At 64.0% G+C, this 55,551-nt stretch carries 54 protein-coding genes and 1 pseudogene (2 of these 55 only partly in view); 24 read left to right on the plus strand and 31 right to left on the minus strand.

Annotation, left to right across the window (positions count from 1 at the left end):
• From WM94_RS01830 to WM94_RS01850, 5 genes and pseudogenes are all read left to right on the plus strand, one after another.
• On the plus strand, positions 1–265 hold the end of the coding sequence (locus WM94_RS01830) for a LysR family transcriptional regulator (RefSeq protein ID WP_013974661.1). Its footprint begins 599 nt before the window's first position; 265 of the gene's 864 nt are visible here — the last part of the coding sequence; its start codon lies beyond the left edge, outside the window; it ends in the stop codon at positions 263–265.
• Positions 266–490: 225 nt separating this feature from the next.
• On the plus strand, positions 491–1,549 hold the full coding sequence (locus tag WM94_RS01835) for a putative 2-aminoethylphosphonate ABC transporter ATP-binding protein (protein WP_061550297.1): 1,059 nt from the start codon (positions 491–493) through the stop codon (positions 1,547–1,549).
• Position 1,550: 1 nt separating this feature from the next.
• Positions 1,551–3,276 (plus strand): annotated as a pseudogene (locus WM94_RS01840) (putative 2-aminoethylphosphonate ABC transporter permease subunit).
• A gap of 18 nt (positions 3,277–3,294) precedes the next feature.
• Positions 3,295–4,320 carry a putative 2-aminoethylphosphonate ABC transporter substrate-binding protein gene (locus WM94_RS01845; protein ID WP_061550298.1) on the plus strand — a complete coding sequence of 342 codons (1,026 nt, stop codon included), beginning with the start codon at positions 3,295–3,297 and terminating at the stop codon, positions 4,318–4,320.
• A 114-nt stretch (positions 4,321–4,434) separates the two neighbouring features.
• Positions 4,435–4,983 carry a phosphonate degradation HD-domain oxygenase gene (locus WM94_RS01850; RefSeq protein WP_024087867.1) on the plus strand — a complete coding sequence of 183 codons (549 nt, stop codon included), beginning with the start codon at positions 4,435–4,437 and terminating at the stop codon, positions 4,981–4,983.
• Between the two features lie 125 nt (positions 4,984–5,108).
• On the opposite strand, the gene WM94_RS01855 is transcribed toward WM94_RS01850, so the two are convergent.
• Complete coding sequence (locus WM94_RS01855) at positions 5,109–6,473, minus strand: GTPase/DUF3482 domain-containing protein (RefSeq protein WP_061550299.1); 1,365 nt, start codon at positions 6,471–6,473, stop codon at positions 5,109–5,111.
• Complete coding sequence (locus WM94_RS01860; RefSeq protein ID WP_061550300.1) at positions 6,466–7,857, minus strand: DUF2868 domain-containing protein; 1,392 nt, start codon at positions 7,855–7,857, stop codon at positions 6,466–6,468. The genes WM94_RS01855 and WM94_RS01860 overlap by 8 nt, the downstream gene beginning before the upstream one ends.
• Positions 7,858–7,911: 54 nt before the next feature.
• Here WM94_RS01860 and WM94_RS01865 point away from each other — a divergent pair, with 54 nt between their 5' ends.
• Positions 7,912–8,427 carry a dihydrofolate reductase gene (locus tag WM94_RS01865; protein ID WP_039612552.1) on the plus strand — a complete coding sequence of 172 codons (516 nt, stop codon included), beginning with the start codon at positions 7,912–7,914 and terminating at the stop codon, positions 8,425–8,427.
• 141 nt (positions 8,428–8,568) lie between these two features.
• Here WM94_RS01865 and WM94_RS01870 read toward each other — a convergent pair whose 3' ends face one another.
• A complete protein-coding gene (locus WM94_RS01870; protein WP_015272173.1) occupies positions 8,569–9,960 on the minus strand; it encodes an L-cystine transporter in 1,392 nt (463 codons plus the stop codon).
• Between the two features lie 244 nt (positions 9,961–10,204).
• Here WM94_RS01870 and WM94_RS01875 point away from each other — a divergent pair, with 244 nt between their 5' ends.
• Entirely contained in the window at positions 10,205–11,260 is a 1,056-nt protein-coding gene (locus WM94_RS01875; protein WP_061550301.1) for a phosphorylcholine phosphatase, read from the plus strand.
• Between the two features lie 174 nt (positions 11,261–11,434).
• Here the strand turns inward: WM94_RS01875 and ilvD are convergent, their stop codons facing one another.
• The 3 genes from ilvD to WM94_RS01890 form a co-directional block, all read right to left on the minus strand.
• Positions 11,435–13,276: a dihydroxy-acid dehydratase gene (gene ilvD / locus WM94_RS01880; protein WP_025340988.1), complete on the minus strand. Its 1,842-nt coding sequence runs from the start codon at positions 13,274–13,276 to the stop codon at positions 11,435–11,437.
• A gap of 271 nt (positions 13,277–13,547) precedes the next feature.
• A complete protein-coding gene (locus tag WM94_RS01885) occupies positions 13,548–14,744 on the minus strand; it encodes a class I SAM-dependent rRNA methyltransferase (protein WP_061550302.1) in 1,197 nt (398 codons plus the stop codon).
• A 198-nt stretch (positions 14,745–14,942) separates the two neighbouring features.
• Entirely contained in the window at positions 14,943–15,482 is a 540-nt protein-coding gene (locus WM94_RS01890; protein WP_061550303.1) for a type 1 glutamine amidotransferase domain-containing protein, read from the minus strand.
• A 191-nt stretch (positions 15,483–15,673) separates the two neighbouring features.
• Here WM94_RS01890 and WM94_RS01895 point away from each other — a divergent pair, with 191 nt between their 5' ends.
• Both WM94_RS01895 and mutM read left to right on the plus strand, forming a co-directional pair.
• A complete protein-coding gene (locus WM94_RS01895; RefSeq protein WP_177328634.1) occupies positions 15,674–16,492 on the plus strand; it encodes an HDOD domain-containing protein in 819 nt (272 codons plus the stop codon).
• 3 nt (positions 16,493–16,495) lie between these two features.
• A complete protein-coding gene (mutM, locus tag WM94_RS01900; RefSeq protein ID WP_010955661.1) occupies positions 16,496–17,308 on the plus strand; it encodes a bifunctional DNA-formamidopyrimidine glycosylase/DNA-(apurinic or apyrimidinic site) lyase in 813 nt (270 codons plus the stop codon).
• Between the two features lie 156 nt (positions 17,309–17,464).
• Here mutM and WM94_RS01905 read toward each other — a convergent pair whose 3' ends face one another.
• From WM94_RS01905 to WM94_RS01925, 5 genes are all read right to left on the minus strand, one after another.
• Positions 17,465–17,716 (minus strand): YfhL family 4Fe-4S dicluster ferredoxin, encoded by a 252-nt coding sequence (locus WM94_RS01905; protein WP_003258518.1) that lies wholly within the window; start codon positions 17,714–17,716, stop codon positions 17,465–17,467.
• Positions 17,717–17,824: 108 nt separating this feature from the next.
• Positions 17,825–18,304 (minus strand): pantetheine-phosphate adenylyltransferase, encoded by a 480-nt coding sequence (coaD, locus tag WM94_RS01910; protein ID WP_003249065.1) that lies wholly within the window; start codon positions 18,302–18,304, stop codon positions 17,825–17,827.
• Positions 18,305–18,416: 112 nt separating this feature from the next.
• Positions 18,417–20,015, minus strand: a complete 1,599-nt coding sequence (locus WM94_RS01915; RefSeq protein ID WP_061550304.1) for a GMC family oxidoreductase — start codon at positions 20,013–20,015, stop codon at positions 18,417–18,419.
• Between the two features lie 20 nt (positions 20,016–20,035).
• Complete coding sequence (locus WM94_RS01920; protein ID WP_025340983.1) at positions 20,036–20,521, minus strand: hypothetical protein; 486 nt, start codon at positions 20,519–20,521, stop codon at positions 20,036–20,038.
• 10 nt (positions 20,522–20,531) lie between these two features.
• Positions 20,532–21,962 (minus strand): coniferyl aldehyde dehydrogenase, encoded by a 1,431-nt coding sequence (locus WM94_RS01925; RefSeq protein WP_061550305.1) that lies wholly within the window; start codon positions 21,960–21,962, stop codon positions 20,532–20,534.
• A gap of 151 nt (positions 21,963–22,113) precedes the next feature.
• On the opposite strand from WM94_RS01925, the gene WM94_RS01930 reads away from it, so the two are divergent.
• A complete protein-coding gene (locus WM94_RS01930) occupies positions 22,114–22,779 on the plus strand; it encodes a TetR/AcrR family transcriptional regulator (protein WP_025340981.1) in 666 nt (221 codons plus the stop codon).
• Between the two features lie 47 nt (positions 22,780–22,826).
• Complete coding sequence (locus WM94_RS01935; protein WP_061550306.1) at positions 22,827–23,681, plus strand: sulfurtransferase; 855 nt, start codon at positions 22,827–22,829, stop codon at positions 23,679–23,681.
• 128 nt (positions 23,682–23,809) lie between these two features.
• On the opposite strand, the gene WM94_RS01940 is transcribed toward WM94_RS01935, so the two are convergent.
• The 6 genes from WM94_RS01940 to WM94_RS01965 all read right to left on the minus strand — a co-directional run bounded on the left by WM94_RS01940 (position 23,810) and on the right by WM94_RS01965 (position 31,117).
• Positions 23,810–24,802: a hydrolase gene (locus WM94_RS01940; protein ID WP_061550307.1), complete on the minus strand. Its 993-nt coding sequence runs from the start codon at positions 24,800–24,802 to the stop codon at positions 23,810–23,812.
• A 59-nt stretch (positions 24,803–24,861) separates the two neighbouring features.
• Complete coding sequence (locus WM94_RS01945) at positions 24,862–26,262, minus strand: pitrilysin family protein (RefSeq protein ID WP_061550308.1); 1,401 nt, start codon at positions 26,260–26,262, stop codon at positions 24,862–24,864.
• Positions 26,259–27,518, minus strand: a complete 1,260-nt coding sequence (locus tag WM94_RS01950; protein WP_177342344.1) for a pitrilysin family protein — start codon at positions 27,516–27,518, stop codon at positions 26,259–26,261. The genes WM94_RS01945 and WM94_RS01950 overlap by 4 nt, the downstream gene beginning before the upstream one ends.
• A gap of 158 nt (positions 27,519–27,676) precedes the next feature.
• Positions 27,677–28,279: a 16S rRNA (guanine(966)-N(2))-methyltransferase RsmD gene (gene rsmD, locus WM94_RS01955; RefSeq protein WP_061550310.1), complete on the minus strand. Its 603-nt coding sequence runs from the start codon at positions 28,277–28,279 to the stop codon at positions 27,677–27,679.
• On the minus strand, positions 28,279–29,769 hold the full coding sequence (locus WM94_RS01960; protein WP_061550311.1) for a pitrilysin family protein: 1,491 nt from the start codon (positions 29,767–29,769) through the stop codon (positions 28,279–28,281). Before WM94_RS01960 ends, rsmD begins: the two co-directional genes overlap by 1 nt.
• Entirely contained in the window at positions 29,762–31,117 is a 1,356-nt protein-coding gene (locus WM94_RS01965) for a pitrilysin family protein (RefSeq protein WP_061550312.1), read from the minus strand. The genes WM94_RS01960 and WM94_RS01965 overlap by 8 nt, the downstream gene beginning before the upstream one ends.
• Before the next feature lie 230 nt (positions 31,118–31,347).
• Between WM94_RS01965 and ftsY the strand changes: the two genes are divergently transcribed.
• The 4 genes from ftsY to rpoH all read left to right on the plus strand — a co-directional run bounded on the left by ftsY (position 31,348) and on the right by rpoH (position 35,533).
• A complete protein-coding gene (ftsY, locus tag WM94_RS01970; RefSeq protein ID WP_061550313.1) occupies positions 31,348–32,874 on the plus strand; it encodes a signal recognition particle-docking protein FtsY in 1,527 nt (508 codons plus the stop codon).
• Positions 32,875–32,876: 2 nt separating this feature from the next.
• Positions 32,877–33,548, plus strand: coding sequence for a cell division ATP-binding protein FtsE (gene ftsE, locus WM94_RS01975; protein ID WP_013974630.1), 672 nt, complete (start codon positions 32,877–32,879; stop codon positions 33,546–33,548).
• Positions 33,545–34,567, plus strand: coding sequence for a permease-like cell division protein FtsX (gene ftsX, locus WM94_RS01980; protein WP_013974629.1), 1,023 nt, complete (start codon positions 33,545–33,547; stop codon positions 34,565–34,567). The genes ftsE and ftsX overlap by 4 nt, the downstream gene beginning before the upstream one ends.
• 111 nt (positions 34,568–34,678) lie before the next feature.
• Positions 34,679–35,533, plus strand: a complete 855-nt coding sequence (gene rpoH, locus WM94_RS01985) for an RNA polymerase sigma factor RpoH (RefSeq protein WP_003249083.1) — start codon at positions 34,679–34,681, stop codon at positions 35,531–35,533.
• 181 nt (positions 35,534–35,714) lie between these two features.
• Here the strand turns inward: rpoH and mtgA are convergent, their stop codons facing one another.
• The gene (gene mtgA / locus WM94_RS01990) at positions 35,715–36,425 is read right to left on the minus strand and encodes a monofunctional biosynthetic peptidoglycan transglycosylase (protein ID WP_039612537.1); all 711 of its coding nucleotides are present in this window, start codon (positions 36,423–36,425) and stop codon (positions 35,715–35,717) included.
• Positions 36,426–36,489: 64 nt separating this feature from the next.
• On the opposite strand from mtgA, the gene WM94_RS01995 reads away from it, so the two are divergent.
• The 4 genes from WM94_RS01995 to trmB all read left to right on the plus strand — a co-directional run bounded on the left by WM94_RS01995 (position 36,490) and on the right by trmB (position 38,745).
• The gene (locus WM94_RS01995) at positions 36,490–36,861 is read left to right on the plus strand and encodes a DUF423 domain-containing protein (protein ID WP_013974627.1); all 372 of its coding nucleotides are present in this window, start codon (positions 36,490–36,492) and stop codon (positions 36,859–36,861) included.
• A 103-nt stretch (positions 36,862–36,964) separates the two neighbouring features.
• On the plus strand, positions 36,965–37,165 hold the full coding sequence (gene thiS, locus WM94_RS02000; RefSeq protein WP_003257817.1) for a sulfur carrier protein ThiS: 201 nt from the start codon (positions 36,965–36,967) through the stop codon (positions 37,163–37,165).
• Positions 37,166–37,218: 53 nt separating this feature from the next.
• Positions 37,219–38,013 (plus strand): thiazole synthase, encoded by a 795-nt coding sequence (locus tag WM94_RS02005; RefSeq protein WP_013974625.1) that lies wholly within the window; start codon positions 37,219–37,221, stop codon positions 38,011–38,013.
• A 9-nt stretch (positions 38,014–38,022) separates the two neighbouring features.
• Positions 38,023–38,745, plus strand: a complete 723-nt coding sequence (gene trmB, locus WM94_RS02010) for a tRNA (guanosine(46)-N7)-methyltransferase TrmB (RefSeq protein ID WP_013974624.1) — start codon at positions 38,023–38,025, stop codon at positions 38,743–38,745.
• A gap of 797 nt (positions 38,746–39,542) precedes the next feature.
• Here trmB and WM94_RS02015 read toward each other — a convergent pair.
• The 9 genes from WM94_RS02015 to WM94_RS02055 form a co-directional block, all read right to left on the minus strand.
• A complete protein-coding gene (locus WM94_RS02015) occupies positions 39,543–39,869 on the minus strand; it encodes a DUF3392 domain-containing protein (RefSeq protein WP_003257821.1) in 327 nt (108 codons plus the stop codon).
• Between the two features lie 9 nt (positions 39,870–39,878).
• The gene (hemW, locus tag WM94_RS02020) at positions 39,879–41,054 is read right to left on the minus strand and encodes a radical SAM family heme chaperone HemW (protein WP_061550314.1); all 1,176 of its coding nucleotides are present in this window, start codon (positions 41,052–41,054) and stop codon (positions 39,879–39,881) included.
• Positions 41,051–41,647, minus strand: coding sequence for an RdgB/HAM1 family non-canonical purine NTP pyrophosphatase (gene rdgB / locus WM94_RS02025; RefSeq protein WP_003257822.1), 597 nt, complete (start codon positions 41,645–41,647; stop codon positions 41,051–41,053). The genes hemW and rdgB overlap by 4 nt, the downstream gene beginning before the upstream one ends.
• Positions 41,644–42,078, minus strand: coding sequence for a DUF4426 domain-containing protein (locus tag WM94_RS02030; protein ID WP_013974622.1), 435 nt, complete (start codon positions 42,076–42,078; stop codon positions 41,644–41,646). The genes rdgB and WM94_RS02030 overlap by 4 nt, the downstream gene beginning before the upstream one ends.
• A 22-nt stretch (positions 42,079–42,100) precedes the next feature.
• Entirely contained in the window at positions 42,101–42,721 is a 621-nt protein-coding gene (metW, locus tag WM94_RS02035; protein WP_039612534.1) for a methionine biosynthesis protein MetW, read from the minus strand.
• Positions 42,722–42,728: 7 nt separating this feature from the next.
• Complete coding sequence (locus WM94_RS02040) at positions 42,729–43,868, minus strand: homoserine O-acetyltransferase (protein ID WP_013974620.1); 1,140 nt, start codon at positions 43,866–43,868, stop codon at positions 42,729–42,731.
• Between the two features lie 99 nt (positions 43,869–43,967).
• Positions 43,968–44,558, minus strand: coding sequence for a YggT family protein (locus WM94_RS02045; RefSeq protein WP_061550315.1), 591 nt, complete (start codon positions 44,556–44,558; stop codon positions 43,968–43,970).
• A gap of 10 nt (positions 44,559–44,568) precedes the next feature.
• Positions 44,569–45,387, minus strand: coding sequence for a pyrroline-5-carboxylate reductase (proC, locus tag WM94_RS02050; protein ID WP_061550316.1), 819 nt, complete (start codon positions 45,385–45,387; stop codon positions 44,569–44,571).
• A gap of 38 nt (positions 45,388–45,425) precedes the next feature.
• Positions 45,426–46,112: a YggS family pyridoxal phosphate-dependent enzyme gene (locus WM94_RS02055; RefSeq protein WP_061550317.1), complete on the minus strand. Its 687-nt coding sequence runs from the start codon at positions 46,110–46,112 to the stop codon at positions 45,426–45,428.
• Positions 46,113–46,177: 65 nt separating this feature from the next.
• Between WM94_RS02055 and WM94_RS02060 the strand changes: the two genes are divergently transcribed.
• Positions 46,178–47,176, plus strand: coding sequence for a type IV pilus twitching motility protein PilT (locus WM94_RS02060; protein ID WP_061550318.1), 999 nt, complete (start codon positions 46,178–46,180; stop codon positions 47,174–47,176).
• A gap of 127 nt (positions 47,177–47,303) precedes the next feature.
• On the opposite strand, the gene WM94_RS02065 is transcribed toward WM94_RS02060, so the two are convergent.
• Positions 47,304–47,939, minus strand: a complete 636-nt coding sequence (locus WM94_RS02065; protein ID WP_061550319.1) for a C40 family peptidase — start codon at positions 47,937–47,939, stop codon at positions 47,304–47,306.
• 166 nt (positions 47,940–48,105) lie between these two features.
• Here WM94_RS02065 and WM94_RS02070 point away from each other — a divergent pair, with 166 nt between their 5' ends.
• Positions 48,106–48,525: a TM2 domain-containing protein gene (locus WM94_RS02070; protein ID WP_013974614.1), complete on the plus strand. Its 420-nt coding sequence runs from the start codon at positions 48,106–48,108 to the stop codon at positions 48,523–48,525.
• A 36-nt stretch (positions 48,526–48,561) separates the two neighbouring features.
• On the opposite strand, the gene WM94_RS02075 is transcribed toward WM94_RS02070, so the two are convergent.
• The 3 genes from WM94_RS02075 to WM94_RS02085 all read right to left on the minus strand — a co-directional run bounded on the left by WM94_RS02075 (position 48,562) and on the right by WM94_RS02085 (position 53,339).
• A complete protein-coding gene (locus tag WM94_RS02075; protein ID WP_003257831.1) occupies positions 48,562–49,260 on the minus strand; it encodes an SPOR domain-containing protein in 699 nt (232 codons plus the stop codon).
• Between the two features lies 1 nt (position 49,261).
• Positions 49,262–50,998: an arginine--tRNA ligase gene (argS, locus tag WM94_RS02080; protein ID WP_061550320.1), complete on the minus strand. Its 1,737-nt coding sequence runs from the start codon at positions 50,996–50,998 to the stop codon at positions 49,262–49,264.
• 121 nt (positions 50,999–51,119) lie between these two features.
• Positions 51,120–53,339 (minus strand): primosomal protein N', encoded by a 2,220-nt coding sequence (locus WM94_RS02085; RefSeq protein ID WP_039612529.1) that lies wholly within the window; start codon positions 53,337–53,339, stop codon positions 51,120–51,122.
• 167 nt (positions 53,340–53,506) lie between these two features.
• On the opposite strand from WM94_RS02085, the gene rpmE reads away from it, so the two are divergent.
• The 3 genes from rpmE to WM94_RS02100 all read left to right on the plus strand — a co-directional run.
• The gene (gene rpmE, locus WM94_RS02090; protein ID WP_003257833.1) at positions 53,507–53,722 is read left to right on the plus strand and encodes a 50S ribosomal protein L31; all 216 of its coding nucleotides are present in this window, start codon (positions 53,507–53,509) and stop codon (positions 53,720–53,722) included.
• Between the two features lie 2 nt (positions 53,723–53,724).
• Positions 53,725–54,546 (plus strand): thermonuclease family protein, encoded by an 822-nt coding sequence (locus WM94_RS02095; RefSeq protein WP_061550321.1) that lies wholly within the window; start codon positions 53,725–53,727, stop codon positions 54,544–54,546.
• 177 nt (positions 54,547–54,723) lie between these two features.
• A protein-coding gene (locus WM94_RS02100; protein ID WP_024087853.1) for a malic enzyme-like NAD(P)-binding protein crosses the window boundary here: on the plus strand, positions 54,724–55,551 show its 5' portion. Its footprint extends 441 nt past the window's final position; the window shows 828 of its 1,269 coding nt (coding positions 1–828); its start codon is at positions 54,724–54,726; its stop codon lies off the right edge, out of view.

Genomic DNA, 55,551 nt, shown 5'->3' on the forward strand with positions numbered 1-55,551 from the left:
CGAGCAGATGATGCAGGAGGCCGGGGTGAAGGCCGGCGCCTTGCTGGAGATTGGCAGCCGCGAGTCTATCCGTGAGGCGGTGCTGCGCAATATCGGCATCAGCGTGATTGCCCGGCACGAGGTGCCGCACAACCCTGAGTTGCGGGTGCTGGCGCTGGAGAACGCGCCGGTGATGCATGAGTACCTGTATTGCCTGAAGGAGCGGCGGCAGGCGCGGTTGCCGGCGGCCTTCCTTGGGGTGGCGCAGGAAGTGGCCGGTTCATAGTTCTAGACCCGTGTTGGCTTCTTCGCGGGTAAACCCGCTCCCACAGGTACTGCACAGCCTTCAGATGCGGCGAGATTCCTGTGGGAGCGGGTTTACCCGCGAAGAGGGCCGCGAAGACCACTACAAAATCTGCCTATACCACTATCACCGGCTTTTGCCCTAAAGCCACAGAACCTTCGCACAGCCTTCCTAGCATGGCCCCCATCTCTTCGATGAGGCCCTGCCATGAACCACACCACCCCCGGCGCACAGATGAAAGTGCGCAATATCCACAAGCGCTTCGGCGCCTTCACGGCGCTGAATGATGTCTCGCTGGACATCGCCGCCGGCGAACTGGTGTGCCTGCTCGGTCCGTCCGGCTGCGGCAAGACCACCTTGCTGCGCTGCATCGCCGGCCTGGAGCGCCAGGACCGCGGTACGTTGTACATCGGCGAGCGCGATATCTCCGAGCTGCCACCCCAGGCACGTGACTACGGCATCCTGTTCCAGTCCTACGCGCTGTTCCCCAACCTTACCGTCGAAGCCAACATCGCCTATGGCCTGACTGGCAGCGGCCGCGAGCAGGCCCGCCAGCGAGTGGCCGAAATGCTCGAACTGGTGGGCCTGGCCGGCAGCGAGAAGAAATACCCCGGTCAGCTTTCCGGTGGCCAGCAGCAGCGTGTGGCCCTGGCCCGCGCGCTGGCACCGTCGCCGTCGTTGCTGCTGCTGGACGAGCCGATGTCGGCGCTGGATGCCCGGGTGCGTGAGCACTTGTGCACCGAGCTGCGCCAGCTGCAGCGCCAGCTGGGTATCACCACGCTGATGGTCACCCACAACCAGGAGGAGGCCATGCTGATGGCCGACCGCATTGCGGTGATGAACAACGGCCAGGTCGAGCAATACGCCACCCCGCAGGAAATCTACGACCAGCCGGCCACGCCGTTCGTTGCCGAGTTCGTCGGCCAGGGCAACTGGTTGCCGTTCCAGCGCAGCAGTGACAGCCATGCCCAGGTCGGTGGCATGAACATGCGTCTGGCACCAGGTTCGGCCCGACCCAGTAGCGGACGGCTGTTCTGCCGCCCGGAGGCGATCACGGTCAACCCTGCGGTGCACGAAGAAAACCTGTTCCCGGCCATGGTCCGTGAAATCACCTTCCTCGGTAACCGCTGCCGCATGAGCTTCGAGCTCAAGGCGCTGCCTGGCCATGCACTGCTGGCGGAGCTGGCCCCCGAGGCCATGCCGCGGCTGGGCTCGCAGGACATCTGGGTGGCGCTGCCGCCGCAGAGCCTGCAGGTGTTTGCCTGAGATGGCCGCGCCAATGTCCCTGCCGCTGAGCCAGGCCAAGGCCACGCCGCGCGCTGGCGTCGCCCTGGGCGACCGGTTGTTCGTCGTCGGCGGCAAGAGCCTGCTGCTGATCCTTCTGGTGCTGGCGGTGCTGATGCCGCTGCTGGCGATCTTCTGGCGCGGCTTCAGCGCTGAAGCGGGCCAGGGTGGTGGCCCGCTGGCGGCCCGCGAGCTGTTCGCCAGTTAAAAACTTCCACTGGTTGCTGGGCAACAGCTTGTCGGTGGCCTTCACGGTGGCAGCCATCGTGGTGCCGCTGGCCTACCTGTTCGCCTATGCCCTGCAACGCACGCTGATTCCGGGCAAAGGCCTGTGGCGGGGGATTTCGCTGCTGCCGCTGCTGGCGCCGTCGATGCTGCCGGCCATCGCCCTGGTCTACCTGTTCGGTAACCAGGGGCTGCTACGCGGGTTGCTCAGCGACAACATCTATGGCTTCTGGGGCATTGTGCTAGGCGAGGCCATCTACACCTTCCCGCATGCCCTGATGATCCTGCTGTCGGCGCTATCGCTGGCCGATGCACGCCTGTTCGACGCAGCGTCCAGCATGGGTGCCGGCCCTTGGCGAGCGTTCACCAGCATCACTTGGCCGGCCACGCGCCAGGCAGTATTCGCAGCGTTCTGCCTGGTGTTCACTCTGACCATCACCGACTTCGGTGTACCGGTCGTGGTCGGCGGCGACTATCAGGTGCTGGCGCTGGAAGCCTACAAGGCGGTGGTCGGCCAGCAGCAGTTCGGCCGCGGCGCGTTGATCGGCATGGTGCTGCTGTTGCCGGCGCTGTTCAGCTTTACCGTCGATGCCTGGCTGCGCCGGCGCCAGGGCGAGGCCATGAGCGGCCGTGCCCAGGTGTTCGAGCCCAAGCCGTCGCGCGGCCGTGATGCCTGCTTCCTGGCGATCGTGCTGCTGGTGTGCGCGGCATTGCTGTTGGTGATCGGCATGGCGGTGTATTCGTCGCTGGTCACGTTCTGGCCCTACAACCTGTCGTTGTCGCTGCGTCACTACATGTTCGAGGACACCGCCGGTGGTGGCTGGCTGGCCTACCGCAACAGCGTGACCATGGCCATCGGCACCGCGCTGATCGGCAGCATCGTGATCTTCACCGGCGCCTACCTGATGGAGAAGACCCAGGGCCAACGCCTGCTCAACCAGGCGCTGCGCCTGCTCAGCTTCATCCCCATGGCCGTGCCGGGCCTGGTGCTGGGCCTGGGCTACGTATTCTTCTTCAACCTGAACGGCAACCCGCTGCATGTGTTCTACGGCGGCATGGGGCTGCTGGTGGTGTGCACCATCGCCCACTACCTGACCACCGCGCAGATGACCGCGACCACCGCCCTGCGCCAGCTCGACGGCGAGTTCGAGGCCGCCGCGCTGTCGCTGAAGGCGCCGCTGTACAGGCACTTCCTGCGGGTGACCGTGCCGATCTGCCTGCCGGCGCTGCTGGACATCATCCGCTACCTGTTCGTCTCGGCGATGACCACCGTGTCGGCGGCAATCTTCCTGTACAGCCCCGACACCATCCTGGCTGCCGTCGCCGTGCTGAACATGGATGACGCCGGCAACGTCGGTGGTGCCGCCGCCATGTCCACCCTGATCCTGCTGACCAGTGCCGGCGCTTCACTGCTGCTGGCCGCAGCCTCACGCGGCCTGCTGCGCCGCTCCCAAGCCTGGCGCCAACGCGCCGCGACCGTCTGACCTGTAAGGAACCTACCCATGTACAAGCACCTTGCACTTGCCGCTGCCGTTTCCGCCGTTTTCAGCCTGCAGGCTTCGGCCGCTGGCACCCAGCTGACGGTCTACACCGCCCTGGAAGCCGAACAGCTGAAGAGCTACAAGCAGGCGTTCGAGAAGGCCAACCCGGACATCGAGATCAAGTGGGTTCGTGACTCTACCGGCATCATCACCGCCAAGCTGCTGGCCGAGAAAGACCGCCCGCAAGCCGACGCAGTGTGGGGCCTGGCTGCTTCCAGCCTGGCTATCCTCGACCAGAACGGCATGCTCGAAGCCTACGCACCGAAGGACCTGGGCAAGATTGCCGCCAATTACCGCGATGCTGCCAACCCGCCAGCCTGGGTCGGTATGGACGTGTGGGCCGCGACCATCTGCTTCAATACCATCGAGGCCGAGAAGCAGGGCCTGAGCAAGCCGGTGAGCTGGCAGGACCTGACCAAGCCCGAGTACAAAGGCAAGATCGTCATGCCGAACCCGGCCTCGTCCGGCACCGGCTTCCTGGATGTCAGTGCCTGGCTGCAGACCTTTGGCGAGCCACAGGGTTGGGCGTACATGGATGCGCTGCACCAGAACATCGGCCAGTACGTTCATTCCGGTTCCAAGCCGTGCAAGCTTGCCGCAGCGGGTGAATTCCCGATCGGTATCTCGTTCGAGTACCCGGCCGTGCAGCTCAAGCGCCAGGGCGCGCCGCTGGACATCGTGCTGCCGAAGGAAGGCCTGGGCTGGGAGATCGAGGCGACTGCGGTGATCAAAGGTTCGCCAAAAGCGGATGCGGCCAGGCGCCTGGCTGATTTCTCTGCAAGCCCGGCGGCCATGGAGCTGTACAAGGAGAACTTCGCCGTGCTGGCTGCCCCGGGTATTGCCAAGCCGCAGACCGAACTGCCGGCGGACTATGAACAGCGCCTGATCAAGAACGACTTTGCCTGGGCCTCGAAGAACCGTGACCAGATCCTGGCCGAGTGGCGCAAGCGCTATGACGGCACGTCGGAGAAGGTGGCTCAGCAGTAACCTGCACCGGCCTCTTCGCAGCACAAGGCTGCTCCTACGGGGCGGCGACAACCTGTAGGAGCAGCCTTGTGCTGCGAAGAGGCCACCACCCAGTCAAGCCAGGAGAAGACGGTGATGCCAACCCCAGCCCAGATCATTGACAGCACCTTCGCGCTGTACGAACGCCACGGCAGTGACGACTACATCGGCGAAGCGATCACCCAGCTCGAACACATGTCCCAGGCCGCGCAACTGGCTATGGCCGAAGGCTTCGACGACGAAGTGGTGCTGGCGGCGTTCTTCCACGACATCGGCCACCTGTGCGGCGGTGACGCCAGCATGGGCGGCTATGGCGTGGTCAGCCATGAGCGCATCGGCGCTGAGTATTTACGCCGCTGTGGCTTCGGCGAACGCATGGCGCGGCTGGTGCAGTATCACGTGGAGGCCAAGCGCTACCTGACTTTGCGCCAGCCTGGGTATTACCAGAGGTTGAGTGAAGCGAGCCGGCGGACCTTGGAGTATCAGGGGGGCGTGATGAGCGAGGACGAGGCGGATGTGTTCGAGCGGGATCCGCTGTTCGAGGTGAGCTTGCGGATGAGGGAGTGGGATGAGCGGGCCAAAGTGGTCGGGGTGGCGGTGATTGACCTGGATGGGTTGAAGCGGAAGGCTTTGGCATTACTTTGAGATGTGGGCTGCCTGTGCGGGCCTATTCGCGGGTGAACCCGCTCCCACAGGAATAGTGCACATCTCAACGAATGTGAGATACCTGTGGGAGCGGGTTTACCCGCGAAGAGGCCAGACCTGCTTGATCAAAACTGTGAAACCAGCGCCTCCAGCTGTTCCTGCCGCTCAGCCTGGTTCAGCTTCGCCCCAGGGTTGAGGGTGGACCACTGCGGATGCGCCCGCGCCTTGCTCAGCGCCTCCGGCAACTTGCCCTCCCGCCAGGCCTTCTCATCCAGCTCCCCCAGCCGAATGCTGTCCTGCGCCGCATGCCCGCGGTTTTCCAGCGCCACCATCAACTGCTGCTGACGCAAAGCCAACAAGCGCAACACCGTATCGTCCACCGTCAGCTCGCGCTTGCCCTTGAGCTTACCCATCAGCCGCGACCCATAGTTGCGCGCCGTCTGCAGCGCGCCGCCGGCAATTGCCCCGGCCAGGGCGGCAGCCCCCAGTGTCAGGCCGCCGACCAGCAGGTCCACCCCGGCACCCGCCGCAGCACCGGCGGCCACACCGCTGCCCAAACGCACGCCCAGCAGCTTCAAGGTTTCGGGATTGAACAGGTCATCGCCCCAACGGCCATCCAGTAACGGCAGGTCGCTGGCATGGGCGTCCTCGCGGCGGAAGGCATACAGCTTGAGCAGTGCCTCGACACAGCGCTGTTCGCGCTGGCGCACCTCTTGCCGCAATGCCTCGATGGCCCGGGCTTCGGCAGCCGGCTCGGCCTCGACGCTGCGCCGGCAGGCGGCGCAGTCCAGCAGCAGCTCGGCAATCAGGCGCTTGCCGCTGTGGCGGCGTGCCAGGCGCTGTGCCTGCTGGTCGTCGATCAGCCGCTGCAGGGCCGGGCGGGCGTCTTCCAGCAGCAGGGCCAGGCTTTCGTACAACCGGCGCTCGCCATCCTCTGGCGGGGCCACGCTGTCGAACCGCACCAACGCGTGAAGCCCAAGCCTGGCAAGGGCTTCACGCCATTGCGGCTCGCGGTGCTGGTGGCTGGCGACGAAATTGAGCACCGGTAGCAGCGGCTTGCCGCAGCTGGCCAGCACTTCCAGTTCGTCGCGGTATTTGGCCAGCACTGGTTCGCGGGCGTCGATCACATACAAGCCGGCATTGCTGGCCAGCAGCTGGCGTAGCACCTTGGCCTCCTGCTCGAAACGCTGGCGTGCCTCGCTGCCTTGCAGAAAGCGCTCGAGGCGGGCCGGGCCGTCCAGGCGCTCGCCCGGGCGCTCCAGGCGTTCGAGATAGTCGAGCAGGGCAATGGCGTCTTCCAGGCCAGGGGTGTCATACAACTCGAGCAAGGGTTCGCCGTCCACGGACAGCCGCGCACCTTCCACATGGCGGGTGGTGCTGGGGCGGTGGGAAACTTCGCCAAAGCCGACGTCACGGGTCAGGGTGCGCAGCAGCGAGGTCTTGCCGACGTTGGTGTGGCCGACCACGGCCAGTTTCAGCGGCTCAGTCATGGCCATGCTCCAGCCAGGTCAGCGGTGAGGTATCGGCATGCGCCAGGCCAAGGCGGTCGAGGGCTTCGTGCCAGTCGCCCAGACGCTGGGCGTCCAGGGCCTCGCCCGGTACGGCCTGCAGTAGCCATATACGGGTGGCACCGGCGTTGCGTGCCAGTTCGGCGAGCAACGCCAGGCTGCCACGATCGGGAGAGCGGCGCGGGTCGCAAGCGATGGCCAGGCGTGCTGGCGGGAAACGGCTGAGCTGTTCCAGCAGGCGGTTACGCGATTCGCGGCTATCGAGAACGCCGGCACTGGTTACGCTTTTTGGCAGCGCGGGTGGCCAGGGATGCTGGTCGTCCAGCTCCAGGCCGACCAGCAGGGCACCGCTGCTGCCGCTTTCCAGCTGGCCAGCGGCAAACTGCGGCAAGACCTCGGGCGCGGCATCCTGGACGCCAATGCGTTCGCTGCGCGGCATCAGCGCTTCACGCAGCTGCGCGTAGCCGGGCAGGCTGAGGTCCAGCGCCAGGCGTTGGCGGCCTTGAAGCCAGCGCCACAGACACAGCCCGGCCAGCAGCAGACGCGGCAGCAGGCCGTACACCAGCACCACGCCAAGCAGCCAGCTGGCCCAGGCCTGGCGCGCCAGGTCCAGGGCCGGCTGGCTGTCGCCGCTGGCGCGGATCATGGCCTCGTCGGGTACCGTGAAACCCAGCAACGAAGGCAGCGCGCCCAAGGCCTGGGTCAGGTGGATGAACGGGTCGGCGGCGAGCAGGGTGGTCTCCCAGACAAAGCCATAGCGCCGGGTCGCCAGCAAGGCCAGCAGCATGCCCAGTGCGGTGATCATCGCCAGCAGCCACAGGCCATGCACCAGCAGGCCGAGCAGCCAGCGGTTCAGGCGCTGACGTTGCAGCAGCACCAGCAGCGCCGGTGCCAGGTGCGCGGCCTTGGCGTCACGGGCAAAGCGTTCGCTCAGCCACAGCCACAAACGGCCCAGCCCCGCGCCATGCTCGCCGCTCAGGGCAAAGCCGATGGCCCAGCCCAGCAGCATCAGCAGGTTCAGCCCGAGCAGGCTGCCGAGGGCCCAGAACACATTCACCGGGCGCTGCCCGTCGCTCAAGGCGGCCAGGGCCAACCCTGCGCCGCTGAGCACGGCCAGCACCAGCAAGGCCAGCAGCGCCAGGCGTGCGCCCTGTTTCCAGTGGCGCAGGGCGGTGGTGATGCCGTCGCGTTCGGCCAGGAACAGGGCACGGGTTTCGATGCGGGCCGCCAGGTCACCGCCTGCCTGGCGGGCGCGGCGGTTGGCTTCCTGGTCCTCCAGGGGGCCGGCATGTTCCTCGCGCAGGCGTACCGCTTCGGTGAGCCAGCGCTTGTCCAGTGAAGTGGGTGCAGTCACAAGGTCTTCCATTGCACAGGTCAGGGCAGAAGCATAACCCACACGCCCGGTGCTATCCTCGCTGGCATGAATACATCACTCCCCCTCAGCCTGATCGCGGCTCACGCCGAGAACCGCGTGATCGGCATCGACAACTCCATGCCCTGGCATCTGCCGGGGGACTTCAAGTACTTCAAGGCCACTACCCTGGGCAAGCCGATCATCATGGGGCGCAAGACCTGGGACTCGCTGGGCAGGCCATTGCCCGGGCGGTTGAATATCGTCGTCAGCCGGCAGGCCGGGTTGGAACTGGCGGGGGCCGAGGTGTTTGGCTCGCTGGAAGAGGCGCTGGTGCGGGCCGAGCAGTGGGCGCGTGAGCAGGGCGTTGATGAGCTTATGCTGATTGGCGGGGCGCAGCTGTATGGGCAGGCGCTGGAGAAAGGGCTGGTCAGCCGCATGTACCTGACGCGGGTCGAGTTGTCGCCGGAAGGGGATGCGTGGTTCCCTGAGTTCGATCGGGGGCAGTGGAAGCGGGTATCGAGCGAGGCGCAGGCTGAGGAAGGCAAGCCTGGGTATCATTTCGAGGTCTGGGACAAGGTTTGAGATTGCCGGGGCTGCCTTGCAGCCCTTTCCGACCGGTCCGGCGCCCCGGCAAGGCCGCTCCCACATTGATCGGCGTACGCGGGACCATTGTAGGAGCGGGCTTGTGTCGCGACAGGGGCGCAACGCGCCCCCGGCAATCTGTCAGGAATGACTTAGCTCGGCATGTTCATCGCCAGCCAGCACATCCTTGTCGGTCTCTTTCAGCAGTTGGCTGGTCACCACCCCTGCGGTCATCGAACCGTTCACGTTCAACGCCGTTCGGCCCATGTCGATCAGCGGCTCCACCGAAATCAGCAACGCCACCAGCTCCACCGGCAAGCCCATGGCCGGCAGCACGATCAGTGCGGCGAAAGTTGCACCGCCACCTACGCCGGCAACACCTGCCGAACTCAGGGTGACGATGGCCACCAGGGTGGCGATCCACAGCGGGTCGAAGGTATCGATGCCCACCGCCGGCGCCACCATCACCGCCAACATGGCGGGATAGAGGCCGGCGCAGCCGTTCTGGCCAATGGTGGTACCGAACGATGCGCTGAAGCTGGCAATCGACTGCGGTACGCCCAGGCGGCGGGTTTGCGCTTCGATGTTCAGCGGAATGCTGGCGGCGCTGGAGCGGCTGGTGAAGGCGAAGGTCAGCACCGGCCACACCTTGCGGAAGAAGCGCAGCGGGCTCACGCCGGTGGCGGCGAGGATAATGCCGTGCACCACGAACATCAGCGCCAGGCCCAGGTACGACACCACCACGAAGCTGCCCAGCTTGAGGATGTCTTCCATGTTCGAGCTGGCCACCACCTTGGTCATCAGCGCCAGTACGCCATACGGGGTCAACTTCATTACCACCCGCACCAGGCGCATCACCCAGGCCTGCAGGGTGTCGATGGCCGACAGTGCGCGCTCGCCTTTCTCGGCATCGTCCTTGATCAGCTGCAGCGCGGCCAGGCCCAGGAACACGGCAAAGATCACCACGCTGATGATCGAGGTCGGTTTGGCCCGTGCCAGGTCACCTACCGGGTTGCTGGGGATGAACGACAGCAGCAGTTGCGGGATGTTGAGGTCGGCGACCTTGCCGGCGTAGTCGCTGTGGATAACCTGCATGCGCGCGCTTTCCTGGGCGCCGGCCACCAGGCCTTCGGCGCTGAGGCCGAACAGGTTGGTCAGGACGATGCCGATCAACGCAGCGATGGCGGTGGTCAGCAGAAGGGTGCCGATGCTCAGTACACTGATGCGGCCCAACGACGAGGCATTGTGCAGGCGCGCCACGGCACTGAGGATCGAGGCGAAGATCAGCGGCATGACGATCATCTGCAGCAAGCCGACGTAGCCGTTGCCGACCAGGTCGAGCCAGGCGATGGTGGCCTTGAGCACAGGGTGACCAGCGCCATAGACGGTATGCAGGATCAGGCCGAACACCACGCCCAGCACCAGGCCCAGCAATACCTTCTTGGCCAGGCTCCAGTCGGTGCGGCGGGTTTGTGCCAGGCCCAGCAACAGGGCCAGGAACGCCAGCAGGTTAAGGGACAGCGGCAGGTTCATTGAAGCTCCAGCAGAAAAAAGCAGAAGAGGCATCGCCCCTGTGAGCGATTGCGAACGGAAATGCTAACAGCCTGAAAACAAACGAATTTATACCCAAATGGAATGTGTATAGTCGTTTATGGAATAACGATGTGTCGCGGATTGCAATGAACGCGGCGTTTGCAGCTGCATGGAGGTCGTTATCGAGGGCTGCCAGCGGAGGGTGTTGCACTAGCGTTTCTGGGTCATTTCAGGAGATTCGTACATGAAGTTTGCTCCGAAAGCCGTCGCCGTCGGCCTGTCCCTGTTGTTCAGTATCGAAACCTTCGCCACCGAGCTCAAACACTGGCCCGCCGAGGCGGCCAGGCAGCTCGACAGCATGATCGCCGCCAATGCCAACAAGGGTAACTACGCGGTGTTCGACATGGACAACACCAGCTACCGCTACGATCTTGAAGAGGCCTTGCTGCCTTTCATGGAAAACAAGGGCCTGTTGAGCCGTGACAAGCTCGACCCGTCGTTGAAGCTGATGCCGTTCAAGGACACCGCCGAACATAAGGAAAGCCTGTTCAGTTACTACTACCGGCTGTGCGAAGTCGATGACATGGTCTGCTACCCGTGGGTGGCCCAGGTGTTCTCCGGCTTTACCCTACAGGAGCTGAAAGTGCAGGTGGATGAGCTGATGGCCTCCGGCAAGCCGATCCCCAGCACCTATTACGAAGGCGATCAGGTCAAGACCATCGAGGTACAGCCCCCCAAGGTCTTCCAGGGCCAGGCTGAGCTGTACAACAAGCTCATGGAGAACGGTATCGAGGTCTATGTGATTTCCGCGGCATCAGAGGAACTGGTGCGCATGGTCGCGTCGGACCCCAAGTACGGCTACAACGTGAAGCCGCAGAACGTGATTGGCGTCAGCCTGTTGCTGAAGGACCGTGCCAGCGGCCAGTTGACCACCGCACGCAAGCAGATCAGCGCCGGGCACTATGATGCCAAGGCCAACCTGGGGCTGGAGCTGACCCCGTACCTGTGGACTCCGGCCACCTGGATGGCGGGCAAGCAGGCGGCGATCCTCACCTATATCGATGAGTGGAAGAAACCGGTACTCGTGGGGGGCGACACACCGACCAGCGATGGCTACATGCAGTTTCATGGGGTGGATGTGGGCAAAGGTGGCATCCACCTGTGGATAAATCGCAAGGCCAAGTACATGGACCAGATGAACGGGATGATTGCCAGGAATGCAGCGGCGCAGGCCAAGGAAGGGCTGCCGGTGACGGCGGACAAGAACTGGGTGATCGTGACGCCGGAGCAGATTCAGTAAGCCATGTGGTGCCCGTGCTGGCATCTTCGCGGGCACGCCCGCTCCCACAGAAACCCCACAGCCTTTGAGCCAGGCACCGTACCTGTGGGAGCGGGCGTGCCCGCGAAGAGGCCGGTACAGGCATAAAAAAACCGGCGCCCAGGGCGCCGGTTCTTCATTCACACCGTCAGAGCCTCACAGCCCTTCCAGCATCGCCTTGTTACGCACAGCACCCTTGTCGGCACTGGTCGCCAGCAGGGCGTAGGCCTTCAGCGCGGTGGTCACCTTGCGTGGGCGTACTTCAGCCGGTTTCCAGCCCTTCTTGTCCTGCTCGACCCGGCGCTCGGCCAGCTCTTCGTCGCTGACCTGCAGGTTGATCGAACGATTCGGGATGTCGATCAGCACCTTGTCGCCGTCGCGCACCAAGCCGATAGCACCGCCAGCGGCAGCTTCCGGCGATGCGTGGCCGATCGACAGGCCCGAGGTGCCGCCCGAGAAGCGGCCGTCGGTGAGCAGGGCGCAAGCCTTGCCCAGGCCCTTGGACTTCAGGTACGAGGTCGGGTACAGCATTTCCTGCATGCCCGGGCCACCTTTCGGGCCTTCGTAGCGGATGATCACGATGTCGCCGGCCTTCACTTCGTCGGCGAGGATGCCGCGTACGGCGCTGTCCTGGCTCTCGAAGATCTTCGCGGTGCCTTCGAACACCAGGATCGACTCGTCGACACCGGCGGTTTTCACCACGCAGCCATCCAGCGCGATGTTACCGTACAGCACGGCCAGGCCGCCTTCCTGCGAATAGGCGTGCTCGACACTGCGGATGCAGCCGTTCTCACGGTCGTCATCCAGGGATTCCCAACGGGTCGACTGGCTGAATGCCGTCTGGGTCGGGATGCCGGCAGGGCCGGCCTTGAAGAAGGTGTGCACGGCTTCGTCATCGGTCTGGGTGATGTCCCACTTGGCGATGGCTTCTTCCATGCTGCGGCTGTGCACGGTCGGCAGGTCGGTGTGCAGCAGGCCGCCACGGGCCAGCGAGCCGAGGATGCTGAAGATGCCGCCGGCACGGTGCACGTCTTCCATGTGATATTTCTGAATGTTCGGCGCAACCTTGCACAGCTGCGGCACCTTGCGCGACAGGCGGTCGATGTCGCGCAGGTCGAACGCCACCTCGGCTTCCTGGGCGGCAGCCAGCAGGTGCAGGATGGTGTTGGTCGAGCCGCCCATGGCGATGTCGAGCATCATGGCGTTCTCGAACGCCTTGAAGTTGGCGATGTTGCGCGGCAGTACCGACTCATCGTTCTCGCCGTAGTAGCGCTTGCACAGCTCGACGATGGTGCGGCCGGCAGTGAGGAACAACTGCTCGCGGTCGGCGTGGGTGGCCAGGGTCGAACCGTTGCCCGGCAGGGCCAGGCCCAGGGCTTCGGTCAGGCAGTTCATCGAGTTGGCGGTGAACATGCCGGAGCACGAACCGCAGGTAGGGCAGGCGCTGCGCTCGTATTCGGCGACTTTTTCGTCGGAAGCCGAGGAGTCGGCGGCAATGACCATGGCGTCGACCAGGTCCAGGCCGTGGCTGGCCAGCTTGGTCTTGCCGGCTTCCATCGGGCCGCCGGAGACGAAGATTACCGGGATGTTCAGGCGCAGGGCGGCCATCAGCATGCCGGGGGTGATCTTGTCGCAGTTGGAGATGCACACGATGGCGTCGGCGCAATGGGCGTTGACCATGTACTCCACGGCGTCGGCGATGATCTCGCGGCTTGGCAGCGAGTAGAGCATGCCGTCGTGGCCCATGGCGATGCCGTCATCGACTGCGATTGTGTTGAATTCCTTGGCCACGCCACCGGCGCGTTCGATTTCGCGGGCGACCAGCTGGCCCAGGTCCTTCAGGTGCACGTGGCCCGGGACGAACTGGGTGAACGAGTTGGCGATGGCGATGATCGGTTTCTTGAAATCTTCGTCCTTCATCCCGGTGGCGCGCCACAGGGCACGGGCGCCGGCCATGTTGCGGCCTTGGGTGGAAGTCTTGGAACGATAATCAGGCATGAAACACTCCTGGCGGCTTAATCAGGTCACAAAAAGGGGAGTGAGCTTCTCTTGTCCTTTGTACCGCAGGCCGGTTGCCACTGGCACGGATGGGGCCGAAGACCGCGCGGGATCGCCGCGTGCTTGGGCAGAGCTCATAAACCCGCCGGGGATGACTGGCGATGAATAGGCCGATTCTACACCGCTGGCGCGGCGAGGGAATGCAGATGTGGATAGCTGGCGGGGAGATTGCAGCAGGAAAGGGCCGCTTGGCGGCCCTTTTTAGCGGATATCAGCTGTTTGGCAGCAACCGGCAGGTGATGCTCTTGATGTAGCGGGTTTCGGCGATGGCCGGGTGCACCGGGTGGTCGGGGCCTTGGCCGCCGCGCTCGAGCAACTGCAGGTTGCGGTCCAGGTGACGGGCGCTGGTCAGCAGGATGTTGTGCAGGTCGTCCTCGGGCAGGTGCATCGAGCACGAGGCACTGACCAGGATGCCGTCCTTGGTCAGCATGCGCATGGCCTGTTCGTTCAGGCGGCGGTAGGCCGCTTCGCCGTTCTTCAGGTCTTTCTTGCGCTTGATGAAGGCGGGTGGGTCGGCAATGATCACGTCGAAGCGCTCTTCGGCGGCCTTCAGTTCGCGCAGGGCCTCAAACACATCGCCTTCGATGCAGGTCAGTTTCTCGCTGATGCCGTTCAGGGCGGCGTTACGCTCGACGCCGTCCAGGGCAAAGCCCGAGGCATCGACGCAGAACACTTCGCTGGCGCCGAAGGCACCGGCTTGCACGCCCCAGCCACCGATGTAGCTGAACAGGTCGAGCACGCGCTTGCCTTTCACGTACGGCGCCAGGCGTGCACGGTTCATGCGGTGGTCGTAGAACCAGCCGGTCTTCTGGCCTTCGCGTACCGGGGCTTCGAATTTGACGCCGTTTTCTTCCAGCGGCACCCAGTCCGGCACCTCGCCATAGACTGTTTCGACATAGCGCTGCAGGCCTTCGGCATCCCGTGCGGAGGAGTCGTTCTTGAACAGGATGCCGCTTGGCTTGAGCACCTGTACCAGGGCTGCAATCACGTCGTCCTTGTGCGCTTCCATGGTGGCGGAGGCCAATTGCACCACGAGGATGTCGAAGAAGCGGTCGACCACCAAGCCTGGCAACAAGTCGGAATCGCCGTAGACCAGGCGGTAGCACGGTTGGTCGAACAGGCGCTGGCGCAGCGACAGGGCGACGTTCAGGCGGTGCACCAGCAGCGACTTGTCCAGCGGCAGCTTGGCGTCGCGCGACATCAGGCGGGCGCAGATCAGGTTGTTCGGGCTCAGTGCGACGATACCCAGCGGCTTGCCGTTGGCCGCCTCGAGAACAGCCTGCTGGCCGGCCTGGAAGCCTTGCAGCGGGGTCGCGCTGACGTCGACTTCGTTGCTGTAGACCCACAGGTGGCCGGCGCGTAGGCGGCGGTCGGCATTGGCTTTGAGGCGTAGGCTGGGCAGGGACATGACGTCGCTCCGGGAAAAAAGAGCGGGATTATAGCCTGTTGCCTGGGCACACGTCCCTTGAAGGAGCGGCCTTGCGTCGCGAAAGGGCTGCGCATCGGTCCCCGGAACTTCAGCAGCGGCGCATAAATTGCCGGGGCCGCTTTGCGGCCCTTTCGCGACACAAGGCCGCTCAGGTCTCGCGTAGGCCAAGAGATGGCGTCAGGCTGCCAATGCCTTGATCAGTTGTTGGTTGAACGCCGGAATGTCGTCGGGTTGGCGGCTGGTGATCAGGTTGCCATCGACTACCACTTCTTCATCCACCCAGTCTCCGCCGGCATTGCGGATGTCGTCCTGCAGGGTCTTGTAGCTGGTCAGCCGCCTGCCCTTGGCCAACCCGCAGGACACCAGCAACCAGCCACCATGACAGATCACCGCCAGCGGCTTGCCAGCCGAATCGTGGCTTTTCACCAGTTTTTGCGCAGCGGGAATCAGCCGAATCGTGTCAGAGTTTTGCACGCCACCGGGCAGCACCAGGGCATCGTAGAGGTCCAGGTGGGCGCTTTCGAAGGTTGCGTCCACGGCGAATGCGTCGGCCGGCTGGTCGTGGTTCCAGCCGCGTACCGTGCCCTCCTTGTCGCTGAGGATGTCCACCACCGCGCCGCTCTGTTGCAGGGCCTCGCGAGGGCCTGTCAGTTCCACTTGCTCGAAGCCGTCGGTGACCAGGAAAGCCACTCGCTTGCCGTTCAGTTCTGCACTCATGGGCCTTGCTCCTTTCCTTGATGAATATGAGAAAGAGGCCCGCATGGATAAGGTAAAGTTCCGGCGCAACGATTCAGTGGTTGGTCCCTTTCCGGTCTGGAGGGTTAGAATCGCCGGTCCCAAACGAGTGTGCACGTATGTCCCAAGAACTCAGCGCCGAACAGATCCAGCAAGCCTTGCAAGGCATCACCATCCCGCCGCAACCGCAGATCATGGTCGACCTGCAGTTCGAGCAGTACATGCCTGACCCGGACCTGGAAACCATCGCCAAGCTGATTTCCCAGGACCCGGGCCTCTCGGGCGCCTTGCTCAAGCTGGTCAACTCACCGCATTTCGGCCTTTCCAACAAGATCGGTTCGATCCAGCGCGCGGTGAACCTGCTGGGCAGCCGTTCGATCATCAACCTGATCAATGCCCAGTCGATCAAGGGCGAGATGAGCGACGAGACCATCGTTACCCTCAACCGCTTCTGGGACACCGCCCAGGACGTGGCGATGACCTGTCTGACCCTGGCCAAGCGCACCGGCATCCAGGCGGCGGACGAGGCCTATACCCTGGGCCTGTTCCATGACTGTGGCGTGCCGCTGATGCTCAAGCGCTTCCCCGACTACATGGATGTACTGGAAGAGGCCTATGCCAAGTCCGACGAGGAAACCCGCGTGGTCGACACCGAAAACCGCGCGTTCAACACCAATCATTCGGTGGTCGGCTATTTCACTGCCAAATCCTGGCGCCTGCCCGAGCACCTCAGCGCGGCCATTGCCAACCACCACAACGCTCTGGCGGTGTTCCGCGACGAGAGTTCGCGCAATACCCAGAGCCAGCTTAAAAACCTGCTGGCGGTGCTGAAGATGGCCGAGCACATCTGCGCATCGTACCGGGTGCTGGGCAACCAGGCCGTGGACCACGAATGGAATGTGGTCGGCCCGCTGGTGCTCGATTACATCGGCTTGTCGGAATACGATTTCGAGAACCTCAAGCAGAACATTCGCGAGTTGGGCGGGCACTGACACATGCCGGAATTGCCAGAAGTAGAAACCACCCGGCGCGGTATTGCGCCCCACCTGGAAGGCCAGCGCGTCAGCCGGGTGGTGGTACGTGACCGGCGCCTGCGCTGGCCGATTCCGGAAGACCTGGATGTGCGCCTGTCTGGGCAGCGCATCGTCAGTGTCGAGCGACGCGCCAAGTACCTGTTGATAAATGCCGAGGTTGGCACCCTGATCAGTCACCTGGGCATGTCGGGCAACCTGCGCCTGGTCGAACTGGGCTTGCCGGCGGCCAAGCATGAGCATGTGGATATCGAGCTGGAGTCGGGGTTGATGCTGCGCTACACCGACCCGCGCCGCTTTGGCGCGATGCTATGGAGCCTGGACCCGCTCAACCACGAACTGCTGCTGCGCCTGGGGCCGGAGCCGCTGACCGACCTGTTCGACGGCGAGCGGCTGTTCCAGCTGTCCCGTGGGCGGTCGATGGCGGTCAAGCCGTTCATCATGGATAACGCGGTAGTGGTGGGGGTGGGCAACATTTACGCCACCGAGGCGCTGTTTGCCGCTGGCATCGACCCCCGTCGGGAAGCGGGCGGGATTTCCCGGGCGCGCTACTTGAAGCTGGCGATCGAGATCAAGCGTGTGCTGGCGGCGGCGATCGAACAGGGCGGCACCACGCTACGCGACTTCATCGGTGGCGACGGGCAGCCGGGGTACTTCCAGCAGGAATTGTTCGTGTACGGGCGGGGCGGGCAGCCGTGCAAGGTGTGTGGCACGGAGTTGCGCGAGGTGAAGCTGGGGCAGAGGGCGAGTGTGTATTGCCCGCGTTGCCAGCGCTGAGGCAAGTTACTCGGTACCTTGTAGGAGCGGCCTTGTGTCGCGATGGGCCGCGAAACGGCCCCGGCAATTTCTGCCGCTGAGCTGAAATCTGGGGGGCGCTTCGCACCCCATCGCGACACAAGGCCGCTCCTACAGGTACAGCGTAGGGCCGAGCGATCAGTCCTTGCCAGTAATCCGGCGGTACTTGGCCATCAGCTCTTCTTCGGTTTCCGGGTGCGCTTCATCCAGCGGGATGCAGTCGACCGGGCAGACCTGCTGGCATTGCGGCTCGTCGTAATGGCCCACGCACTGGGTGCACAGGTTAGGGTCGATCACGTAGATCTCTTCGCCTTGGGAGATGGCCTCGTTCGGGCACTCGGGTTCGCAGACGTCGCAGTTGATGCAATCGTCGGTGATGATCAGGGACATGGGGACTCCGGCCGGGGCTCCGCGCCCGGGCATGTTCAACGCAGTGGGCACAATTGTGCCGCATTCGCGCCCGCAGTGCACGCGGGCGCGATGATCAGCCGCTAAAGGTCATTTCTTGAAGCGTTCGGTCAGCGCATCGGCCACCACTGGGTGGACGAATTTGCTGATATCACCGCCCAGCGCGGCAATTTCCCGGACCAGGGTCGAGGAAATGAACGAATAACGCTCCGAAGGCGTGAGGAACAGGCTCTCGACATCGGGGGCGAGTTGCCGGTTCATGTTCGCCAGCTGAAACTCGTACTCGAAGTCGGACACCGCACGCAGGCCACGCAGGAAGACGTTGGCGCCCTGTTCCTTGGCGAAATGCGCCAGCAGGGAGGAGAAGCCGATGACTTCGACATTGGGCAGGTGCTTGGTGACCTCACGGGCGAGCTCCACCCGTTGTTCCAGCGGGAACAGCGGGTTTTTCTTCGGGCTGGCCGCCACCGCGATGATCACGTGGTCGAACAGCCGCGAGGCGCGCTCGACCAGGTCGCCATGGCCTTTGGTAATGGGGTCGAAAGTACCCGGGTACAACACTCGGTTCATCGCGTCATCCTGGCTGGAGTGCGTTGGGGAGTCGGATGGTAGCGCAGCGACGGCGCCCCGGCCAAGTCATGCGGCCGGCTGATGGCACTATAGACAGGGGGCCTGTTCCTTGTCATGCGCTGTGTGCCAGGCGGGCGACCAGCGCTTCGGTGAGCCTGGCGCTGATGGCATATACCGACAGTTGCGGGTTGGCGCCGATGCTGGTGGGGAACAGTGAGCCGTCGTGAACCGACAGGTTTTCCAGCTGGTGATGGTGGCCCAGGCTGTCGCATACCGCCTGGCGCGGGTCGTCGCCAAGGGCGCAGCCACCCATCACGTGAGCGCTGCCCAGGCGCGTGCGGAACGGCTCCAGGCGCAACTTGTCGATCATGGCCAAGGCGTGTTCCAGGCGGGACGCGGCGCTGGCATCGCTGTGCACGGGGGTGACCTGGGTGGCACCAGCGGCGAACTGGATCTGCGCCATGCTGCGATAGGCGCGGCGCAGGCCGTCGCGCAGGTAATCGGTGACCGGGTAATCGAGCACCGGTGAGCCATCGCCGCGCAGCTCCACGGCCCCGCCCTGGCTTTGCGGATGGAAGCCGTCACGCAGCAGCGCCAGCATCACGTGGGTATGTGGCAGCTCGGCCATGCGCTGGGCATTCTCGTGGCCATGCCCGCCCAGCAGCGTGCTGGCCAGGGCCGGGTGCAGCGGTGGCACCTCCAGCTTGTAGCCAATCGGGCCATCGTTGCCGCCTTGCCATTGGAAGTGGTCGCTGTAGATGGACTGTGGGGCGCCGTAGTAGGGGTCGATACGGTCGTTGAAGCGTGCTGCGCTGAAGTTGACCAGGTGCAGGAAGGTCCGTTTGCCCAGGCGGCCATGCGGGTCGGGCGCGTCGGAACGCAGCAGCAGGGCCGGGCTGTTGATGCCGCCACCGGCAAGGATGTAGTGACGCGCGCGAACGCGGACCTGCCGTCCTGTGGCGTGTATGCCTCGGCTATCCAGGGCCTGGCATGACAGGCCCTGGATGCGCTCGCCGTTGTGTTCGAAGCGCTCGGCCCGCGCCAGGTACAGCAGCTCGCCGCCCTGTTCGAGGGTGGCGGGAATACGCGTTACCAGCATCGACTGCTTGGCATTCACCGGGCAACCCATGCCGCAGTAGCCCAGGTTCCAGCAGCCGCGCACGTTGCGTGGGATCACCGCCCAGCGGTAGCCCAGCTGTTCGCAGCCACGGCGCAGCACGTCGTTGTTGGCGTTCGGTGGCAGGGCCCAGGGGGTGATGCCCAGTTCCTGCTCGATGCGCTCGAACCAGGGGCGCATTTGCTCCTCGCCCAGGCCGGTCACGTTGTGGGCTGCGGCCCAGTGCGCCAAGGTCTGTGGCGGCGTGCGAAAGCTCGAGGTCCAGTTGACCAGCGTGGTGCCGCCCACGGCGCGGCCCTGGAGGATGGTGATGGCGCCGTCCTTGCTCATGCGGCCCAGGCCTTCCTGGTACAGGCTGGCATAGGCTTCGTGTTCCAGCAGGTGGAAATCGCTGCTGGTCTTCAGCGGGCCTTCTTCGATCAGCAGCACCTTGAAGCCGGCAGTGCTGAGCATTTGCGCGCTGGTAGCGCCACCGGCACCGCTGCCGATCACGGCAACGTCGGCTTCCAGCGTGAGGTCGTGCTCCAGGCGCGAGGCGTCGTGGGTGATCCAGCCGCTTTCCAGGCCTTGGCGAAACGGGTCGGGTACAGGCATTGGCGCTGCTCTTGTTGTTTTCAGATTTTCGGTGGCCCGGGGTAGCCGCAGGCGGCCCAGGATTCGGGGCGTTCGTACCAGGCCATCTGCAGCAACTGCAGCAGCGAGGCGTGGCCCATGCGCAGCAGGTTCAGCGAGCTGTCCTGCCAACGTTGCAGGAAGGCCGTGACCTGCGCGGCGCTGGCTTGCTCCCAGGCGCCCCAGACACCGGTCAGGGGGCCGCGGGTGAGCGGCAGGTTGAGCACGTCGAACAACTGCCGGGTGAGTTTGAGCATTTCCGGCGACAGCGCCGCCAGCTTGTGGTCGAGGCTATGCAGCACCAGTGTCTCGGCGGCCTGGGTGCCGGCCAGTACCACCGGGATCAGCGCGCGCAGCAGCGGCAGGTCGTCGTCGCGCAATACCTGGTAACCCGTTGCGGCTGTCTGTGCGCTGCAGCCGACCAGGCTGGTACCGGCCAGAAAGACGCTGGCGCCAAGGCTGAAGCGCAGCAGTTCGCGGCGGTGCATGGGCCGGCCCTCAGCGGATGAAAAGCTTGAAGACCAAGCGCTGCAAGGCTTTGCCATAAGGCGGGTAGATCAGCCGGGCAGCGTTGAAGCCTTGCTTGGCCAGCACCGCCTTGGCCTTGCTGAAGGTCAGGAAGCCGTCGTGGCCATGGTAATGGCCCATGCCTGAAGGGCCGATGCCGCCGAACGGCAAATCATCCTGGGCCACGTGCAGCAGGGTGTCGTTCAGGCACACTCCGCCGGAGTGGGTGTGGCGCAACACCTGCTCCTGTGCGGCGCGGTCATAGCCGAAGTAGTACAGCGCCAGCGGGCGCGGGCGCTGGTTGATGTAGGCCAGTGCCTGTTCGAGGCTGTCGTAGGGCACCAGCGGCAGCAGCGGGCCGAAGATTTCGTCCTGCATCACCTGCATGCCGTCGTTCACCTCCAGCAGCAGGTGGGGTGGCAGGCGCCGGCCCTGGCGGGCTTCACCGGGGTACAGGTCGAGTACCTGCGCACCTTTGGCGTGGGCATCGTCCAGTAGATGCTGCAAGCGCTGCAGCTGGCGCTGGTTGATGATGGCGGTGTAGTCGGGGTTGTCGGCGATGCGCGGGTACAGCCGGCGTACCGCACGCTGGTAGGCGTCGCTGAAGGCCTCCAGGCGCTCGCGTGGCACCAGCACGTAATCAGGGGCGACGCAGGTCTGGCCGGCGTTGAGGGTCTTGCCGAAGGCGATGCGCTCGGCGGCGCTGTCCAGCGGTACGTCGGCCGAGACTATGGCTGGTGACTTGCCGCCCAGCTCCAGGGTGACGGGGGTCAGGTTGTGCGCCGCAGCCAGCATTACCTGGCGCCCCACGCTGGTGGCGCCGGTGAACAACAGGTGATCGAATGGCAGGCGGGCAAAGGCCTGGCCTACCTCGACCTCGCCGAGCACCACGCTGACCAGATCGGTGGGGAACACCTGCTCCAGCAGTTGCTTGAGCGCCTGGCCAGTGGCAGGCGTGGCTTCGCTGAGCTTGAGCATGACCCGGTTGCCGGCGGCCAGGGCACAGGTCAGCGGGCCGATGGCAAGGAACAGCGGGTAGTTCCACGGCACGATGATGCCGACCACGCCCAGGGGTTGGTAGCGCACCTGCGCGCTGGCCGGCTGGAAGGCCAGGCCGACCTTGCGCCGGCTGGCGCGCATCCAGCGCTGCAGGTGCTTTTCGGCGTGGCGCAGGCCTTGCACCGAGGGCAGCAGCTCGGCCAGCAGGGTCTCGTCGGCGCTGCGCCCCTCAAAGTCCTGGCCGATTGCCTCGATCAGTTCGGCCTGGCCGGCCAGCAAGGCTTCCCGCAGGCTTTTCAGCCATTGGCGCCGCTGCGCCGCCGCTGGCAAGGGGTTGCCGGCAAATGCATGGCGCTGGGTGGCGAACGTCGCCGCAAGGTCGAGGTCGGATTGCACAGGGGGCAAGGCACTGGGCGAGTTCATGGCGGCGTCGAGTCCGGGCAGGGAATCCCTAGAGCCTATACTCTAATTTGTACGATGGTGCGAATTTTTCCGCGTTGTCGAGCGGTGCATTCCATTGCCAATACGCCGTAAGATGACCCTTTGATGAAGGCCCGCAGACTGGGAGCTGAGCATGGCCCCGCGCATGAAGACCCGAGAGCGCATCGTGCAGAACAGCCTCGAGCTGTTCAACCAGCAGGGCGAACGCAGCGTCAGTACCAACCACATTGCCGCGCACATGGAAATTTCGCCCGGCAACCTGTATTACCACTTCCCCAACAAGCAGGCGATCATCGCTTTGCTGTTCAGCCAGTACGAAGAACTGGTGGACAGCTTCCTGCGCCCGCCGCAAGGCCGCGCGGCGACCGTGGAGGACAAGCGCTTCTACCTCAAGGCCCTGCTGGCGGCGATGTGGAACTACCGTTTTCTGCACCGCGATCTGGAGCACCTGCTGGACAGCGACCCGGAACTGGCCGCCCGTTATCGGCGCTTTTCCGAGCGCTGCCTGCGCCAGGGCCAGGCGATCTACCGCGGCTTCGTCGAGGCGGGCATCCTGGCCATGGCACCAGCGCAGATCGAATCGCTGACCATCAACGCCTGGATCGTGTTGACGTCCTGGGTACGTTTTCTCAGCACCACGCGGGAGCATTCCGCGCACCTGGGTGAAGAAGCCTTCAAGCGCGGCGTCTACCAGGTACTGGTGCTGGAGCTCGGCTTCGTCACCGACAACGCCCGCAATGCCGTGGACGCCCTGTGCCAGGAATTCCATGTACCGTTCAACCAGGCCCTGGAGCACTAACCCAGGGCCTCAGTGCTATCGATAGTGCCATCGATCAGGAGATTGTCATGCCCCTTGCGCAATTGATCACCCCGCAGCAGTTGGCCGAGCGTCTGGGCTCGCCCAAGTTGGTGATCCTCGACTGCCGCTTTGCCCTCGAGGATGTGGACTATGGCCAACGCAGCTATGCCCAGGGGCATATTGCCGGAGCGCATTTTGCCGACCTGGAGCGTGACCTCAGCGGGCCTGTGAGCAAGGGACGCACCGGGCGCCACCCATTGCCGGATGCGCGCCGGTTGGTCGAGCGCCTGCGTGAGTGGGGCCTGGACGATGACAGCGAGGTAGTGCTGTACGACGACGGCCCTGGCGCTTTTGCCGCCCGTGCCTGGTGGCTGCTGGCCTGGCTGGGCAAGCGCAGCGGTGTAGCGATCCTCGACGGTGGCCTGAAGGCCTGGCATGCGGCGCACCTGCCGCTCAGCCTGGACCCGCCGCTCAAGCGGGAAGGCACCTTCAACGGTGAGCCGGACGGCAAGCTGCTGATCGATGCCGAGCACCTGGCCAAGCGCCTGGGTAACCCAGACCTGACCTTGATCGATGCGCGTGCCTTGCCGCGCTTCCGTGGCGAAGTGGAACCGATCGACCCGGTTGCTGGACATATTCCGGGGGCGCAGTGCGCGGCGTTTACCGACAACCTGGGGGCTGATGGGCGTTTTCTGCAGCCGGACCAGCTAAAACAGCGCTTTGCCGAAAAGCTGGCCGGGCGGGCGCCGGAGCAGTTGGTGGCGTATTGCGGGTCAGGGGTGACGGCGTGTCATAACCTGTTTGCCCTGGCGTTGGCCGGGTACCCGCTGGGCAAGCTGTATGCCGGGTCGTGGAGTGAGTGGATCAACGATCCGCAGCATGGCGTAGCCACTGGCGAGTAAGCAGGCCCGGCCTCATCGCCGGCAAGCCAGCTCCCACAGGTACACCACTGTCCATCAGGCCTATACCACACCTGTGGGAGCTGGCTTGCCGGCGATGAGGCCGGTGCTGCCAATGAAAACCGCAGCTCCTATTGACCCTCCACCAGCCACTGTGGAATCCGCCGCTCCAGGTAATAGCCCGGGTTGCGCAGGCTGCCATCGACAAAGCCCACATGGCCGCCGCGGCTGTGCAGTTCGAAGCGGGTTTGCGGCGCCAGTTCGCGGGCTGTTGGCAGGCTGTGGCCGGAGACGAAAGGGTCATCGCTGGAGTGGATGATCAGCGTCGGCGTGCGGTTCTGGCCGAGGAAGAAATGACTCGATGAGCGGCGGTAGTAGTCGTGTGCATCGCGAAAACCGTTCAGCGGTGCGGTGACCTTGCCGTCGAAATCCCAGAACGTGCGCAGGTTGCCCAACGGCCCCAGCCGTTGCAGCGTCGCCAGCCCTTCATGCTGGCCCTTGTCGTGGAAGTGCCGCTGCTTGAGCTGCACATAAGCCAGCATCTCGCGCATGAAATGCGCCTGGTACACCTTTGAAAAGCCCTGGCCGATGCGGTCGGCGCAGTGATCCAGGCGAAACGGCACCGACACTGCCACCGCAGCCTGCAACTGGCTGGCGACACCGCTTTCGCCAAGGTATTTCAGCAGCACATTGCCCCCCAGCGAATACCCCACCGCATACAACGGCGCCAACGGGCGCTGGGCGCGCAGGTGGCTGACGATTTCGGCCAGGTCTTCGCTGGCACCGGAATGGTAGCTGCGTGGCAACAGGTTGGGCTCGCCCGAGCAACCGCGCCAGTTCACCGCCACGCTGGCCCAGCCGCGGCCTTGCAGCGCTTGCTGCAAACCTTTGACGTAGGGCGAGTGGGAGGAGCCGGTCAAACCGTGCAGGACCAGCACCAACGGCGCGTGGGGCTGGTGCGGGCCGTGCCAGTCCAGGTCGATGAAGTCGCCATCGGCCAGCCATAGCCGCTCGCGGTTGCGCTGCAGCTCTGGCAGTTTTCGCCACAATGGCCCCCACAAGGTTTGCAAGTGGGGGTTGGCAAGGCCGAGGGCTGGACGGAACGTTGCGCTGGGGCTGGGCATGTGGGCGACTCATGTTGTGCGTGCCTAGAATGCCATGGAAAAACCCCGATGTACCTGCGCTATTGGTCGTCCTTCATTGTTTCCGGCAGTGGCAGCTGCATTGACTCGGGGCCTACGGTCACCAGCACTTGCGTCGCGTTGCCCAACCACACCTGCCCGGCTTCACGCAGGTTCGCAGGCGTGAGCGACTGCAGCCTGTCAAGAAAAGTGGCAAGGTGATCGCCTGGCAGCCCTTGGTGGCTGTAAGTCGCAAGTGCTCTGGCCAGTTTGGCGCTGTCTGCAAGGTCGTGATGCAGCTTGGCCGCAATTTCGTTCACAGCGATGTCGCATTCTGCCTGGCTGGGGCCTCGTTCGCGCAGGCACGCGACAATCCCCGACACCAGGGCCGCTGCCGCATCGCGGTACTGCGGGGCGATGTCCCAATGAATTTGCAGCAGGCATGCCGCATCCAGCGGGTTGAGGTCGGAGTAGATGGCGTAGGTCAGGCTGCGCAGGGTTCGCAACTCTTGCGTCAGGCGTGATTCATAGCTGGTGCCAAGTATCACGTTGAGTAGCGTCAAAGCCGGAAATAGCGGGCTGCTTGGCGAAGCTTTCGAGGACAGAGTCAACAGCGACCGTGTGGCGCTGCCGGCGGCGGCCAGGTGCTGCACGAGTGGCGGGTGTTCGGGGAGTGGCGGCGGGGCCGCGGCGGCCCACTCCTGCGGCAGGGCACGGGTGAGTTCGTCGATCAGTTGCTCCGCGTCTTCCCGGCTCAGGTCCCCCACCAGGCCAATATCCAGATTGTTCGCCGAGTAAGCCTTCTGGTGGAAGCCCCTGATCTGCTCGATTTTGACGGGACCACTGGCTGTCGTGGTGGCGCTGGCAGCGTACGGATGATCACGGAAAACATGAGCCATCGTGGTGTTGGTAAGCCGTACCAGGGGGTGACTGCCCTGTCTGACCCGGTTGAAAGCGAGCCGCTCCCGGATTTTCGCTACATCAGGCTCCCTGAAAGCAGGGCGTGCAAGCATCTGGGTGAACAGCTGCATCACGCTGGTGCGTATTGTGGGCAAGCTCAGGCAGCGGAGTGTGATGACGGCACTGTCATCGGTGATCCTCCTGCCGAGGATGGCCCCGTACCCGGCTAACTGCTCGGCAAACTGGGCTGCATCGAGTTCACCAGTCCCTTGGTCGAGGCTGTACAGGGTGACTGCGGCCAGGCCCGGGTTCGCCCCGTCAAGCACATTGCCAGCACGAAAACGCAAGGCCAGGTCGAACATCGGGCGTTCATGATCTGCGATGAAGCTGACCTTTGTGCCGCTGGTGGTTTGCCAGCACGTGGCTGCGGCTTGCAAGGGCGGTACCTGGCCAAGCTCTATTTCCTTGGCCGATTGAAGGTTGGCCATGGCCTCCAAGGCGGTGTCGGTGGCTGGGCCGTCGCAAAGCGTCGGTCGGGTGGTCGTCAAATTGTCTGGGCTCATGCTTGTGCTCCCGGCTGAAGGTAGGTCGTGGTCAGCCGTTCGCGCCCCAGGTAGGCAACTGCTACCTGTTGCACTGTCGCACTGTCGAGGTTCTGGATAAGAGGGCCGTCTTCGTCAATTACCGAGGCCGGCAAACCGGCTGCGGCTGCGGCGCCCAACTCGCCTGCCTGGGAAGTGAGCGCGTCAAGGTTGAACAGCCGTCGGGCGAGCATGCGTAACTTGGCGCGCTGCAGATCTTCTTCCGGCAAGGCAACACTACGCAGCGCCTGCACATGCTCGTAAATAGCTTGGGCAGCGTCCTCCGGTGTGGTGTGGCTGGTGTTCACATAGGCTGAGATCGTCAACAGCGTGTCGCCACGCACCAAGGGCTCGTAGGACACCCGTACGCCTGTAAGCAGGCGCTTGTCCCGTACCAGGTCGCTGTACAGCCTGGAGCTGAAGCCTACGCCAAGCAGGTCGCAAAGCAGGCTCAGGGCAAGCGATGTGCTGGCGTCGGGGGCTGTTGCTCGGCCTGGAACATTGAAGGACATGAACAGCCCCTCGCGTAGCCCTGGCAGACTTACGGTGTGGCTGCGGGCCTTCAGTCGAGCGTCATGGCGTGGGACCGGTCGGGCGGCGAGGGGTGTTTTCGGCACGCCGGCGAAGTAACGTGCCACCTGCTGCCGGAGCGTTGGCAGGTCAACACTACCGACCACCACAAGCGTTGCGTTGTTTGGCTGGTACCAGGTCCTGTACCAGGTTCGCAGCGCTGCCAGGTCGATGCCGTGCAGGTCTGCCGGATCACCGAAGCTCGGGCCTGCATAGGCGCTGTCGCCATGTGCCAGGGCGTTATGCTGCTCGTACGCTTGCTGGTCAGGCTGGACGTCCAGCTTGAGCCGGCGCTCATCTTCTACCGCCTTTATCTCCCTCTCCATTTCAGCTTTGCCGAAGGAAGCGGTGCTCATGGCATCGGCCATGATCTCCAGCGCTATGGGCAGGCGGCTGGCCGGTAGCGAGATTTCAAAAGAGGTGGCATCCAGGTGGGTGGTGGCATTAGCGCTGCCGCCTAAGCGTGCAATCACCCGGCTGTATTGGTCGGCGGGGATTTTGCTGCTGCCTGCGAAAATCAGGTGCTCCAGAAGGCGTGACAGGTTGGTGTGGCCGGCAGGCTCATGGCTTGAGCCTATGTGATACCAAAGCTGGACCGCGGCCAGAGAGGTCTTGTGGTTTTCTCGCAAGTAGACGGACAGGCCGTTTTCCAGCGTGAAGTGCTGCAATGCCGAGGTAATGGGGCAGGCCAGGGCGGCAAGCCCCGCAGAGACCTGGCCCAGGTCGGGTGGTGACGCAGGTGATGGTAAGGTCATCGCTGAAGTGCTCTGGTTGGTGTAAACCCGAACAGCTTCAGCGACAAGGGTGCTGCACCTGCTTTACATAATTAGCCCCGCTGCCAGAGTGCGTAATGCACCTGGCCGGTCTTTTTCTCGCGATGCAGGCGCCAGTTACCTGGCAGTTGCAAGGTCGACGGTGCAGCCTCGCTTTCTGTGTAGACCCACGCCTGCTCGCGCAGCCACTGGTTCTGTTCCAGCAGTTTGCAGGTGTCGGCCAGCAGGTCCTGGTGGAACGGTGGGTCCAGGAACACCACATCGAACTGCTGCTTGGCTGGGCCTTGCAGATAACGCAGGGCGTCGGTCTGCAGGATTTGCCCGCGCGGGCAGCGCAGGATCTCGAGGTTGTTCTTCAGGTTGGCGATGGCCGCCGGGTTGCTGTCCAGCGCGACCGCGTCCTCGGCCCCGCGGGACAGGGCTTCGAGCACCAGGGCACCGCTGCCGGTGAAGGCGTCCAGAACGCGGGCACCCTCGATATAGGGGGCCAGCCAGTTGAACAGGGTTTCCCGCACTCTGTCAGGCGTTGGCCGCAGGCCTTCGCCTTCCGGCACCGCCAGACGTCGGCTGCGCCACTCGCCGGCGATGATGCGCAGGTGGCCCTGGCCCTTGCTGTGGCCCGGTTGTGGGCGGGCGGTAGGGGTGGATCTTGGCATTAGTGCTCCGGTACCCCGAGCGGCTGCTCGGAGGGCTTGTCAGTAGGGGCTGGCAGCGGTTTTTGCGGCACTTTCGGGCCAGCGGTGACGATCACCAGTTTATCGGCTGACAGGTGTTTGTTCATGGCCGTCCTTACCTGCTCGACGGTGAGGGCCTGGGACTGCTGCATGAAGTCCTCCAGCCAGGTCAGCGGCAGGTTGTAGAAGCCAATGGCACCCAGTTGGCCGACGATGCTGGCGTTGCTGGCATTGGACAGCGGGAAGCTGCCGGCCAGTTCGCGCTTGGCATCGTCCAGTTCTTGCTGGGTGGGACCGGTCTTGAGGTAGTCGGCGAGAATGTCCTGCACCAGCTTGAGCGTGCCTTCGCTGAGTTCGGCGCGGGTCTGCAGGTTGATCATGAACGGGCCGCGTACTTGCATCGGGCTGAACACCGAGTACACGCCGTAGGTCAGACCGCGCTTTTCACGTACCTCGCTCATCAGCCGGGTGCCGAATGCACCGCCGCCGAGGATCTGGTTACCCAGTGACAGGGCCGGCCAGTCCGGGTCCTGGCGGTCGATGCCGAGCTCGGCCAGCATCAGGTGAGTCTGCTTGGACGGGAAGTCGATGTGGGTCAAGCCTGCCTTGGCTTCGCCGGGTTGCGCAGGTGAGGCCAGCGCGGGGCCTTTGGGCAGACCGGCTGACACTTGGGCGGCGATGGCTTCGGCCTCGGCGCGGCTGAGGTCGCCGACCAGGGCGATGACCGCGTTGCCGCTGGTGTAGGCCTTGGCGTGGAAGGCGCGCAGCTGTGCCAGGGTGATGCCGCTGATGCTTTCGGCAGTGCCGTCGCTCGGGTGGGCGTAGGGGTGGTCGCCGTAGAGCTTGGCGAACAGGGCCTTGCCAGCGACCTTGCCAGGGTTCTGCTTTTCATACTCGAAGCCGGCCAGCATCTGGTTCTTGATGCGCTTGAGGGCGTCTTCAGGGAAGGTCGGCTTGCCAGTCACTTCGGTGAACAGCTTGAGCGCCGGTTCACGCTTGTCCTTGGCACTGAGGCTGCGCAGCGAAGCCACGGCCATATCGCGGTAGGAGCCGTTGCCAAAGTCGGCGCCCAGGCCCTCGAAGCCTTCGGCGATGGCAGTCACATCCTTGCCGGCCACGCCTTCGTTGAGCATGGCGTTGGTCAGGGCAGCCAGGCCTGGCGTGCCGCCATCCTGGCTGCTGCCGGCGGCGAAGGTGATGCGCAGGTCGAACATCGGCAGTTCGCGGGCCTCGACGAACAGCACGCGGGCGCCTTCTGCAGTGTTCCAGTGCTGTATGTTCAACTGGCGCCGGCTGGGCGCCTTGCCATCCAGTTCGGCCAGTGACTGCAAGGTATTGGCCGGGCGTGCCGCGTTGCTGTCGGCTTTGGCGGCATTGTCAGCCATGGCCGGGGCGGCCAGCACCGCCGCCAGCGCCAGGGCGCGGATGCCCGTGGTCAGCAGGGTTGGGCGTGGTACGCGGCGATTACTCATGAGCGGACTCCTCGGGCAGTACATGGGCAACGCTCAGGCGTTCGCGGGTGAAGTAGGTACGCGCGGCGTTCTGGATATCCTGCGGAGTAACGCGCTTGAGCTCATCCAGCTCGCTGTCGATCAGCTTCCACGACAGGCCGACGGTTTCCAGCTGGCCGATGGTAGTGGCCTGGCTGCTGATGGAGTCGCGGTCGTAGACCAGGCCGGCAATGACCTGGGCGCGTACGCGCTCCAGCTCTTCGGCGCTGGGCGGGGTGGTCTTGAGCTCATCAAGCAGCTGCCAGATGCCTTTCTCGACATCGGCGAGGGTTTTTTGCTTCTGCACGTTCGGCGTGGCCGAGATCAGGAACAGGCTGTCGCCGCGGGTGAAGGCGTTGTAGCTGGACGAAGCGCCGGCCACCAGTTCCTGGCCGCGTTCCAGGCGTGCCGGCATGCGGGCGCTGTAGCCGCCGTCGAGCAATGCCGAGATCAGGCGCAGGGCATGCACCGTACGCGGATCCTTGGCGGTGGGCAGGCCAGGTACGTTGAAACCGTAGATCAGGCTCGGCAACTGGGTGCGCACGTACAGGGTCAGCTGGCGCTGGCCTGGTTGGGCCAGCTCGAGCGGCAACTTGGCCGGTGGCACGGCGCGTTTGGGGATGCTGCCGAAGTACTTCTGCGCCAGGCCCTTGACCTCATCGACGGTGACATCGCCGACCACCACCAGGGTGGCGTTGTTGGGGGCGTACCAGGATTCGTACCAGTGGCGCAGTTCCTCGACCTTCATGCGCTCCAGGTCGGCCATCCAGCCGATGGTCGGGGTATGGTAGCCGCTGGCCGGGTAGGCCATGGCGCGGAACAGCTCGAACGCCTTGGAGTTGGGCTGGTCGTCGGTGCGCAGGCGGCGTTCTTCCTTGATCACCTCGATTTCGCGGCTGAATTCGTCAGCGGGCAGGCGCAGGCTGGCCAGGCGGTCGGCCTCCAGCTCCAGGGCCACCGGCAGTCGGTCGCGGGCCAGCACCTGGTAATAGGCGGTGTAGTCGTCGCTGGTGAAGGCGTTTTCTTCGGCGCCAATGTCACGCAGGATGCGCGAGGCCTCGCCGGGGCCGACCTTGGCGCTGCCCTTGAACATCATGTGTTCCAGCGCGTGGGACAGGCCGGTCTGGCCAGGGGTTTCGTAGCTGGAGCCAACCTTGTACCAGATCTGCGAGACCACCACCGGGGCGCGGTGGTCCTCGCGCACGACTACTTTCAGGCCGTTGTCGAGGATGAATTCGTGGGTGGGTTGCACATCGGCGGCGAAGGCCGCGAGCGGCAGGCAGAGCGTGCCGAGCAACAGGCCAGCGGCGCGGCGGGCTAGAGCATTCATACGGTGTTTAACCTGTTCGGCGGCCCGCTGGTTTAGCGTCGGCGGGCCAGGAGGTGCTAGGATACTGATCCGGTTGCCTGGCGACCATGCCTGTCGCCGTTCTGGCCCGCAGGACACTAAGACAAAACGTTGCGCATGAACCAGCCGGCTTCAAGATAGTCTGTTCTGCGTAGAGAGAATTCCCGATGCGCCATAGCTGGCCCATCGCTACCCTGAGATAGCCGTCTTCCATGTTTGGTTCCAACGACGACAAAAAAGCGCCAGCCGAGGCTGGTGAGAAGAAAGGCCTGTTCAGCTGGTTTCGCAAGAAGCCGCAGCAACCTGTGGCAACGGGCGTGCCCGCGAATGAACCCCCAGCCGTCGAGCAGCCTGCAGCCGCTCCGGTCGAAGGGGCTACCGCCGAAGCGCCACAGGCCCCTGAACCCGTTCAGGCCCCTGCGGCCCCACAGCTGACAGAACCGCAGCAGGTCGCCGCACCCGTCCAATCCCCGGTGGTCGAGGCCCCTGTCCCCGAACCGGTTGCTTCCCAACCGTTGCAGGCCCCTGAACCCGAGCCGGTCGCGTCCCAGCCGCTGGTGGCACCTGCACCGCAGCCGGTCGCGTCCATGCCCTTGCAGGCGGCCCCGGTCGAGCCAGCCCCTGTCGAGGCGGCCCCGGTCGTCGAGCCGGTCGCGCCGGTCAGCAACCTGGTGCTGCCGGTTGCCGAAGAGCCCGTGGCCCTGGTGCCGGATCTGGAGCCGAAAGCGCCGCCCGCCATCCCGGAACGCCCTGCACCAGAGCCTGCGGCCCCTGTGGCTGCAGCCCCGGTCGCCACGCAGGCCGAGCAGGCCAAGCCGGGCTTCTTCGCCCGCCTCAAGCAGGGCCTGTCGAAGACCAGCGCCAGCATCGGCGAGGGCATGGCCAGCCTGTTCCTGGGCAAGAAAGTCATCGATGACGACCTGCTCGACGAAATCGAAACCCGGCTGCTGACTGCCGACGTTGGTGTGGAAGCCACTTCCACCATCGTCCAGAACCTGACCCAGAAGGTTGCCCGCAAGCAGCTGGCCGACGCCGATGCCCTTTACAAGTCGCTGCAGGAAGAACTGGCTGCGCTGCTGCGCCCGGTCGAGCAGCCGCTGGTGGTACAGGCGCAGAACAAGCCCTATGTGATCCTGGTGGTCGGTGTGAACGGCGCCGGCAAGACCACCACCATCGGCAAACTGGCCAAGAAGCTGCAGCTCGAAGGCAAGAAAGTGATGCTGGCTGCTGGCGACACCTTCCGTGCCGCTGCGGTCGAGCAACTGCAGGTGTGGGGCGAGCGTAACCAGATCCCGGTGATCGCCCAGCACACTGGCGCCGACTCCGCTTCGGTGATCTTCGATGCCGTACAGGCCGCCAAGGCCCGTGGCGTCGACGTGCTGATCGCCGACACCGCTGGCCGCCTGCACACCAAAGACAACCTGATGGAAGAGCTGAAGAAAGTCCGCCGGGTCATCGGCAAGCTCGACGCCGAAGCGCCACACGAGGTGCTGCTGGTGCTCGATGCCGGCACCGGCCAGAACGCCATCAGCCAGGCCAAGTACTTCAACCAGAGCGTCGAACTGACCGGCCTGGCCCTGACCAAGCTGGACGGCACTGCCAAGGGCGGGGTGATCTTCGCCCTGGCCAAGCAGTTCAAGCTGCCGATCCGCTTCATCGGTGTCGGTGAAGGCATCGACGACCTGCGTACCTTCGAAGCCGAGCCGTTCGTCAAGGCTCTGTTCGCCGAGCGAGACTGAACATGATCCGATTCGAACAGGTTGCCAAGCGCTATCCCAATGGTCATGTGGGTTTGCATGAGCTGAGTTTCCGGGCGCGCCGGGGCGAATTCCTGTTCGTCACCGGCCACTCGGGCGCGGGCAAGAGCACCTTGCTGCGCCTGCTGCTGGCCATGGAGCGCCCGACCAGCGGCAAGCTGATGCTGGCCGGGCAGGACCTGGGCCAGATCAGCAACTCGCAGATCCCGTTCCTGCGTCGGCAGATCGGCGTGGTGTTCCAGAACCACCAGCTGTTGTTCGACCGCACGGTGTTCAACAACATCGCCTTGCCGCTGCAGATTCTCGGCCTGTCCAAGGCCGAGGTCGCCAAGCGCGTGGACTCGGCGCTGGAGCGAGTGTCGCTGGCCGACAAGGGCGAGCTGTTCCCGGCCGACCTGTCCACCGGGCAGCAGCAACGGGTGGGCATCGCCCGCGCCATCGTTCACCAGCCAGCCCTGCTGCTGGCCGACGAACCCACCGGTAACCTCGACCCGCGCCTGGCCGCGGAGATCATGGGGGTGTTTGAGGACATCAACCGCCTGGGTACCACGGTATTGATCGCCAGCCACGACCTGGCACTGATTGCGCGCATGCGTCACCGCATGCTGACCTTGCAGCGCGGCCGCTTGATCGGCGATGGGGAGGCCGGGCAATGAGCACTACACGTACGCCGAAGGTTTCCGAGCGGGTTGCGCCGAAACCGGCCGACCCGCAACCGGCGAAGAAAAAGCACGACGACGATGACGGCCCGGATTTCCGCACGCTGCTGCATGCCTGGCTGGAAAGCCACCGTGCCAGCATGGCCGACAGCCTGCGCCGGCTGGGCAAGCAGCCGATCGGCAGCTTCTTCACCTGCCTGGTGATGGCGGTGGCGCTGAGCATGCCCATGGGCCTGTCATTGCTGCTGAAGAATGTCGAGAAGCTTGGCGGCTCGTGGCAGCGCGCCGCACAGATCTCGCTATACCTCAAGCTCGATGCCGGTAGCCGCGAAGGCGAGGCGCTGCGCGACGAGATCAAGGGCATGCCCGGCGTGGCCGACGCTCAGTATGTCAGCCGCGAGCAGGCGCTGGAGGAGTTCCAGCAACAGTCCGGCCTGGGCGAAGCTCTGCGTGAACTGCCTGACAACCCGCTGCCCGGCGTAGTGGTGGTGACCCCGACCGAAGTCGACAAGCCGGCCCTGGAAGCCTTGCGTCAGCGCCTGTCGGAGCTGCCGCGGGTGGAAGTGGCGCAACTCGACCTGGTATGGGTCGAGCGCCTGGCGGCCATCCTCAAACTGGGTGACCGCTTCGTCTTCGGCCTGGCCGTGATGCTGATTTCTGCCCTGCTGTTAGTAATCGGTAACACAATTCGTCTACATATTGAAAACCGCCGTACCGAGATCGAAGTGATCAAGCTGGTCGGTGGTACAGACGCCTACGTACGCCGGCCTTTCCTTTACATGGGCGCACTGTATGGCCTGGGTGCAGGGGTGATTGCTTGGGGTATCCTGGCGTTTGGCCTGAACTGGCTGAACGAGGCGGTGGTAGGGCTTTCCGGGCTGTACGGCAGCGACTTCGCCCTGGGTGGGGTGCCGGCGTCCGATGGTCTGTCGCTCTTGATCGGAGCGGTGCTGTTGGGGTATATCGGTGCATGGATCGCAGTGGCCCGCCATCTGAACGAGCTGGCGCCGCGATAGTTTTTACGTGCCAGCATTGACAAATTATTCACCATGGAACTTGTACCGTCGTTCCAGGTCAATGTTGGCAGCGCCCACAAGGCGCGAGTTCTGTAAGTCGGAGGTTCTTGAATGACCACATCGTTGCAACCTGCCTATGCCCTGGTACCTGGTGCAAACCTGGAAGCCTACGTGCACACGGTCAACAGCATCCCGCTGCTGACTGTCGAGCAGGAGCGTGATCTGGGCGAGCGTCTCTATTATGAGCAGGATGTCGAGGCCGCTCGTCAAATGGTGATGGCCCACCTGCGTTTCGTCGTACATATCGCCCGTAGCTATGCCGGCTACGGGTTGGCCCAGGCCGACCTGATCCAGGAAGGCAACGTCGGCCTGATGAAAGCCGTCAAGCGCTTCAACCCGGAAATGGGCGTGCGCCTGGTGTCGTTCGCCGTGCACTGGATCAAGGCAGAGATCCACGAGTTCATCCTGCGCAACTGGCGCATCGTCAAGGTGGCCACCACCAAGGCCCAGCGCAAGCTGTTCTTCAACCTGCGCAGCCAGAAGAAACGTCTGGCCTGGCTGAACAACGACGAAGTGCACCGCGTGGCGGAAAGCCTGGGCGTGGAGCCACGTGAAGTGCGCGAGATGGAAAGCCGCCTCAGCGGCCAGGACATGGCCTTCGACCCGGCAGCGGAAGCTGACGACGACAGTGCCTTCCAGTCGCCTGCGCATTACCTGGAAGACCACCGTTACGACCCGGCGGTGCAGCTGGAGGATGCCGACTGGAGCGACAACTCCACCAGCAACCTGCACGAAGCATTGCAAGGGCTGGACGAGCGTAGCCGCGACATTCTCTACCAGCGCTGGTTGGCGGAAGAGAAGGCCACGTTGCATGAGCTGGCGGACAAGTACAGCGTTTCGGCTGAGCGGATTCGCCAGCTGGAGAAGAATGCGATGAACAAGGTCAAGGCGCTGATCGCGGCCTGATCGAGCCCTGACAGCAAGGAAAAGCCGCTGGCCCGCATGGGTTAGCGGCTTTTTTTTGGCCGGGGGATTTTGGGGCCGCTTTGCGGCCCTTTCGCGACACAAGGCCGCTCCTACAAGAGACTGCGATCCCCTGTAGGAGCGGCCTTGTGTCGCGATGGGCTGAGCAGCAGCCCCAAAAGGCTCAAAGTTTGCGCGAAGTGTCGAGCTGCATCAGGTAGCTGGGCCCACCCAACTGGCTCATCTGCCGGCGTATCCAGCCGGCCCGGCTGGCCACATAGGCGCTCGGCCGGCTGGCGCTCCACTTGATCGGGCTCGGCAGCACCGCCGCCAGCTGCGCCGCCTGCTGGCGGCTAAGCCGGTTGGCATCGACGCCAAAGTGGTAGCGCGCTGCCGCCTGGGCGCCAAACACACCTTTGCCCCATTCGGCACTGTTCAGGTAGACCTCGAGAATCCGCTCCTTCGACCAGAACAGCTCGATCAACGCAGTGAACCAGGCCTCCAGGCCTTTGCGGAACCAGCTGCGCCCGGACCACAGGAACAGGTTCTTGGCCACCTGCTGGGTCAGGGTGCTGGCACCGCGAATGCTGCCGCCGCGCTCGTTGTAGGCCAGCGCTGCCTGGATGGCCGGGATGTCGAAGCCCCAGTGGTTGGCGAACTTCTGGTCCTCGCCGGCAATGACCGCGACCTTGAGGTCGTCGGAGATGTTCTCCCACGGCTCCCAGTCGCGCTGCAGGTCGATCGGCTCGCCATTCACCCAGGACTGCACCTTGCGCTCCACCATCAACGCCGTACCGGGTGGTGGGACCCAGCGGAACACCAGTACCAGCACGATGCTGCCGGCAGCGAACCAGAGCAGGGCGCGAGAGAGGCGGCGGAGAAGGGTTGGCAGCATGGCGATGGCTTGGCCGTACGGGTGGAAGGGGCCATTATACAGACCCGATCCAAGGAGTCGTCCCATGCTTCGCAGCTTCCTGATGCTTGCCGCCTTTTTCGGCTTCACCGGTGTCGCCCTGGGCGCTTTCGCCGCCCACGGCCTGAAAAGCCGGCTGACGGCCGACTACCTGGCGATCTTCCAGACTGGTGTGACCTACCAGTTGGTACATACCCTGGCCATCTTCGCTGTCGCCGTGCTTTCGGTGCACCTGCCAGGGCGCCTGGTCGGCTGGGCTGGCGGCCTGTTTGCCCTGGGGATAGTGCTGTTCTCCGGTAGCCTGTACCTGCTGACCCTCAGCGGCCTGGGCAAGCTCGGCATCATCACCCCGCTTGGTGGCCTGTGCTTCCTGGCCGGCTGGCTGTGCCTGGGCCTGGCAGCCTGGCGGCTCGGTTGACCGAGTGGTCCACAATCGCGACTAATGGCGTGCAGCGCCCTTGGGTTGCAGGGCGGTTCAGCGCTAGAATGCGGGCCCCCAAAGAACAATGGTGGCCGTGCGCATGCGCATTCAACTGAACGGTGAACCTTACGAATTGCCCGCTGGCGAAAGTGTCGCGGCCCTGCTGGCCCGCCTGGAGCTGACCGGGCGCCGCGTCGCGGTGGAACTGAACCTGGATATCGTGCCGCGTAGCCAGCACGACAGTACGCTGTTGAACGACGGCGATCAGGTCGAAGTGGTCCACGCCATCGGTGGCGGCTGATTCTGGCCGGCGATTCACCTGCAAGCCCAGCAACCTTTTCCCGAGGAACAACCATGAGCAACGTTCGTAGCGACAAGCCCTTCACCCTGGCCGGGCGTACTTTCCAGTCGCGCCTGCTGGTCGGTACCGGCAAGTACCGTGACATGGAAGAAACCCGCCTGGCCATCGAAGCCTCGGGTGCCGAGATCGTCACCGTAGCCGTGCGCCGCACCAACATTGGCCAGAACCCGGGCGAGCCGAACCTGCTCGATGTGCTGCCACCGGACCGCTACACCATCCTGCCGAACACCGCTGGCTGCTACGACGCGGTCGAAGCCGTGCGCACCTGCCGCCTGGCCCGCGAACTGCTGGATGGCCACAACCTGGTCAAGCTGGAAGTACTGGCCGACCAGAAAACCCTGTTCCCCAATGTGATCGAAACCCTCAAGGCCGCCGAAGTGTTGGTCAAAGACGGTTTCGATGTGATGGTCTACACCAGCGATGATCCGATCATCGCCCGCCAGTTGGCCGAAGCCGGTTGCATTGCGGTCATGCCGCTGGCTGGCCTGATCGGTACCGGCCTGGGTATCTGCAACCCCTACAACCTGCAGATCATCCTGGAAGAGTCCAAGGTGCCGGTGCTGGTGGATGCTGGTGTGGGTACTGCGTCCGACGCCACCATCGCCATGGAAATGGGCTGCGAAGCTGTGCTGATGAACTCGGCCATCGCCCACGCCCAGCAGCCGGTGCTGATGGCCGAGGCCATGAAGCACGCCATCGTCGCCGGTCGCATGGCCTACCTGGCCGGCCGTATGCCGAAGAAACTCTATGCCAGCGCCTCTTCGCCGCTGGATGGTCTGATCAAGTAAGAGCCCCTGATGACTGAATCGCACGATACGCCGATCACCCCCGACGGCGAAGCCCGCCCGCACCGCCGCATCAAGAGTTTCGTGATGCGCGCCGGGCGCATGACCGAAGGCCAGCAACGTGGCCTGGAGCAGGGCGGCCCGCTGTACATCCTGCCGCTGGCCGACAGCCCGGTGGACTACGACCAGGTGTTCGGCCGCTCGGCGCCGCGCACCCTGGAGATCGGCTTCGGCATGGGCCATTCCCTGCTGGAAATGGCTGCTGCCGCGCCTGAACAGGACTTCATTGGTGTGGAAGTACACCGCCCGGGTGTTGGTGCGCTGCTCAACGGCGTGCTGACCCAGGGCCTGAAAAACCTGCGGGTATATGACTGCGATGCCATCGAAGTGCTGAACCGCTGCGTGGCGGACAACAGCCTCGACCGCCTGATGCTGTTCTTCCCCGACCCATGGCACAAGGCGCGCCACCACAAGCGCCGCATCGTCCAGCTGGAGTTCGCTGAACTGGTACGGCGCAAGCTCAAGCCCGGTGGCGTGTTCCACATGGCCACCGACTGGGAACCGTATGCCGAGTACATGCTGGAAGTGATGAGCGCTGCCCCGGGCTATCGCAACCGTGCGGCCGACGGTACTTACGTGCCACGGCCGGAAGAACGCCCGATCACCAAGTTCGAGCGCCGCGGCGAGCGGCTGGGGCATGGGGTTTGGGATTTGAAGTTCGAGAAGGTGGATTGACCGGCTGATACGGCCTTTCGATTTGCCGATGCCTGCAGAAATGCAGGCGAAAAAAAACCGCCTTTGAAAGGGCGGTTTTTTATGTGAGCAACAGGACTGAGTATCCTTCGCTCTGAGGTTTCACAGAAAACCCTCACACAGTTGGCTGATCATAGGCAGCGTAGCGGGGGAACGTCAATGCTCAGAAATATCCGGCATCACGTGTGTCGGAGCGGTTAACAGTCTTGGGTGAGCATTCCAAGTATCATCGCGCTGCTCCTGTGTGGATGAAATCAGTGATGGGCCGGGTAGGAGAAGAATTCTGCTTTCCGGCCCCTTCGACACGGCCTGAGAACCGTGCCGGTGCACCTCTCGAAGGGCCATTGACCTGGCCACTTCACAGAAGACTCTCACACAGTTTTTGAAGGCATCGAAGTACCGGTTAGATGCTGGAAGATTGGCCCGCCAACACGGAGGCCAAGGCATATGAAGCGTTTGCTTGATGCGCTGAGCCGCGTTTGGACGTTCATCCGGATCTTGACTGTGCTCAAGACCGTTCGGGACTTCATGCGCGATCACTTCGATGATGCCCAGTAAGGGCTAGTCAGGTGGTAGGGCTGCCCTGGTTCTCCGGGGCAGCTTTTACAACCCATCTCTGTACTCGCCAGATTACGCGGTCATTGTAGGAGCGGCCTTGTGTCGCGATGGGCCGCGTAGCGGCCCCAGGATGTCAGCGGTGAGGCAGCAATTGCTGGGGCCGCTTTGCGGCCCATCGCGACTCAAGGCCGCTCCTGCAAGGTTCAGTGCAAGGCCGTGGCTCAGCCCCGTCGATCCGCCACCACCCCGATCAGCACCAGTACCACCAGCAGCACCGGCGCCAGCGCGTAGTTGTTGAACTGGCTCAGCCCTTTCACCACCCAAGGCGTGGCATAGATCAGCGCCGCACCGCTGCCGATCATCACCAACAAGGCCATGAACGGTACGCGCAGGGCGCCCGCCAGGCCGCCCAGGCGCTGTTCCACCCAGCCCTTGATATCGGTGCCGAACAGCACCAGCAGGCAGCCTACCAAGGCCAGTGAAATCTCCGACAGGTTGCTGCGGCTCCAGCGAGAAACCGTCGCGAGCAGATCAAGTACCAGATCCATGGGTCATCCTTAGGTCAAGAAATACTGCAGCAGGTCATTGAGGAACAACTGTCCCCGTGGCGTGGCCACCAGTCGATCCGGTTCGACCTGCAAAAGGCCCTTTTGTTCGGCCGCGTGGCGTGCCTCGCGCAGTTGTGCCAGCGGCAAACCGGTGCGTTGGGTGAACAGTTCGGCTTCCACCCCATCGGTCAGGCGCAGGGCGTTCATCAGGAACTCGAACGGCAGCTCGTCGACTGGCAGCAGCTTTTCGCCGGCCTTGAACGGCTTGGCCAGGTTCAGGTAGTCCTTGGGCAGGCGGGTCTTCCAGGTGCGCAGGATGCGCCCATCGGCGAAGGTCAGCTTGCCGTGGGCACCAGCGCCGATGCCGATGAAGTCGCCAAAGCGCCAGTAGTTGAGGTTGTGCCGGGCAGCGCGCCCCGCTTGGGCATAGGCCGAGACTTCGTACTGGCGGAAGCCGTGTTCGGCCATCAGTGCCTGGCCGGCCTCCTGGATATCCCAGAGGATGTCGTCCTCGGGCAGCTCGGGTGGCTGGTTCCAGAACACCGTGTTCGGCTCCACGGTCAGCTGGTACCACGACAGGTGCGTCGGCCCCAGGTCGATGGCCTGGCGCAGGTCGCCCAGCGCGTCGTCGAGCGACTGGTCGGGCAGGCCGTGCATCAGGTCCATGTTGAAGTTGTCGAAGCCGGCGGCGCGTGCCATGCCGGCGGCGCGGACCGCTTCATCGCCATTGTGGATACGCCCCAGCGCCTGCAGTTTGGCTGGCTGGAAGCTCTGCACACCGATGGACAGACGATTGATACCGGTTTGCCGGTAGGCCTTGAACTTGTCCTGCTCGAACGTGCCCGGGTTGGCCTCCAGGGTAATTTCGATGTCCGGCGCAAACGGGATACGTTGTTCCACGCCACGCAGCAGCCGGCCAAGGGCGTCGGCACTGAACAGGCTGGGAGTACCGCCGCCGAAGAAGATCGAGCTGATCGGCCGGCCTTGCACGGCAGCCAGCTCCTGGTCGAGGTCGGTCAGCAGGGCGGTGACGTAGGCATCTTCCGGCAGTTCAGGCCCGGCAGCGTGGGAGTTGAAGTCGCAGTAAGGGCATTTGCGTACGCACCACGGGATGTGGATGTACAGCGCCAGCGGCGGCAGGCTGGTGAAGCCCGCCGCGCCGGGGTTGGACAGCGTTTCGATCATGCCAGGCCCAGACGTTGGCGCAGCAGGGCCATGGCGCGGGCGCGGTGGCTGAGCTGGTTCTTGTCCACAGGGGCCAGGTCGGCGCTGGAGCAGCTGCGCTCCGGTACCCAGAACAGCGGGTCGTAGCCAAAGCCGTGTTCGCCACTGGCCTCGAACATGATGCGCCCGTGCCATAGGCCTTCGCACAGGATCGGCAGCGGGTCGTCGGCATGGCGCACCAGTGCCAGGACGCAGACGAACTGTGCGCCGCGCTCGGCTTCAGGCACGTCTTTCAGTGCTTCGAGCAGCTTGGCATTGTTCGCAGCGTCACCTTTGCCGTCGGCATAGCGCGCCGAGTAGATGCCCGGCGCGCCGCCGAGGAAGTCCACCGCCAGGCCCGAGTCGTCGGCCAGGGCCGGCAGGCCGGAAATGCGTGCGGCGTTGCGCGCCTTGAGGATGGCGTTCTCGACGAACGACAGGCCGGTTTCTTCCGGCTCGACCTGGCTGAACTCACCGATCGAGCGCAGTTGCACGGACGCGCCGAGCATGGCCTGGAGTTCCTTGAGTTTGCCGGCGTTATGGCTGGCCAATACGAGTTGCTGGAAATTCATCATTCGCCTGGGAACACTTCCTGGTTGAAACTGAGGGAGTTGCTGATGCCGCCGGTTTCGATATTCAGGTCGAAGGTGACGGTTTCTGGCTGGTCGATCTTGAACTGGGCAATGTAGTACACCGCGCCCTGTTCGGTGATCTGCTTGAACGACAGCGGGCTGCTGCGCCCGGTCAGGTCCTTGACCGTGCCGCTGACCACCGCCATGGCGGGCTTGTTGGCCTTGAGCACGGCGATGTTGAGTACGCCCTGGTTCTTGCTGCGTACCAGGCCGGTGGCTGCGGCCACCTCCGGCGTCAGCATGCTCGAGGTGAACGCGCTGTAGTGCACCGTCACGTCGCCAAACACTTCCTTGCGCTCGGGACGGGCAGCATCGGCAGCCAGTACCGGCAGGGCCAGGCACAGGCTGATCAGGAACAGGGCTAGGCGACGCATGGGATGATTCCTCCGGTGGGCGTCAGACCGCGAGCTGATGTTCTTGCAGGCCCGGGCTGCTGACACGATAGATGCCGATCTCACCTAGAAGATTAGGCCAAAGCCGGCCACCCCACCCGTTGCGGTGCAAGTGGTCGACTGCCAGGCGGTCAAGCACCTTGGCGCGGCGCTCGTGGCACAGCTCTTCGAAGTCGGCAAAGGTGCAGAAGTGGATGTTTGGCGTGTTGTACCAGGTGTACGGCATGAAGTCCGAAACCGGCATGCGGCCTTTGGTCGCCAGGTACCAGCGGCAACGCCAGTGGCCGAAGTTGGGGAAGGTGATGATGCACTGGCGGCCCACGCGCAGCATCTCGTCGAGGATGCGGTCGGGGTACTCCACGGCCTGCAGGGCCTGGGTCATGATCACCACGTCGAAACTGTTGCTGGCGAAGTTGCCCAGGCCCTTGTCCAGGTCCTGTTCGATGACGTTGACGCCCTTGGCCACACAGGCGGCGATGTTGTCGGCGTCGATCTCCAGGCCATAGCCGGAGACCTGCTTGCGGTCGCGCAGCGAGGCCAGCAGTTCGCCGCTGCCGCAGCCCAGGTCGAGTACCCGGCTGCCGGCGGGGATCCAGTCGTGGATGATTTCCAGATCGGCTCTCATGCTGTCCTCAGATGGCAATGCGGTTCATGTAGTTCGAGAAACCCTGCATGTAGCGAGGCGTGGGGATCAGGAAGGCGTCGTGCCCGTAAGGCGAGTCGATCTCCAGGTAGCAGACATTCTTGCGCGCGGCCATCAGGGCGTCGACGATCTCGCGCGAACGGGCCGGGGAGAAGCGCCAGTCGGTGGTGAACGACATGATGCAGTAATCCGCCTTGACGTGGGCCAGGGTGGCTGCCAGGTCGCCGCCCTGGGCGGCGGCAGGGTCGAAGTAGTCCAGCGCCTTGGTCATCAGCAGGTAGGTGTTGGCGTCGAAGCGCCCGGAAAACTCCTCGCCCTGGTAGCGCAGGTAGCTCTCGACCTGGAATTCGACGCTGTGGAAGTCGTAGTTGAGCTTGTCGCTCTTCAGCTCGCGGCCGAATTTTTCACCCATCGAGTCATCCGACAGGTAGGTGATGTGGCCGACCATGCGCGCCAGCATCAGGCCACGCTTGGGGATCACGCCCTGGTCCTGGAACGAACCGCCGTGGAATTCGGGGTCGGTGAGGATGGCCTGGCGTGCCACTTCATTGAAAGCGATGTTCTGTGCCGACAGCTTGGGCGCCGAGGCGATGTCGACGCAATGGCGCACGCGCTCGGGGTAGCTGATGGTCCACTGCAGCGCCTGCATGCCACCCAGGCTGCCACCGACCACGGCGGCCCACTGCTGGATGCCCAGGCGCTCGGCCAGGCGCACCTGGCTGTGCACCCAGTCTTCCACGGTCAGTACCGGGAAGTCGGCGCCGTAGGGCTTGCCAGTGGCCGGGTTGATGCTGCTGGGGCCGGTGCTGCCGTTGCAGCCGCCCAGGTTGTTCAGGCTGACCACGAAGAAGCGGTTGGTGTCGATCGGCTTGCCAGGGCCGATACAACTGTCCCACCAGCCCGGCTTGCGGTCGGTGGCGGCATGGTAGCCAGCGGCATGGTGGTGGCCGGAGAGGGCATGGCAGATCAGCACGGCGTTGCTCGCGCTGGCGTTCAGGGTGCCATAGGTCTCGTAGACCAGTTCGTAACTGGCCAGGGAGCGGCCGCAGGCCAGGGCCAGCGGTTCATCGAACCGGGCGGTTTGCGGTACTACCAGACCGACGGAATCTTCGGGAAAGACAGTGGACATCGACCCTGCTCACGCTTGACGGAGGCGTAAGTCTAAAGAGCGCTACCCCCAGCGGCAAGCAGAGGCTTGTCGCTGGAAGCAACCAGAGTCAGGTGGGGCTCAGATCATCCGCCACAGCTCTTGTGGCATGCCGGCGTAGGCGGCCAGCGGCGGCATGACGAACGACTGGATTACCTGGATCGCGAGGAAGGCGAAGATCGGCGAGATGTCCATGCCGCCCAGGTTGGGCACGATGCGGCGGAACGGTGCCAGCACCGGTTCACTGATCTGGTAGGCCAGCTCAGCCGCCGGGTTGTGGCTGTTGGGAGCAACCCAGGACACGATCACCATGACGATCATCGCGACCCAGAAAATCTTCAGGAACAGCGAGGTGATACCGATGATGGCCCACATCAGCAGGTACAGGATGTCACCGAAGGTGCCGTAGGTGACCATCAGCACGAAAGCCATCAGCAGCGCCTGGATAACCACCGACAACAGCAGCGACGAGGTATCCAGCCCACCAACGCTGGGGATGACTCGGCGAATCGGCTTGAGCAGCGGCTGTGTGGCGCGCACGGCGAACTGGCACAGCGGGTTGTAGAAGTTGGCCTTGACCAACTGCAGGACGAAGCGCAGCAGGACGATCACCAGGTACAGGCTGACCAGGGTTTGCACCACGAAGATCGCGGCGCCGGAAAGTGCATTCATCTGAAGCTCCTTATTTGCCCAGTTGTTCGGCCAGCTCGGCGGAACGTGTAGCCGCAGCCTGCAGCGCATGTTCGACAATGGCTTCGAAGCCGCTGGCCTGGAACGACTTGATCGCCGCTTCGGTAGTGCCTGCAGGCGAGGTGACTCGGCGGCGCAGTTCGGCAGCATCGACATCGCTGGCAACCGCCATGCGTGCGGCGCCCAAGGCTGTCTGCAGGGTCAGCTGGGAGGCGGTTTCACGTGGCAGGCCAAGCTTTTCGCCTGCCGCGGTCATGGCTTCGATCAGCAGGAAGAAGTACGCCGGGCCGCTGCCGGAGACTGCCGTCACGGCGTCCAGTTGCTGCTCCTGCTCGAGCCACAGGGCGGTGCCCACGGCCGACAGCAGTTGCTCGGCCTGCTGGCGTTGTTCGCTGGATACTTCCGCGGTGGCGTACAGGCCGCTGACGCCCTGGCGCAGCAGTGCCGGGGTGTTGGGCATGCAGCGCACCACAGGGCGAGCGCCGACCCAGCTTTGCAGGCTGGCGCAGGTGATGCCGGCGGCAATGGAAACGAGCAGCTGGCCTTCCTGCAGGTTCGGTTGCAGGGCCTGGCATACGGCTTTCATGACCTGCGGCTTGACCGCCAGCACGATGACGTCGGCGCCATCGATGGCCTGGGCGTTGTTCTCGAAGGTTTCGATGCCGTGCTCGGCCTGGATGCGGCTGCGGGTCTCGGCGCCCGGGTCGCTGGCGCGGATCTGCGAGGCGTCCAGGCCCTGGGCACGCAGACCACCGATCAGGCTGGCGGCCATGTTGCCGGCGCCGATAAAGGCAATACGAGTCTTGCTCATGTCAGGTCCTTGTAGGAAAGAGTGAGTAAAGCATGGAATCAGGGCTGCCCGTAATCGCGGGCACCGAACAGGGCGGTACCGATACGCACCCAGGTCGCACCCTGTGCAATGGCCGCTTCCAGATCGTGGCTCATGCCCATGGACAGGGTGTCCAGACCAAGGCCAAGGCCTTCCTGCAACTGGCGCAGGGTGGCGAAGGCGGCTTCCTGGGCGGCGCGGTCATCAGTGGGTTCGGGAATGGCCATCAGCCCGCGCAGGCGCAGGTTGGGCAGTGCGGCTACCGCTTTGGCCAGGGCCGGCAGGTCGGCAGGGGTGCAGCCGGATTTGCTGTCTTCGCCGCTGACGTTCACCTGCAGGCAGATGTTCAGTGGTGGCAGACCGGCCGGGCGCTGCTCCGAGAGGCGTTGGGCGATTTTCAGGCGGTCCACGGAATGTACCCAGTCGAAATGCTCGGCGATGGCTTTGGTCTTGTTCGACTGGATGGGGCCGATGAAGTGCCAGATCAAGGGCAGGTCGCTGAGTGCCTGCTGCTTTGTCAGCGCTTCCTGTAGGTAGTTTTCCCCGAAATCGCATACGCCGGCGGCGTGGATTTCGCGGATGGCGCTGGCTGGCTTGGTCTTGCTCACGGCCAGCAACTGGACGCTGGCCGGATCACGCCCGGCAGCCTGGGCAGCGCTGGCGATACGGGCGGAAATAGCGGAAAGGTTGTCTGCTAGGGTGGACATGGACTGATGCCGGCGGCTGGAGGGTTTGCGGCATTCTACCTACTTGAAGGCCTTTGGGGAGTCTCATGGATGTGACCGACCTGTTGGCCCGGGCCGTGGATGCGGGGGCTTCCGACCTGCACCTGGCGGCGGGCCAGTTACCGATGTTGCGCCTGGATGGCGAGCTGCAGCGCATGGCCCTGCCGACCTTGGGCCCGGTCGCCTTGATCGAGGGCATGGCACCCATGCTGGATGAAGACCAGCGCCGACAGTGGGCCCAGGGTGATGAGCTGGACCTGGCGCTGGAATTGCCGGCGCTAGGGCGCTTTCGGCTGAATCTGTTTCGCCAGTTGCACGGCCCTGCGGCCACCTTTCGCCTGATCCCGGGGCATATCGCCACGCTCGATGAACTCGACCTGGGCGATGTGTTTCAAGCTGTTGCGCAGTGTAGCGATGGCTTGATCCTCGTGGGTGGGCCGACCGGCAGCGGCAAGTCCAGCACCTTGGCGACACTGCTTGACCAACTGAACCGCGATCGGGCTCTGCATATCATCACCCTCGAAGACCCTGTCGAAGTTATCCACAGTAGCCAGCGCAGCCTGGTCAACCAGCGTGAGATCGGCCGCCATTGTGGTGGGTTCGCCCAGGGGCTGCGCAGTGCCCTGCGCCAGGACCCGGATGTGATCATGATCGGTGAGCTTCGCGACCTGGAAACCATTCGCCTGGCTTTGCGCGCGGCTGAGACCGGGCACCTGGTACTGGCGACCGTGCATACCCGTTCGGCGGTGAGCAGTGTTGACCGGTTGGTGGAGGTGTTCGCTGCCGAAGAGAAGCCGTTGGTGCGGGCGATGCTGGCCGAGTCGTTGCGCCTGGTGGTGGCGCAGGTGCTGGTCAGGCGCGCGGGCGGAGGGCGGGTTGCTGCGCGGGAAGTGCTGGTGGTGACGCCAGCGGTGCGTAACCTGGTTCGGGAAGGGCGGATGGCGCAGTTATGTTCGGTGATGCAGGCGGGTGGTGCGGACGGGATGCGGACGATGGAGGGGGCGATGCGGGGGTTGAAGGAGAGGGGGCTGATCAGCGATCTATAGTGCCTGTGCTGGCCCTTTCGCGGGTAAACCCGCTCCCACATGGATAACACAGCCTTCGAATGCTGTGGTGTACCTGTGGGAGCGGGTTTACCCGCGAAGAGGCCCGGACAGGAGAGCGCCGATCAGATCAGCGCTTGGCCAGGCTCAGTTGCTGCTGTTCTTTCGGCAGCACTCGCTTGGCCACCACGTAATGCTTCTGCCAGTAAGGCTTGCTCAGGGTGTCGATGCTTACCCGCTTGCCACGGCGTGGAGCATGGATGAAGCGGTCGTTGCCCAGGTAGATGGCAACGTGGTTCACCCGACGGCTCTTGATGTTGAAGAAGATCAGGTCGCCTGGCTTCAGGTCACCCTTGGACACCTTGATGCCGTGGCCCTGGGCCATGGCATTGGAGGTGCGCGGCAGGTCGACGTCGGCGACGTCGTTGAAGGCGTATTTGACCAGCCCGCTGCAGTCGAAGCCTTTCTTCGGGCTGCTGCCGCCCCAGACATAAGGGGTGCCGAGCACATTCACCGCACGGCTGAGCACATCGCTGCTCTGCTTCGGCGACATTGCAGCGACCGGCACACCGGGCACGCCGCGGCTGTTGGCGGCATTGCTTGGACGGGTGCGCATTGCGGTCTGCTTGACCGGTGCATGTTTTACCGAGGCATTGGTGGTGTAGCCGGTGAAACCATTGGGAAGACGTTGCTCACGATTGGTGGCGTGGGCGGCCAGGGGCAATAATAGGCAGAGGGTCAGCCATGTCTTGAGTAAAGGCGGCATAGATGAAGCTCTTATGAATAGTTATGTGTTGGGCGCGCAACTTTATAACAGCTTTTTGATCAATCTTTGATCCGTTGGTCGATTGTCCAGGTGCCGTACGTCGGCCTGCGGCAAGAAAGTCACATTTTTTCTTAGAAAATTTTCGGATAACCCACGGGGGCTATGAATGAACAGTTATCAACAGGGGGCGCCGTTTCACGACACCCACAGCAAGACCATTGGCTACCTGCTATGGATTTTCGGCTTTACCGGGTCGCATCGTTTCTATTACGGCAAGCCCGTAACCGGCACCATCTGGTTCTTCACCCTGGGCCTGCTGGGCATCGGCTGGTTGATTGACCTGTTCCTGATCCCGTCCATGGACCGTGAAGCTGACCTCCGGTTCCAGTCCGGGCGCATTGACTACAACATCGCCTGGATCCTGCTGACCTTCCTCGGGGTGTTTGGTCTGCACCGGCTGTATCAGGGCAAGTGGATCACCGCGATCATCTACTTCTTTACCGGCGGGCTGTTCCTGGTGGGGGTGCTGTATGACTTCTGGACGCTGAACAGCCAGGTTTCCGAGCGGAATGCGGGGCGGGGTTGAGGACACAGGGGGCGCAAAGCGCCCCCGAATTCCAGGTTACTGACGGGTCTGCCGCTGTTGCAGCAGCAGGTTGCTGAAACCTGCCCCGGCCAGTTGCTTCTGCGCCCCGGTCAGCTGCTCGCGGTTGCTGAACGGGCCCACTAGCACGCGGTACCAGGTTTCGTCCTTGACCGTGCCCGACTCTACCTTTACCGACTGCCCCAGCAGGATGATCTGCGCGCGCACCTTGTCAGCATCGGCCTGCTTGCGGAACGAGCCGGCCTGCAGGAAGAACTGGGTGGTCGCCGCCGGCTTGATGACTGGCGGTGCCGGTGGCGGTGTCTGGCCCATCAATGCTGCCTGGGCTCGCGCCGTGTCGATCTTTGCCGCTTCGGCTGGCGTCACCGGGGTCACCGGCTGGGCCGGGACGGGTGGTGTCTTCTCTGGTACGGCCTCCGGCGGCACGATCACCTCGGACTCCGGCAGCAGCGTGTAGAAGTCGTACTTCGGCTTCACAGGCTGCTGCGGAGTGGGCTGCGCCGACTTGCCGGCTTCGGCCACTTTGTCCGCTTTCTGCTGCTCCGGCTTGGTGCGCTTGATGTCTTCGCCACCAGGCTCGAGCTTCATCAGGAACACGATGAACGCGCCTACGGTCAGGCCGACCGCCAGCCATACCCAACCGGGAATCGGCTGCTTGGCCGGCGCCGTCTGGCGGCTGGCGCCGCGTTTGGGTGCAGGTTTTTTCTTGGCAGCCAACTTACATGCGCTCCAGGGTTTCCAGGCCGAGCAGTTCCAGACCTTGCTTGAGGGTGCGGCCGGTCAGGGCCGCCAGGCGCAGGCGGCTCTGCTGCTGCTGCGGGGTTTCGGCGGCAAGAATCGGGCAGTTCTCGTAGAAGCTGGAGAACAGGCCGGCCAGGTCGTACAGGTAGCTGCACAGCACGTGCGGCGTGCCCTTGTCGGCGACGTTGTTGAGGATTTCGCCAAACTGCGCCAGGCGCGCGGCCAGGTCCTGCTCGTGGGCAGCCTGCAGCACAATGTTGCCATCGACTTCATCGAAGCCTTTGCCCAGTTTGCGGAATACGCCGGCCACGCGGGTGTAGGCGTACAGCAGGTAAGGCGCGGTGTTGCCTTCGAAGTTGAGCATCAGCTCGAAGTTGAAGCTGTAGTCGCTGGTGCGGTGCTTGGACAGGTCGGCGTACTTCACAGCGCCGATGCCAACCACTTCACCGATGTGGCGCAGTTCTTCGTCGGCCAGGCTCGGGTTCTTTTCCTTGACCAGCGCGTAGGCGCGCTCCTTGGCCTCGGTGAGCAGGTCGATCAGCTTCACGGTACCGCCGTCACGGGTCTTGAACGGGCGGCCATCGGCACCGTTCATGGTGCCGAAGCCCATGTGCTCCATCTGCATCGGGTGGCCGACGAAGCCTGCGCGGCGTGCAACTTCGAACACCTGGTTGAAGTGCAGGGCCTGGCGCTGGTCGACGAAGTACAGGGCGCGGTCCGCCTTGAGCACGTTGCTGCGGTAGCGCACGGCGGCCAGGTCGGTGGTGGCGTACAGGTAGCCGCCGTCGGCCTTCTGCACGATCACCGGCAGTGGCTCGCCTTCGCTGTTCTTGAATTCGTCGAGGAACACGCACTGGGCGCCCTGGTCTTCGACCAGCAGCCCCTTGGCCTTGAGGTCGGCGACCACGTTGGCCAGGTCGTCGTTGTAGGCGCTTTCACCCATCACGTCGGCCATGGTCAGCTTGACGTTGAGCAGCTCGTAGGTCTTCTGGCAGTGCGACAGCGAGATGTCCTTGAAGCGCGTCCACAGGGCCATGCAGTCCGGGTCGCCGGCCTGCAGCTTGACCACCAGGCCACGGGCACGGGTGGCGAACTCTTCGGATTCGTCGAAGCGCTTTTTGGCGGCGCGGTAGAAGTTTTCCAGGTCCGACAGCTCGTCGCTGGTGATCGGGTTTTCTTCCAGGTAGGCCAGCAGCATGCCGAACTGGGTGCCCCAGTCGCCCACGTGGTTCTGGCGGATCACGTCATCGCCGAGGAACTCCAGCACGCGCGCCACGCTGTCACCGATGATGGTCGAACGCAGGTGGCCGACGTGCATTTCCTTGGCCAGGTTGGGTGCCGACATGTCGATCACAACCTTTTGCGCAGGGCCGGCCTTGCGCGCGCCCAGGTGGGCGTCGGCCAGTGCGGCATCCAGGCGGTTGGCCAGGGCGTCGGTGTTCTGGAAGAAGTTGAGGAAGCCGGGGCCGGCGATTTCGACCTTGCTGATGTCGGCGCTGGTCGGCAGGGCATTGATCAGTTTCTCGGCCAGGTCGCGCGGTTTCATGCCGGCCGGCTTGGCCAGCATCATGGCGATGTTGCTGGCGAAGTCGCCGTGGGTCTTGTCCCGGGCGTTTTCCACCTGGATCGCCGGCGACAGCCCTTCAGGCAGCACACCGTCGGTGACGAGTTGGGTGAGGGCTTGCTGGATCAGCTGGCGAATGGTGTCTTTCATGGGGATCTCTTTTCGACCGCAAGCGCGGTGGAGCGCTTGGATGCGCAGGTGGAAAAACTGGGCATTATCCGTGGCTGGGGGCGGGTTGCCAACCTTTGGGGCTGCAAAGCAGCCCGCAGGATCAATAAAGATCTACCGGGTCGACATCCAGCGACCACCGCACCTGGCGCCCGCTCGGCATCTGCTCCAACACTAGCAACCAGGCGCTGATCAGTCGATGCAAAGGCGCCCGCGTATTGGCCTGTATCAACAGTTGTGCGCGGAAGCGCCCGGCGCGGCGCTCCATCGGTGCTGGCACCGGCCCCAGCAGCTCGATGCCGGGCAGGCGCTGTTCGGCCACCAGGCGCTCGGCGGCGGCGCAGGCCTCGTCGAGGAAACCTTCGGCCTGTCCGGGCTTGTGCGCTTCGGCGCGCAGCAGCGCCAGGTGCGAGTAAGGCGGCAGCCCGGCGGCGCGGCGTTCGTCCAGGGCCTGCTCAGCGAAGGCGAAGTAGCCCTGCTCGGTAAGCTGCACCAGCAGCGGATGGTCGGCCAGGTGGGTCTGGATGATGACCTTGCCGGGTTCCTCGGCCCGCCCGGCCCGCCCGGCGACCTGCACGATCAACTGTGCCATGCGTTCGCTGGCACGGAAGTCGCCGGAGAACAGCCCGCCATCGGCATCGAGGATGGCCACCAGGGTCACCCGCGGGAAGTGATGGCCCTTGGCAAGCATCTGGGTGCCGACGAGGATGCTCGGCTGGCCGCGCTGGATGGTGCTGAACAGGTTGTGCATGGCGTCCTTGCGCGCGGTGCTGTCCCGGTCCACACGCAGGATCGGGTAATCCGGGAACAGCACTTTCAGGCGCTCCTCGGCGCGCTCGGTGCCGGCGCCGACCGGGCGCAGGTCAACGTGGTTGCACTGCGGGCACTGCTGCGGCAGGCGCTCGTCATAGCCACAATGGTGGCAACGCAGCACGCCGGAGCGCTGGTGCACGGTCATGCGTGCATCGCAGCGTGGGCATTCGGACAGCCAACCGCAATCATGGCACAGCAAGGTCGGGGCGAAACCGCGGCGATTGAGGAATACCAGCACTTGCTGGCCAGCCTCCAGGGTTTGGCGGATGGCCTGCTGCAGTGGGCCGCTGATACCGCTGTCCAGCGGCAGGCTCTTCACATCCAGGCGCAACATGCGTGGCGGGCGGGCACCGCCGGCGCGCTGGTTCATGCGCAACAGGCGGTAGCGACCGGTCAGGGCATTGTGCAGGGTTTCCAGCGATGGCGTGGCGGAACCGAGCAGGATCGGGACGTTTTCCTGGTGGGCGCGCACCAGTGCCAGGTCGCGGGCGTGGTAGCGCAGGCCTTCCTGCTGTTTATAGGAGCCGTCGTGCTCCTCGTCGATGATGATCAGGCCGGGGTTCTTCATCGGCGTGAACAGTGCCGAGCGGGTGCCGATGATGATGTCGGCCTCGCCGTCCCGGGCTGCCAGCCAGGCATCCAGGCGTTCGCGGTCGTTCACCGCCGAATGCAGCAGGGCGATGCGGGCGTTGAAGCGCTGCTCGAAGCGGGCCAGGGTCTGCGGGCCGAGGTTGATCTCCGGGATCAGTACCAGGGCCTGCTTGCCGGCTTCCAGTGTTTCGCGGATCAGTTGCAGGTACACCTCGGTCTTGCCGCTGCCGGTGACACCGGCCAGCAGGAAGGCGCCAAAGCCGCCAAAGCCTTCGCGCACGGCGTCGAAGGCATCGCGTTGCTCTTCGTTGAGCGGTAGTTCCGGCTGTGCCAGCCAGTGTTCGTGGCGCAGTGCCGGCAGATGGCGGCGGACCTCGATCTGCACCAGGTCCTTGGCCAGCAGCAGGTCCAGGCTGTCCTTGTTCAGATTGAGCTTGGCCAGCAGGCTGTGGGCCACGCCATGCGGGTGCTGGGCCAGGGTCTTGAGGGCATCGCGCTGGCGCGGAGCGCGGGCGATGCGCGGGTCTTCCAGGCGGGCGCCGGGGGCGACGTGCCAGAAGCGCTCCTGGCGCATCTCGGCAGGTTCGCCCTGGCGCAGCAGGGTCGGCAAGGCCCAGCTCAGCGTGTCGCCCAGACTGTGCTGGTAGTACTGGGCGGTCCACAAGCACAACTTGAACAGCGACGGCGGGATCGGTGATACCGGGTCGAGCAGGGCGCTGGCCGGCTTGAGCTTGTCGGCGGGCACTTCGCTTTGCTCGCACACCTCCACCAGCACCCCGATCATTTCGCGGCGGCCGAACGGCACGCGAATGCGCATGCCCGGAGTCAAGGCCTGGCGCGCCATGCTTGCCGGCGCCTTGTAGTCGAACAGGCGACGCAGCGGGGAGGGCAGGGCAAGGCGCAGGATGACGTCGGACACGCGGAAAGTCTCGGAGGGCGTTTCAAAGACTGGCGAGCCTAGCAGACGACGGTCGGTGCAAGCGACAACTTGCGTTGGCGTGATGCTCTGGTATTATTCGCCGCCTAATTACGTGCGGTATTCAACAATTGGTGTTGGGTGGCGGCACGCAGCTCGAGGAAGTGACCATGAAAGCAGATATTCATCCGAACTACGAAGTAGTTGCAGTCACCTGCAGCTGCGGCAACAAGTTTGAAACCCGTTCGACCCTGGGCAGCACCCTGGCGATCGACGTTTGCAACCTGTGCCACCCGTTCTACACCGGTAAGCAGAAAGTCCTGGACACCGGTGGTCGCGTACAGAAGTTCGCCGATCGCTTCGGTATGTTCGGTACCAAGAAGTAATCATGCGCATGGCGAACCCCTCGGGTTTCGCATTGCTGCAAAAAAAGGCGCCCCTTGTGGGCGCCTTTTTTATGGGCGTCATCTGGCATTTCCCGGCCCTGGCGTTCTGCCCGCTACCAGGCAGCCCTCAGCAGGTGGCGGTGCGCCAGGTGGTCGATGGCGATACCTTGCGCCTGGTCGATGGCCGCAGCGTGCGATTGATCGGCATCAATGCCCCGGAAATCGGCCGTAACGGGCGCTCCAGCGAGCCCTATGCCGAGGCTGCCAGGCAGCGTTTGCAGGCCTTGGTCAAGGCCAGCGATGGGCGTGTCGGGCTGGAGCCGGGCGTCGAGGCCAAGGACAAATACGGCCGCACGCTGGCGCATATCTACGGCCGCAATGGCGACAATATCGAAGCACAGTTGCTCAGCGAGGGCTTGGGCTATCGCGTCGCGGTTGCCCCCAATGTGCGCCTCAGCGCTTGCCAGCAGCTTGCCGAGCAGGCTGCGCGCAAGGCTGGCTCCGGGCTGTGGCGTCGTTCGCCGGTGGTGCGTGCCGGGGATGTCCGGCAGTCGGGTTTCGCGGTCATTGCGGGCCGCATCGAAGGCGTGGAGCGCAACCGTGGCGGGGTCTGGCTGAACCTGGACGGTGCGGTGGTGCTGCAGGTTCCCGCTCGTCTACAACGCAACTTCCCCGCCAGCTTCTTCGATAACCTCAAGGGACGCCAAGTCGAGGCGCGTGGCTGGGTGCTGGATCGTTCCCGCAAGGGCGGCCTCAAGCCCGGGCAGCGACGCTGGCTGTTGCCGTTGACCGATCCGAGCATGTTGGAGCGCATTTCAGGCTAAAAGATGTAGACATTTCGCTATTGGATTGTACACACTGTTAGGCGTATGCCCCGTGGGTTATAGCGTAAAGTCGTAGGCTAAAGGCCTTGACACAAGTGACCGACCAGTCTTGTGGCTCCCCGGCTCTTTGCGTATCCTCGGCGGTCCGTCAGAACAGTAAATAGCGGAATGCCCACCATGTCAGACCTGAAAACCGCCGCTCTCGAATATCACGCTCAACCTCGTCCGGGGAAACTGAGCGTCGAACTCTCCAAGCCCACAGCCACCGCCCGTGACCTCGCCCTGGCCTACAGCCCAGGTGTTGCTGAGCCCGTGCGTGAAATCGGCCGTGATCCAGAGCTGGCTTACAAATACACCGGCAAAGGCAACCTGGTTGCGGTGATTTCCGATGGCACCGCCATCCTCGGTCTGGGTGACCTCGGCCCACTGGCTTCCAAGCCGGTCATGGAAGGCAAGGGTGTTCTGTTCAAGCGTTTCGCCGGTATCGACGTGTTCGACATCGAAGTGGAGTCGGAAAGCCCGCAGGCGTTCATCGACACCGTTCGCCGCATCTCGATCACCTTCGGTGGCATCAACCTCGAAGACATCAAGGCGCCTGAGTGCTTTGAAATCGAGCGCACCCTGATCGAACAGTGCGACATCCCGGTATTCCACGATGACCAGCACGGTACCGCCATCGTGACAGCGGCCGGCATGATCAACGCCCTGGAAATCGCCGGCAAGAAGCTGGAAGACGCCAAGATCGTCTGCCTGGGTGCCGGCGCTGCCGCCATCTCCTGCATGAAGCTGCTGGTAAGCATGGGTGCCAAGGTCGAAAACATCTACATGATCGACCGCAGCGGCGTGATCCACGCTGGCCGTGATGACCTGAACCAGTACAAGGCGCAGTTCGCCCACGCCACCGACAAGCGCACCCTGGCTGACGCCCTCGACGGTGCCGACGTGTTCGTAGGCCTGTCCGGCCCGAACCTGCTGAGCGCCGAAGGCCTGAAGTCGATGGCTGCC

Origin of the sequence: Pseudomonas sp. ABFPK (assembly GCF_001586765.1) — a bacterium.
GTDB lineage: Bacteria > Pseudomonadota > Gammaproteobacteria > Pseudomonadales > Pseudomonadaceae > Aquipseudomonas > Aquipseudomonas asiatica.

Excerpts from the sequence above, each read along its gene's own strand:
- rpmE (WP_003257833.1), top strand. The coding sequence starts at position 53,507 with ATGAAAGCAGATATTCATCCGAACTACGAAGTAGTTGCAGTCACCTGC.
- WM94_RS02070 (WP_013974614.1), top strand. The coding sequence starts at position 48,106 with ATGAACAGTTATCAACAGGGGGCGCCGTTTCACGACACCCACAGCAAG.
- WM94_RS01875 (WP_061550301.1), top strand. The coding sequence starts at position 10,205 with ATGAAGTTTGCTCCGAAAGCCGTCGCCGTCGGCCTGTCCCTGTTGTTC.
- WM94_RS02055 (WP_061550317.1), bottom strand. The coding sequence starts at position 46,112 with ATGTCCACCCTAGCAGACAACCTTTCCGCTATTTCCGCCCGTATCGCC.
- WM94_RS01860 (WP_061550300.1), bottom strand. The coding sequence starts at position 7,857 with ATGGAAGACCTTGTGACTGCACCCACTTCACTGGACAAGCGCTGGCTC.
- WM94_RS02040 (WP_013974620.1), bottom strand. The coding sequence starts at position 43,868 with ATGTCCACTGTCTTTCCCGAAGATTCCGTCGGTCTGGTAGTACCGCAA.
- WM94_RS01850 (WP_024087867.1), top strand. The coding sequence starts at position 4,435 with ATGCCAACCCCAGCCCAGATCATTGACAGCACCTTCGCGCTGTACGAA.
- metW (WP_039612534.1), bottom strand. The coding sequence starts at position 42,721 with ATGAGAGCCGATCTGGAAATCATCCACGACTGGATCCCCGCCGGCAGC.
- rsmD (WP_061550310.1), bottom strand. The coding sequence starts at position 28,279 with ATGCCAAGATCCACCCCTACCGCCCGCCCACAACCGGGCCACAGCAAG.
- WM94_RS01945 (WP_061550308.1), bottom strand. The coding sequence starts at position 26,262 with ATGAGCCCAGACAATTTGACGACCACCCGACCGACGCTTTGCGACGGC.
- proC (WP_061550316.1), bottom strand. The coding sequence starts at position 45,387 with ATGAGCAAGACTCGTATTGCCTTTATCGGCGCCGGCAACATGGCCGCC.
- rdgB (WP_003257822.1), bottom strand. The coding sequence starts at position 41,647 with ATGATGAATTTCCAGCAACTCGTATTGGCCAGCCATAACGCCGGCAAA.
- WM94_RS02045 (WP_061550315.1), bottom strand. The coding sequence starts at position 44,558 with ATGAATGCACTTTCCGGCGCCGCGATCTTCGTGGTGCAAACCCTGGTC.
- WM94_RS02060 (WP_061550318.1), top strand. The coding sequence starts at position 46,178 with ATGGATGTGACCGACCTGTTGGCCCGGGCCGTGGATGCGGGGGCTTCC.
- ftsY (WP_061550313.1), top strand. The coding sequence starts at position 31,348 with ATGTTTGGTTCCAACGACGACAAAAAAGCGCCAGCCGAGGCTGGTGAG.
- WM94_RS01845 (WP_061550298.1), top strand. The coding sequence starts at position 3,295 with ATGTACAAGCACCTTGCACTTGCCGCTGCCGTTTCCGCCGTTTTCAGC.
- WM94_RS02030 (WP_013974622.1), bottom strand. The coding sequence starts at position 42,078 with ATGCGTCGCCTAGCCCTGTTCCTGATCAGCCTGTGCCTGGCCCTGCCG.
- hemW (WP_061550314.1), bottom strand. The coding sequence starts at position 41,054 with ATGATCGAAACGCTGTCCAACCCCGGCGCGGCGGGCTTCACCAGCCTG.
- WM94_RS02005 (WP_013974625.1), top strand. The coding sequence starts at position 37,219 with ATGAGCAACGTTCGTAGCGACAAGCCCTTCACCCTGGCCGGGCGTACT.
- ilvD (WP_025340988.1), bottom strand. The coding sequence starts at position 13,276 with ATGCCTGATTATCGTTCCAAGACTTCCACCCAAGGCCGCAACATGGCC.
- WM94_RS02065 (WP_061550319.1), bottom strand. The coding sequence starts at position 47,939 with ATGCCGCCTTTACTCAAGACATGGCTGACCCTCTGCCTATTATTGCCC.
- WM94_RS01885 (WP_061550302.1), bottom strand. The coding sequence starts at position 14,744 with ATGTCCCTGCCCAGCCTACGCCTCAAAGCCAATGCCGACCGCCGCCTA.
- WM94_RS01915 (WP_061550304.1), bottom strand. The coding sequence starts at position 20,015 with ATGCCTGTACCCGACCCGTTTCGCCAAGGCCTGGAAAGCGGCTGGATC.
- rpoH (WP_003249083.1), top strand. The coding sequence starts at position 34,679 with ATGACCACATCGTTGCAACCTGCCTATGCCCTGGTACCTGGTGCAAAC.
- WM94_RS01965 (WP_061550312.1), bottom strand. The coding sequence starts at position 31,117 with ATGAATGCTCTAGCCCGCCGCGCCGCTGGCCTGTTGCTCGGCACGCTC.
- trmB (WP_013974624.1), top strand. The coding sequence starts at position 38,023 with ATGACTGAATCGCACGATACGCCGATCACCCCCGACGGCGAAGCCCGC.
- WM94_RS01855 (WP_061550299.1), bottom strand. The coding sequence starts at position 6,473 with ATGACTGAGCCGCTGAAACTGGCCGTGGTCGGCCACACCAACGTCGGC.
- WM94_RS01960 (WP_061550311.1), bottom strand. The coding sequence starts at position 29,769 with ATGAGTAATCGCCGCGTACCACGCCCAACCCTGCTGACCACGGGCATC.
- WM94_RS02015 (WP_003257821.1), bottom strand. The coding sequence starts at position 39,869 with ATGGATCTGGTACTTGATCTGCTCGCGACGGTTTCTCGCTGGAGCCGC.
- thiS (WP_003257817.1), top strand. The coding sequence starts at position 36,965 with ATGCGCATTCAACTGAACGGTGAACCTTACGAATTGCCCGCTGGCGAA.
- WM94_RS01865 (WP_039612552.1), top strand. The coding sequence starts at position 7,912 with ATGAATACATCACTCCCCCTCAGCCTGATCGCGGCTCACGCCGAGAAC.
- WM94_RS01920 (WP_025340983.1), bottom strand. The coding sequence starts at position 20,521 with ATGCACCGCCGCGAACTGCTGCGCTTCAGCCTTGGCGCCAGCGTCTTT.
- mutM (WP_010955661.1), top strand. The coding sequence starts at position 16,496 with ATGCCGGAATTGCCAGAAGTAGAAACCACCCGGCGCGGTATTGCGCCC.
- ftsE (WP_013974630.1), top strand. The coding sequence starts at position 32,877 with ATGATCCGATTCGAACAGGTTGCCAAGCGCTATCCCAATGGTCATGTG.
- WM94_RS01935 (WP_061550306.1), top strand. The coding sequence starts at position 22,827 with ATGCCCCTTGCGCAATTGATCACCCCGCAGCAGTTGGCCGAGCGTCTG.
- WM94_RS01995 (WP_013974627.1), top strand. The coding sequence starts at position 36,490 with ATGCTTCGCAGCTTCCTGATGCTTGCCGCCTTTTTCGGCTTCACCGGT.
- mtgA (WP_039612537.1), bottom strand. The coding sequence starts at position 36,425 with ATGCTGCCAACCCTTCTCCGCCGCCTCTCTCGCGCCCTGCTCTGGTTC.
- WM94_RS01890 (WP_061550303.1), bottom strand. The coding sequence starts at position 15,482 with ATGAGTGCAGAACTGAACGGCAAGCGAGTGGCTTTCCTGGTCACCGAC.
- WM94_RS01835 (WP_061550297.1), top strand. The coding sequence starts at position 491 with ATGAACCACACCACCCCCGGCGCACAGATGAAAGTGCGCAATATCCAC.
- ftsX (WP_013974629.1), top strand. The coding sequence starts at position 33,545 with ATGAGCACTACACGTACGCCGAAGGTTTCCGAGCGGGTTGCGCCGAAA.
- argS (WP_061550320.1), bottom strand. The coding sequence starts at position 50,998 with ATGAAAGACACCATTCGCCAGCTGATCCAGCAAGCCCTCACCCAACTC.
- WM94_RS02095 (WP_061550321.1), top strand. The coding sequence starts at position 53,725 with ATGCGCATGGCGAACCCCTCGGGTTTCGCATTGCTGCAAAAAAAGGCG.
- coaD (WP_003249065.1), bottom strand. The coding sequence starts at position 18,304 with ATGAACCGAGTGTTGTACCCGGGTACTTTCGACCCCATTACCAAAGGC.
- WM94_RS01905 (WP_003258518.1), bottom strand. The coding sequence starts at position 17,716 with ATGTCCCTGATCATCACCGACGATTGCATCAACTGCGACGTCTGCGAA.
- WM94_RS01925 (WP_061550305.1), bottom strand. The coding sequence starts at position 21,962 with ATGAACTCGCCCAGTGCCTTGCCCCCTGTGCAATCCGACCTCGACCTT.
- WM94_RS01870 (WP_015272173.1), bottom strand. The coding sequence starts at position 9,960 with ATGAACCTGCCGCTGTCCCTTAACCTGCTGGCGTTCCTGGCCCTGTTG.
- WM94_RS01930 (WP_025340981.1), top strand. The coding sequence starts at position 22,114 with ATGGCCCCGCGCATGAAGACCCGAGAGCGCATCGTGCAGAACAGCCTC.
- WM94_RS01940 (WP_061550307.1), bottom strand. The coding sequence starts at position 24,802 with ATGCCCAGCCCCAGCGCAACGTTCCGTCCAGCCCTCGGCCTTGCCAAC.